The organism is Chryseobacterium limigenitum (assembly GCF_900114875.1).
GTDB lineage: Bacteria > Bacteroidota > Bacteroidia > Flavobacteriales > Weeksellaceae > Chryseobacterium > Chryseobacterium limigenitum.
Genome location: NZ_FPKW01000005.1, coordinates 1 through 57671, shown reverse-complemented (window position 1 = coordinate 57671; position 57671 = coordinate 1). Strand labels below are relative to the sequence as shown.

General features: G+C 34.9%; 52 protein-coding genes and 1 riboswitch (1 of these 53 running past the window's edge). Of the genes, 34 read left to right on the top strand and 18 right to left on the bottom strand.

The window, feature by feature from the left end; translation table 11 throughout:
• Both BT156_RS08175 and BT156_RS08170 read left to right on the top strand, forming a co-directional pair.
• On the top strand, nucleotides 1-420 hold the 3' portion of the coding sequence (locus tag BT156_RS08175; protein ID WP_072409023.1) for an ABC transporter ATP-binding protein. 303 nt of this gene lie to the left of the window's left edge; the window shows 420 of its 723 coding nt (coding positions 304-723); the start codon falls outside the window, past its left edge; it ends in the stop codon at nucleotides 418-420.
• A 33-nt stretch (nucleotides 421-453) separates the two neighbouring features.
• Nucleotides 454-1389: a Dyp-type peroxidase gene (locus BT156_RS08170; RefSeq protein WP_072409021.1), complete on the top strand. Its 936-nt coding sequence runs from the start codon at nucleotides 454-456 to the stop codon at nucleotides 1387-1389.
• 114 nt (nucleotides 1390-1503) lie between these two features.
• Here BT156_RS08170 and fumC read toward each other — a convergent pair whose 3' ends face one another.
• Nucleotides 1504-2898, bottom strand: coding sequence for a class II fumarate hydratase (gene fumC / locus BT156_RS08165; RefSeq protein ID WP_072409018.1), 1395 nt, complete (start codon nucleotides 2896-2898; stop codon nucleotides 1504-1506).
• 332 nt (nucleotides 2899-3230) lie between these two features.
• Here fumC and BT156_RS08160 point away from each other — a divergent pair, with 332 nt between their 5' ends.
• The 7 genes from BT156_RS08160 (at nucleotide 3231) to prfA (ending at nucleotide 14554) form a co-directional block, all read left to right on the top strand.
• Nucleotides 3231-4838: a fumarate hydratase gene (locus BT156_RS08160; RefSeq protein ID WP_072409015.1), complete on the top strand. Its 1608-nt coding sequence runs from the start codon at nucleotides 3231-3233 to the stop codon at nucleotides 4836-4838.
• A 181-nt stretch (nucleotides 4839-5019) separates the two neighbouring features.
• A complete protein-coding gene (locus tag BT156_RS08155; RefSeq protein WP_072409013.1) occupies nucleotides 5020-5298 on the top strand; it encodes a hypothetical protein in 279 nt (92 codons plus the stop codon).
• Between the two features lie 398 nt (nucleotides 5299-5696).
• Nucleotides 5697-5846, top strand: a complete 150-nt coding sequence (locus BT156_RS22045) for a hypothetical protein (RefSeq protein ID WP_170857283.1) — start codon at nucleotides 5697-5699, stop codon at nucleotides 5844-5846.
• Nucleotides 5847-6102: 256 nt separating this feature from the next.
• A complete protein-coding gene (locus tag BT156_RS08150; RefSeq protein WP_072409011.1) occupies nucleotides 6103-8937 on the top strand; it encodes an alpha-amylase family glycosyl hydrolase in 2835 nt (944 codons plus the stop codon).
• 147 nt (nucleotides 8938-9084) lie between these two features.
• A riboswitch (SAM riboswitch) is annotated at nucleotides 9085-9191 on the top strand.
• A 97-nt stretch (nucleotides 9192-9288) separates the two neighbouring features.
• On the top strand, nucleotides 9289-11709 hold the full coding sequence (locus BT156_RS08145; RefSeq protein WP_072409009.1) for a TonB-dependent receptor plug domain-containing protein: 2421 nt from the start codon (nucleotides 9289-9291) through the stop codon (nucleotides 11707-11709).
• Between the two features lie 268 nt (nucleotides 11710-11977).
• Entirely contained in the window at nucleotides 11978-13279 is a 1302-nt protein-coding gene (locus BT156_RS08140; RefSeq protein WP_072409007.1) for an APC family permease, read from the top strand.
• A 189-nt stretch (nucleotides 13280-13468) separates the two neighbouring features.
• Nucleotides 13469-14554 (top strand): peptide chain release factor 1, encoded by a 1086-nt coding sequence (prfA, locus tag BT156_RS08135; RefSeq protein WP_072409005.1) that lies wholly within the window; start codon nucleotides 13469-13471, stop codon nucleotides 14552-14554.
• 52 nt (nucleotides 14555-14606) lie between these two features.
• Here the strand turns inward: prfA and BT156_RS08130 are convergent, their stop codons facing one another.
• On the bottom strand, nucleotides 14607-14981 hold the full coding sequence (locus BT156_RS08130; protein WP_072409003.1) for a helix-turn-helix domain-containing protein: 375 nt from the start codon (nucleotides 14979-14981) through the stop codon (nucleotides 14607-14609).
• 130 nt (nucleotides 14982-15111) lie between these two features.
• Between BT156_RS08130 and BT156_RS08125 the strand changes: the two genes are divergently transcribed.
• The 6 genes from BT156_RS08125 (at nucleotide 15112) to BT156_RS08100 (ending at nucleotide 23699) form a co-directional block, all read left to right on the top strand.
• Nucleotides 15112-16719 (top strand): hypothetical protein, encoded by a 1608-nt coding sequence (locus BT156_RS08125; RefSeq protein WP_072409001.1) that lies wholly within the window; start codon nucleotides 15112-15114, stop codon nucleotides 16717-16719.
• A 6-nt stretch (nucleotides 16720-16725) separates the two neighbouring features.
• Complete coding sequence (locus BT156_RS08120) at nucleotides 16726-17196, top strand: hypothetical protein (RefSeq protein WP_139255439.1); 471 nt, start codon at nucleotides 16726-16728, stop codon at nucleotides 17194-17196.
• Between the two features lie 100 nt (nucleotides 17197-17296).
• Nucleotides 17297-17542: a hypothetical protein gene (locus BT156_RS08115; RefSeq protein ID WP_072408997.1), complete on the top strand. Its 246-nt coding sequence runs from the start codon at nucleotides 17297-17299 to the stop codon at nucleotides 17540-17542.
• 800 nt (nucleotides 17543-18342) lie between these two features.
• Complete coding sequence (locus tag BT156_RS08110) at nucleotides 18343-20448, top strand: prolyl oligopeptidase family serine peptidase (protein ID WP_072409418.1); 2106 nt, start codon at nucleotides 18343-18345, stop codon at nucleotides 20446-20448.
• A 139-nt stretch (nucleotides 20449-20587) separates the two neighbouring features.
• Complete coding sequence (gene scpA / locus BT156_RS08105; RefSeq protein WP_072408995.1) at nucleotides 20588-22708, top strand: methylmalonyl-CoA mutase; 2121 nt, start codon at nucleotides 20588-20590, stop codon at nucleotides 22706-22708.
• A gap of 10 nt (nucleotides 22709-22718) precedes the next feature.
• Entirely contained in the window at nucleotides 22719-23699 is a 981-nt protein-coding gene (locus BT156_RS08100; RefSeq protein ID WP_072408993.1) for a M28 family peptidase, read from the top strand.
• A 39-nt stretch (nucleotides 23700-23738) separates the two neighbouring features.
• Here the strand turns inward: BT156_RS08100 and BT156_RS08095 are convergent, their stop codons facing one another.
• Genes BT156_RS08095 through BT156_RS08085 form a run of 3 tightly spaced genes read right to left on the bottom strand, consistent with a single transcriptional unit; the run spans nucleotide 23739 to nucleotide 26998 of the window.
• Complete coding sequence (locus BT156_RS08095; protein ID WP_170857282.1) at nucleotides 23739-24899, bottom strand: FtsX-like permease family protein; 1161 nt, start codon at nucleotides 24897-24899, stop codon at nucleotides 23739-23741.
• Nucleotides 24900-24903: 4 nt separating this feature from the next.
• Nucleotides 24904-25551 (bottom strand): ATP-binding cassette domain-containing protein, encoded by a 648-nt coding sequence (locus tag BT156_RS08090; RefSeq protein ID WP_072408990.1) that lies wholly within the window; start codon nucleotides 25549-25551, stop codon nucleotides 24904-24906.
• Complete coding sequence (locus tag BT156_RS08085) at nucleotides 25544-26998, bottom strand: hypothetical protein (protein WP_072408988.1); 1455 nt, start codon at nucleotides 26996-26998, stop codon at nucleotides 25544-25546. The genes BT156_RS08090 and BT156_RS08085 overlap by 8 nt, the downstream gene beginning before the upstream one ends.
• Before the next feature lie 600 nt (nucleotides 26999-27598).
• Between BT156_RS08085 and BT156_RS08080 the strand changes: the two genes are divergently transcribed.
• From BT156_RS08080 to BT156_RS08055, 6 genes are all read left to right on the top strand, one after another.
• Nucleotides 27599-28336 carry a hypothetical protein gene (locus tag BT156_RS08080; RefSeq protein ID WP_072408986.1) on the top strand — a complete coding sequence of 246 codons (738 nt, stop codon included), beginning with the start codon at nucleotides 27599-27601 and terminating at the stop codon, nucleotides 28334-28336.
• Nucleotides 28337-28363: 27 nt separating this feature from the next.
• A complete protein-coding gene (locus tag BT156_RS08075) occupies nucleotides 28364-29755 on the top strand; it encodes an RtcB family protein (protein ID WP_072409415.1) in 1392 nt (463 codons plus the stop codon).
• A gap of 84 nt (nucleotides 29756-29839) precedes the next feature.
• Nucleotides 29840-30385, top strand: a complete 546-nt coding sequence (locus BT156_RS08070; RefSeq protein ID WP_072408984.1) for a nucleotidyltransferase domain-containing protein — start codon at nucleotides 29840-29842, stop codon at nucleotides 30383-30385.
• A 2-nt stretch (nucleotides 30386-30387) separates the two neighbouring features.
• Complete coding sequence (gene prfH / locus BT156_RS08065; protein ID WP_072408981.1) at nucleotides 30388-31086, top strand: peptide chain release factor H; 699 nt, start codon at nucleotides 30388-30390, stop codon at nucleotides 31084-31086.
• Nucleotides 31073-31588 (top strand): tetratricopeptide repeat protein, encoded by a 516-nt coding sequence (locus BT156_RS08060; protein WP_072408979.1) that lies wholly within the window; start codon nucleotides 31073-31075, stop codon nucleotides 31586-31588. The genes prfH and BT156_RS08060 overlap by 14 nt, the downstream gene beginning before the upstream one ends.
• Nucleotides 31589-31613: 25 nt before the next feature.
• On the top strand, nucleotides 31614-32606 hold the full coding sequence (locus tag BT156_RS08055; protein WP_072408977.1) for an enolase C-terminal domain-like protein: 993 nt from the start codon (nucleotides 31614-31616) through the stop codon (nucleotides 32604-32606).
• A 45-nt stretch (nucleotides 32607-32651) separates the two neighbouring features.
• On the opposite strand, the gene BT156_RS08050 is transcribed toward BT156_RS08055, so the two are convergent.
• Entirely contained in the window at nucleotides 32652-32942 is a 291-nt protein-coding gene (locus BT156_RS08050) for a c-type cytochrome (protein WP_072408975.1), read from the bottom strand.
• A 232-nt stretch (nucleotides 32943-33174) separates the two neighbouring features.
• Here BT156_RS08050 and meaB point away from each other — a divergent pair, with 232 nt between their 5' ends.
• Nucleotides 33175-34164: a methylmalonyl Co-A mutase-associated GTPase MeaB gene (gene meaB, locus BT156_RS08045; RefSeq protein ID WP_072408973.1), complete on the top strand. Its 990-nt coding sequence runs from the start codon at nucleotides 33175-33177 to the stop codon at nucleotides 34162-34164.
• Here the strand turns inward: meaB and BT156_RS08040 are convergent.
• Entirely contained in the window at nucleotides 34161-34697 is a 537-nt protein-coding gene (locus BT156_RS08040) for a DUF4251 domain-containing protein (protein WP_072408971.1), read from the bottom strand. The genes meaB and BT156_RS08040 overlap by 4 nt on opposite strands.
• 109 nt (nucleotides 34698-34806) lie before the next feature.
• On the opposite strand from BT156_RS08040, the gene BT156_RS08035 reads away from it, so the two are divergent.
• Together BT156_RS08035 and BT156_RS08030 are read left to right on the top strand one after the other, a co-directional pair.
• Nucleotides 34807-35613 carry a M48 family metallopeptidase gene (locus BT156_RS08035; RefSeq protein WP_072408969.1) on the top strand — a complete coding sequence of 269 codons (807 nt, stop codon included), beginning with the start codon at nucleotides 34807-34809 and terminating at the stop codon, nucleotides 35611-35613.
• A 91-nt stretch (nucleotides 35614-35704) separates the two neighbouring features.
• Nucleotides 35705-36016, top strand: coding sequence for a hypothetical protein (locus BT156_RS08030; protein WP_072408967.1), 312 nt, complete (start codon nucleotides 35705-35707; stop codon nucleotides 36014-36016).
• Nucleotides 36017-36054: 38 nt separating this feature from the next.
• Here BT156_RS08030 and BT156_RS08025 read toward each other — a convergent pair whose 3' ends face one another.
• From BT156_RS08025 to BT156_RS07990, 8 genes are all read right to left on the bottom strand, one after another.
• Nucleotides 36055-36672, bottom strand: coding sequence for an outer membrane beta-barrel protein (locus BT156_RS08025; protein ID WP_066754354.1), 618 nt, complete (start codon nucleotides 36670-36672; stop codon nucleotides 36055-36057).
• A complete protein-coding gene (locus tag BT156_RS08020; RefSeq protein ID WP_072408965.1) occupies nucleotides 36656-37471 on the bottom strand; it encodes an ABC transporter ATP-binding protein in 816 nt (271 codons plus the stop codon). The genes BT156_RS08025 and BT156_RS08020 overlap by 17 nt, the downstream gene beginning before the upstream one ends.
• Complete coding sequence (locus BT156_RS08015) at nucleotides 37471-38223, bottom strand: MlaE family ABC transporter permease (RefSeq protein ID WP_072408963.1); 753 nt, start codon at nucleotides 38221-38223, stop codon at nucleotides 37471-37473. The genes BT156_RS08020 and BT156_RS08015 overlap by 1 nt, the downstream gene beginning before the upstream one ends.
• Before the next feature lie 82 nt (nucleotides 38224-38305).
• Entirely contained in the window at nucleotides 38306-39676 is a 1371-nt protein-coding gene (locus tag BT156_RS08010) for an exopolysaccharide biosynthesis polyprenyl glycosylphosphotransferase (protein ID WP_072408961.1), read from the bottom strand.
• A 44-nt stretch (nucleotides 39677-39720) separates the two neighbouring features.
• The gene (locus BT156_RS08005; protein ID WP_072408959.1) at nucleotides 39721-40350 is read right to left on the bottom strand and encodes a 7-carboxy-7-deazaguanine synthase QueE; all 630 of its coding nucleotides are present in this window, start codon (nucleotides 40348-40350) and stop codon (nucleotides 39721-39723) included.
• A gap of 7 nt (nucleotides 40351-40357) precedes the next feature.
• Nucleotides 40358-41242 (bottom strand): bifunctional 5,10-methylenetetrahydrofolate dehydrogenase/5,10-methenyltetrahydrofolate cyclohydrolase, encoded by an 885-nt coding sequence (locus BT156_RS08000; protein WP_072408957.1) that lies wholly within the window; start codon nucleotides 41240-41242, stop codon nucleotides 40358-40360.
• A 100-nt stretch (nucleotides 41243-41342) separates the two neighbouring features.
• On the bottom strand, nucleotides 41343-42983 hold the full coding sequence (pgi, locus tag BT156_RS07995; RefSeq protein WP_072408955.1) for a glucose-6-phosphate isomerase: 1641 nt from the start codon (nucleotides 42981-42983) through the stop codon (nucleotides 41343-41345).
• Between the two features lie 239 nt (nucleotides 42984-43222).
• Nucleotides 43223-44125, bottom strand: coding sequence for a DUF4349 domain-containing protein (locus BT156_RS07990; RefSeq protein WP_072408954.1), 903 nt, complete (start codon nucleotides 44123-44125; stop codon nucleotides 43223-43225).
• Nucleotides 44126-44331: 206 nt separating this feature from the next.
• Between BT156_RS07990 and BT156_RS07985 the strand changes: the two genes are divergently transcribed.
• The gene (locus BT156_RS07985) at nucleotides 44332-45690 is read left to right on the top strand and encodes an acyl-CoA dehydrogenase family protein (protein ID WP_072408952.1); all 1359 of its coding nucleotides are present in this window, start codon (nucleotides 44332-44334) and stop codon (nucleotides 45688-45690) included.
• Between the two features lie 90 nt (nucleotides 45691-45780).
• On the opposite strand, the gene BT156_RS07980 is transcribed toward BT156_RS07985, so the two are convergent.
• Nucleotides 45781-46158, bottom strand: a complete 378-nt coding sequence (locus BT156_RS07980; RefSeq protein ID WP_072408950.1) for a MauE/DoxX family redox-associated membrane protein — start codon at nucleotides 46156-46158, stop codon at nucleotides 45781-45783.
• 155 nt (nucleotides 46159-46313) lie between these two features.
• Between BT156_RS07980 and BT156_RS07975 the strand changes: the two genes are divergently transcribed.
• Entirely contained in the window at nucleotides 46314-46556 is a 243-nt protein-coding gene (locus BT156_RS07975) for a bacteriocin-like protein (RefSeq protein ID WP_072408948.1), read from the top strand.
• A gap of 62 nt (nucleotides 46557-46618) precedes the next feature.
• On the opposite strand, the gene BT156_RS07970 is transcribed toward BT156_RS07975, so the two are convergent.
• Entirely contained in the window at nucleotides 46619-47731 is a 1113-nt protein-coding gene (locus tag BT156_RS07970) for an AI-2E family transporter (protein ID WP_072408946.1), read from the bottom strand.
• Nucleotides 47732-47886: 155 nt separating this feature from the next.
• Nucleotides 47887-50292 (bottom strand): endopeptidase La, encoded by a 2406-nt coding sequence (gene lon / locus BT156_RS07965; RefSeq protein ID WP_072408944.1) that lies wholly within the window; start codon nucleotides 50290-50292, stop codon nucleotides 47887-47889.
• Nucleotides 50293-50551: 259 nt separating this feature from the next.
• Here lon and BT156_RS07960 point away from each other — a divergent pair, with 259 nt between their 5' ends.
• From BT156_RS07960 to BT156_RS07925, 8 genes are all read left to right on the top strand, one after another.
• Nucleotides 50552-52705, top strand: coding sequence for a SurA N-terminal domain-containing protein (locus BT156_RS07960; protein ID WP_072408942.1), 2154 nt, complete (start codon nucleotides 50552-50554; stop codon nucleotides 52703-52705).
• A gap of 128 nt (nucleotides 52706-52833) precedes the next feature.
• On the top strand, nucleotides 52834-53784 hold the full coding sequence (locus BT156_RS07955) for an MlaD family protein (RefSeq protein WP_072408940.1): 951 nt from the start codon (nucleotides 52834-52836) through the stop codon (nucleotides 53782-53784).
• Between the two features lie 8 nt (nucleotides 53785-53792).
• Nucleotides 53793-55133 (top strand): 4Fe-4S dicluster domain-containing protein, encoded by a 1341-nt coding sequence (locus tag BT156_RS07950; protein WP_072408938.1) that lies wholly within the window; start codon nucleotides 53793-53795, stop codon nucleotides 55131-55133.
• Nucleotides 55134-55225: 92 nt separating this feature from the next.
• Entirely contained in the window at nucleotides 55226-56011 is a 786-nt protein-coding gene (locus BT156_RS07945; protein WP_072408936.1) for a (Fe-S)-binding protein, read from the top strand.
• 265 nt (nucleotides 56012-56276) lie between these two features.
• On the top strand, nucleotides 56277-56657 hold the full coding sequence (locus BT156_RS07940; RefSeq protein ID WP_072408934.1) for a hypothetical protein: 381 nt from the start codon (nucleotides 56277-56279) through the stop codon (nucleotides 56655-56657).
• Nucleotides 56658-56802: 145 nt separating this feature from the next.
• Nucleotides 56803-57132, top strand: a complete 330-nt coding sequence (locus tag BT156_RS07935; protein ID WP_185116583.1) for a hypothetical protein — start codon at nucleotides 56803-56805, stop codon at nucleotides 57130-57132.
• A gap of 14 nt (nucleotides 57133-57146) precedes the next feature.
• Nucleotides 57147-57335 (top strand): hypothetical protein, encoded by a 189-nt coding sequence (locus BT156_RS07930; RefSeq protein ID WP_072408930.1) that lies wholly within the window; start codon nucleotides 57147-57149, stop codon nucleotides 57333-57335.
• 42 nt (nucleotides 57336-57377) lie between these two features.
• Nucleotides 57378-57668 (top strand): transposase, encoded by a 291-nt coding sequence (locus BT156_RS07925; RefSeq protein WP_034676731.1) that lies wholly within the window; start codon nucleotides 57378-57380, stop codon nucleotides 57666-57668.
• Nucleotides 57669-57671 lie beyond the last annotated feature (3 nt).

The window sequence follows — 57671 nt, the reverse complement described above, 5'->3', positions numbered from 1 at the left end:
GGGCAGAATAAAGCTTCTGTGGATGAATTTTTAAAGCAATTTCACGATTTATTTAATGGTGAAATTTTAAATTCCGGTAAATACGTTCGCGATCTGTCAAAAGGAAATCAGAAGAAAGTGGGAATCGTAGGGGCAATTATAGGTAATCCTGAAATTATTATTTTGGATGAACCTTTTGCCAATTTAGATCCTTCCACACAGATCAAACTGAAGAATTTAATTAAAGAATTGTCGAAGCAGGATGGGGTGACTTTCCTGATTTCAAGTCATGATCTTTCGCATACAACAGAGGTTTGTAACAGAATTGTTGTAGTAAATAAAGGTCAGTTGGTAAAAGATATTCAGACCAATCCTGAAACTTTGAAAGAATTGGAGCAATATTTTGCAGATCAGGTTTCAACTCCGGCTGAAGCAATTTAATTCAAAAATTTAAGTCTAATATTGATTGAATTTATGAGCATAGAATCACAAAATGTTACCGATTATCCTAATAGCAACACCATTTTTATGGTTTGGAAGCTGAATGATGATCCTAAGTTAAAAGACGTCTTTCAACAATTATGTGCATTAGTTTTAAACTTAAATAATTCTGTGTTTAACAGGTTTCCGGACAGCAGAGCAAGTTGCGTGATGGGAATTGGTTACAAAGCTTGGAAAAAATTGCAACTTCCAACACCGATGCCTAAAGAATTAGCCACTTTTGAAGAAATTAAAGGTATAAAACATACTGCAGTTTCTACTCCTGGCGACCTGCATTTTCATTTAAGAGCTGATAACAAGAGTATTATTTTTGATATGGCGATTGAGATCTCAAAATTGCTAAATCCTGTAGCTGAAAGTATTCTTGAGATTCATGGATTTAAATATTGGGATGCCCGCTCGATCTTAGGTTTTGTTGATGGAACAGAAAATCCACACGGAGAAGACAGAGATCATTTTGCTAAAATTGGCGATGAAGACCAAGATTATAAAGGTGGAAGTTATCTTTTTGTTCAAAAGTATCTTCACAACATGGATGCCTGGAAAGGTCTTTCAACGGAAGAACAGGAAAAAGTAATCGGAAGGTCGAAAGAAAATGATATTGAAATGTCGGATGATGTGAAACCATCAAATTCACATATTGCTTTGGCTAATATTGAAGGGGAGAATGGCGAAGAATTAAAAATTGTAAGAGATAATATGCCATTCGGAAATCCATCAACAAATGAATTTGGGACGTATTTTATTGCTTACTCCAGTACATTTGCAACGACAAAAAAGATGCTCACCAATATGTTTATCGGAGATCCGGTTGGGAATTACGACCGGATTTTAGATTTCAGTACAGCGGTTACAGGAACTCTTTTCTTTGTTCCGACAAGAAATATGCTGGATGATTTTTCAGGATAAACAGATTAAATAAATATAAAAGGTCAGAACATATTTCTGACCTTTTTGTTTTTGAAATCTTTAAGTTTTGATTGTTTAAGTTGTTTTTACAATATAATAATTAAATCTAGTTGTTTATTTTAAACTTCCTACCATATCCTCAGGTTTCACCCACTCGTCAAATTGTTCTGGAGTAACAAAACCAAGATTTACAGCTTCTTCTTTTAATGTTGTACCGTTTTTATGGGCTGTTTTTGCAATTTTTGCTGCATTTTCATAACCGATGTGCGTATTCAAAGCTGTTACCAGCATCAAAGATTTGTCAACCAATTCTTTAATTCTTTTGTTATTCGGTTCAATTCCTACAGCGCAATGATCATTGAATGAAATGCAGGCATCAGCAATTAGTTGTGCAGATTGCAAGAAATTATATGCCATCACAGGTTTGAAAACATTCAGTTCATAATTTCCCTGAGTTCCGGCGAACGAAATCGTAGTGTCATTTCCTAAAACCTGAGCGCAAACCATTGTTAATGCTTCGTTTTGGGTAGGATTTACTTTTCCGGGCATGATTGATGAACCTGGCTCATTTTCCGGAATATGAATTTCCCCAATTCCTGAACGCGGACCAGAAGCCATTAGCCTAATATCCTGAGCAATTTTAAATAACGAAACTGCCAGTTGCTTTAAAGCTCCATGAGATTCAACAATTGCGTCATGCGCTGCTAAAGCTTCAAATTTATTTTCAGCTGTCACGAATGGAAGATTGGTGAATTTTGCAATATATTCAGCCACTTTCACATCATACCCTTTTGGGGTATTTAATCCTGTTCCTACCGCTGTCCCTCCTAAAGCAAGCTCAGAAAGATGAGGTAACGTATTTTTTAATGCTTTTAAACCATAACTCAACTGAGCAACATATCCTGAAAACTCCTGTCCTAAAGTGAGTGGAGTAGCATCCATTAAATGCGTTCTTCCGATTTTTACAATATCTTTAAAAGCAGCTGATTTTTCGGCTAAAGTATCTCTTAATTTTTCAACAGCAGGAATGGTTGCTTCAACAACCTTTTTATAGGCTGCAATGTGCATTGCTGTTGGATATGTATCGTTGGATGATTGTGATTTATTTACATCATCATTGGCATGAACTTCAGATTTATCACCTAGATTTCCACCGTTATTAACGTGGGCTCTGTTAGAAATAACCTCATTCACATTCATATTAGATTGCGTTCCTGAGCCAGTTTGCCAGATTACCAAAGGAAATTGATCGTTTAATTTTCCTTCTAAGATTTCGTCGCAAACTTTAGCGATCATATCTCTTTTTTCAGCAGGAAGAACTCCCAAATCGGTGTTGGTGAAAGCTGCTGCTTTTTTTAAATAAGCAAAAGCTTCGATAATTTCGTGGGGCATTGAACCTTCGGGACCGATCTTAAAATTGTTTCTTGAACGTTCCGTCTGTGCTCCCCAAAACTTATCAGCAGGCACTTGAACTTCGCCCATGGTGTCTTTTTCTATTCTGTAATTCATTGTGATTGAAATTTTTTTAATTTTAATTTAACCACAAAAGACACAAAAGATTTAGTTTAAATTGTATAATAAAAATCTTTAAAGTTCACAAAAATGAAAATCATAGATTTTCAAAAACTAATGTGTTCTTTTAAAACACTATTTAATTAAACTTAAATTACTAATGTGTTTAAAAACTTTTGTGTCTTTTGTGGTTAAAAATACATTCCTATAAAATTACTCATTAATCAAAAACCTCGCAATTTATAATCATTATAAATATCAATTCACGTCACTGATTTTACTCATGTTTTTTTAGGTAAGCCGTATTTTTGCATCAAGAAAAAATTGAAATGGAATTTAGATATCAGGATCCGTACCCGATTCAAAAAGACGATACGGTTTATAAAAAGTTGACTTCAGAGTATGTAAAGGTTGAAAAACTGGGAGACAGAGAAATTTTAACTGTTGATCCAAAGGGACTGGAGTTATTGGCTGAAGAAGCGATGGCAGATGTTTCTTTTATGCTTCGTTCGTCTCACTTAGAAAGTTTGAAAAGAATTATCGATGATCCTGAAGCTACTGATAACGACAGATTCGTTGCGTATAACTTATTACAGAATGCTGCTGTTGCGGTGGAAGGAGCGTTGCCTTCTTGCCAGGATACAGGAACGGCGATCGTAATGGGTAAAAAAGGAGAAAACGTTTATACTGGCGTTGATGACGGTGAATATTTAAGCAAAGGAATTTACAATACGTATCAAAAAAGAAACTTAAGATATTCTCAGGTCGTTCCTTTGAACATGTTTGATGAGAAAAATTCTGGTTCAAATCTTCCGGCACAGATTGATATTTATGCTAAAAAAGGAGATTCTTACGAGTTTTTATTCTTAACAAAAGGAGGGGGTTCTGCCAACAAAACTTTCCTTTATCAAAAAACAAAGTCTTTACTAAACGAAAAATCTCTTGAAGCATTTGTAAAAGAGAGAATTTCAGACTTAGGAACAGCTGCTTGTCCGCCTTACCACTTAGCTTTGGTTATTGGAGGAACTTCTGCAGAAGCGAATTTGGCTACAGTAAAAAAAGCATCTGCAAAATATTACGATAATCTTCCGACAGAAGGAAATGAAGCTGGTCAGGCTTTCAGAGATCTTGAATGGGAAGCCAAAGTTCAGAAAATCTGTCAGGAAAGTGCAATTGGGGCTCAGTTTGGAGGGAAATATTTAACTCACGATGTTCGAGTAATCAGACTTCCTCGTCACGCGGCTTCTTGCCCGGTCGGAATGGGAGTTTCTTGTTCAGCAGACAGAAATATCAAAGGGAAAATTACTAAAGAAGGTATTTTCTTAGAGCAATTGGAACAAGATCCGAAAAGATTTTTACCTGCTACACCTCCACATTTGGAAGAAGCGGTTGAAATTGATTTAAATAAACCAATGCCTGAAATTTTAGCAGAGCTTTCAAAATATCCAATCAAAACAAGATTAAAATTAAACGGGACATTGATCGTTGCAAGAGATATCGCTCACGCAAAAATCAAAGAATTGTTGGATGCCGGAAAACCAATGCCTGAATATTTCAAAAATCACCCGATCTATTACGCAGGCCCTGCAAAAACTCCGGAAGGAATGGCTTCGGGAAGTTTCGGGCCAACGACGGCGGGAAGAATGGATGTTTATGTAGACGAATTCCAAAGTCATGGCGGAAGTATGGTGATGCTGGCAAAAGGAAACAGAACAGCTGATGTTACTAACGCCTGTCACAAATACGGAGGATTCTATATTGGCTCAATTGGAGGGCCTGCTGCAATCTTGGCGAAAGACAATATTCTGTCTGTTGAGGTTGTCGATTTCCCAGAATTAGGGATGGAAGCGGTAAGAAAAATTGAGGTGAAAGATTTCCCTGCATTCATCATTACCGATGATAAAGGAAATGATTTCTTCGCAAATCTAGCCCATTAAATGAGCAGAGGTTATTATATGATTGGAAATTCTGACCAAAGCTATAAGTCTAATTTCTAACATCTAATATCAAACTTCTCTATCAATTAGTTTAAAATAAAAATAAATAATGAAAATAGGGCGCTGATCTTTTGTTTAAAAAAGAAAAAAGTTCTATTTTTGCCTAAAATATATAAGAAAAATGATGTTATCAGCATTTTGGCCGTTTTATCAGTTCCTTTGGACAATCTACTTTGTTACAATGTTCCTTGTAGGATTCTGGTGTATCTTTATGTTTTTTGGATTGGTAATCCCAATGTGGTTAAGTGAAGGTTTGATGGAATACTTCGGTAAAGTGAAGCCTTTTGATCCGGAAGATATCAGAAGAAAAGAATTGAATGAGCAGAAGGGAGTAGAAGTGATCTTCAGCAACCCTAAAGGAAACGGGCCTTTCTTACACGATAGTCACGGACATCATTAATTGATTGTCATTGCTTTTTCACCTGAATTCTGAAAAAGTAATATCAAAGCAAAACAACATATATAAACCACTTAATTTATTAGGTGGTTTTTCTGTTATTATCCGTTTCTTAATGCTTTTGCAAAGTTTTCAACGTATTCATAACCGCATTCAATGGTTATTTCTTTGATCATGATTTCTTTATCAATGATCATTTTTTAGCTTTAACATTCTTAGTTCAGAAAGATAATCTGGTAGCGGAACAGATTGGCCTCAATTACGAATTGCAACAACAGATACGGTTAATTATCATGCTTCGGCAGCATTTCCGGCGAATGTATTATGAACGGTTCAACGTTATGTGAACGGAGGAGCAGTTAGAAAATACCGGTTTCTCTAGTGCTGCTTCATTTGCAGAAATGGTGATCGGAACTAATAATAAAGTCTATATCTGTAACGATACAGCGGTAAGAGAATCAGGCGGAAAGGTTTGGCTTCAGCAAAATTTAGGAAGTACGCAGATAGCATTTAAATATAAAATAGGTTTTAACTCTTTAAAGAATATTTAATTGTTATTAATTGGGTTTAAAATTATGCGTCAGAAGTAGAAATCGGATTTACTCAAAACCATTTGAAAATTAATTTAACTGGACAAAATTAGGAATGAATTATACAATCATTCAACTTAAAAATATCGGATAGATAAAATACTCTTCAATGCATAATATTTAAATCGTTAAAATGTATGTTTTTGGATCAAAATATAAATAATTCTCAAAAATTAAATTACATTCGTATCGTACTAACTAAAAAAAACAAACTTTTATGAAGAAATTTTATTCCGGTGTTTTGCTGTTTATCGTGGCTCTGGTTTTTGGGCAGATAAGCTATACAGTTGCACCCAATCCGTTCAATGAGACGGATCAGATTACATTAACGATACCCGGAAGCCAGATCGATGAATCTGCGTGGGGAATTGCCAATAATGATGTCTATATATGGACCTGGTCTTTAGATGCCAATTACAGCAATAGTCAGGATTGCCCTACCAATGGGAGCTGGGGGAATTCTAATGACTTAAATAAATTAAGCTATAATTCAGCAGCAGATGCGTATTCTTTAACTTTTACTCCAACAACATTTTATAACAGAACAGGAATCGGAAGATTTGGGTTTTTGCTAAAAGATAAAACGGGAAGTCACCAGACGGCAGATAGTTTTGTAAATGTTGGAATTTTAAATTTAAACTTAACCAATCCTTTAGCGAATAGTTTGACATCGGTTCCGGCAGGAAATTCGGTTAATGTGACAGCTACAACCAATGTTAATTCAACATTTCAGTTGAAAGCTAACGGAACAGTTGTAAATTCTACTTCAACGCCTTCTGCTTCATATTCTTATAGTTATACCGTAACTGCAGACGCAAACATGGAATTAATTGCAACAGATGCGAACTCAAATACAAAAAATGCAACGTTTATTTTACAGACGCCAAGAAACGTTGTTTCTGAAGCTATTCCTACATGGATAAAGCAGGGGATTAACTATCATCCGACAGATAACACCAGAGTTGGACTTGCTTTGTATGCTCCGTTTAAAAATTTCGTTCATGTGATCGGAAGCTTCAATAACTGGGCTGTGGATGATGCTTATTTAATGAAAAGAGATACCGCAAATCCTGATCTTTACTGGATCGAATTAACGGGTCTTACGCCGTCTCAATTATATACCTTCCAATACAGAACCAATGATCTTAGAAAAGTAGCAGATCCTTTTTCTCCACAAATATTGTCTTCCTATGACGATCAGTGGATCTCGGCTACAACCTATCCGAATTTACCTCCGTTTCCTGCAGGACAGGGCTTTGAGGTTTCTATGTTTAAAACGGGGCAGGCTCCTTACAACTGGCAGGCTACAAGCTTCCAGAGACCCAATAAAGAAGATCTTGTTGTTTACGAATTGTTATTGAGAGACTTTACGCAGGAAAAAAACTGGCAGTCATTAATCAATAAAATTACTTATCTGAAAAATTTAAAGATCAATGCAATTGAATTGATGCCAATTATGGAGTTTGAGGGCAATCTTTCTTGGGGATACAATACGTCATTCCACTATGCATTAGATAAAGCGTACGGAACACCGGAAAAATTCAAAGAATTTGTTGATTTGTGTCATTATAATGGGATCGCTGTGATCTTGGATGTTGCTTTCAATCATGCCACAGGACGGTCTCCGCTGGTAAGACTTTGGAATATTGATCCAGATGGAGACGGTTACGGAGATGTTGCTCCGAATAACCCATATTTTAATACAGTTCCGAAACACTCGTATAATGTTTTCAATGATTTTAACCATACAAGTCCGTCAACTAGATATTACGTTGAAAGAACGCTTCAACAATGGTTAACTGAATATCATATCGACGGTTTCCGTTGGGATCTTACAAAAGGTTTCACGCAAAGCTGTTCCGAAAATGATGAAACCTGCACCAATGCTTATCAGCAGGACAGGGTAGACATCATGAAATATTATGCTGATAAACAGTGGGGCATTGACCCGAATTCTTATATGATCTTCGAACATTTAGGAACAGATGCAGAAGAACAGCAGTGGGCAAATTACAGAGTTGCAGAAGGAAAAGGCGTAATGCTTTGGAATAATCAAAATGGCGCGTACAACCAAAATACAATGGGCTACAAAGAAAACAGCAACTTTGACAGAATGAATCATACGCTTCACGGCTTCACCAATATGCATGCGGTTGGATATGGAGAAAGCCATGACGAAGAAAGATTAATGTTTAAGAATATTGCTTACGGAGCTGTAAACGGAGCTTACGATGTTAAAAATCTAAATACAGCTTTAAATAGAATGAAAACTTTCGGTGCAACATTCTTCACAATTCCCGGCCCGAAAATGATCTGGCAGTTTGGCGAATTGGGCTATGAATTCAGCATCAACAGATGTGGCGACGGATCGATCAACAACGGTTGCAGAACAGATGAGAAACCTATTGCTTTTTCTTTAGGGTATGATACAAACGTAAACAGAAAGGCGGTTTACGATACTTGGGCTCAGATTATCAACCTTAGAAGTCTGTATCCTGTATTTAAATCAAAAACATATTCTGTAGAATCAAACAATCTTACCAATGATCCGAATGGATTAATTACCAGAATTTATGTTTACGATAACACGGCGAGTACTGTTCAGAATGTTGTGGTTATAGCCAATTACAATACCTCTGCAAAAGATGTTGTGCCTTACTTCCCATATACAGGACAATGGAAAAATTTATTGGATAATACCGTATCAATAGTATCTTCTACAACGGCGCCAATTAATCTTCAGCCGGGAGAATTTAGAATTTTCGGAAATTATACCGGAACTTTATCTACAGTTGACGTAAATGCAGAAAATAAATTATCGCTTCAAATTGCAGACAATCCTGTGAAAAATGGTTTGGCGAAACTAATTTATCATAAAGCTAAAAACGGTGAAATTATAATTTATGACATGAGTGGTAAAAAAATGGATTCCTTTAAACTTAAAAATGAGTCCGGAACTTATGAATTAAAAGCTAATTATCCTTCCGGAACCTATCTGGTTCATTTAAAATCTGAAACCGGAGTTGCTATCCAGAAGATGATTATTAAATAAATATATTTTAAACAAAGAGAGGTAATGAAAATTATCTCTCTTTTTATTGATTGAAAAATTCACATTTCACCATTGACTATTCACTCTTTAGCCGGTCACATTTCACAAATTTTTGCCAATTAAAATTATTAATCTACCTTTGCAGTAGATTTATCAAGAAAGGTGGAGGGATTTGGCCCTGTGAAACCTTAGCAACCGACACATTTCCAGTGTGTAAAGGTGCTAATTCCAACCCGATTGGGGGAAGATAAGTGAAGTCAATATTCTAAATATTCATTCCATTTCTTGACAATCTTTGTTGGCGGATTTTTTTCCGTCAGGGTTTATTATTAATTTTGCAAAAAACAAAAGATGAAGAGACTAAGCATATCTGTATTATTGCTTGGAGCGGTTTTCGTATCGGCTCAGGAACTTGAAAAAGAAAAACAGATCGAAGACGTTATTATCGTCGGAAACCGAAATGCTAAAAGAACAAAACTGGAAACACCTGTTCCGGTAGATGTTATCAATATTGAAAAAATACAAAAATCTGCACCTCAGACAACGGTTCAGGATCTTTTGAACTATGTAATTCCGTCTTTTAATGCGGTGAGACAGTCTGCTTCTGATGGAACGGAACATATTGATCCGATGACATTAAGAGGAATGGGGCCTGATCAGGTTTTAGTTTTGGTGAATGGAAAAAGAAGACACACAACATCTTTAGTTAATTATCAAAATACAGTCGGAAATGGTTCTGTCGGGACAGATTTAAGCACAATTCCGGTGATTGCGATCGATAGAATTGAAGTCTTACGAGATGGAGCTGCCGCACAATATGGTTCTGATGCCATTGCAGGTGTTATTAATATCATCCTTAAAAAAAATATTGGCGCTTCTGCAAGTTTAAATTACGGATTATCAGGAAGAAATGACGGCGAAACGTATCAGGGAGCAGTCAATTACGGAACTTCTTTAGGAAAAGATAAAAGTTACATCAATTTATCACTGCAATTAAGCCAGAGAGGAAAAACAACGAGAACGCAGAATCATGATTTAGATATTTTCGGAGATAATTTTGCTTATGAGTTTGCTGATGATCCTGCTGCTGCAAGGGCTTCCGATGATGAAATTATTCGTCAAAGAGGCTTAACCCGAGACGATTTCAATTTCCAGATCGGTGATGCCCAAATAAAACAGGCTCAGTTATTTTTCAATGCAGAATATCCTTTTAATGATCATTTTAAGCTTTATACTTTTGGAGGATTCAGTCTAAAAGAAGGGGAAGGCTTCGGTTTCAGAAGACTTCCAAGCGAAACCTCGAATATCGTTTCTTCAATCTATCCAAATGGTTTTCAGGCTAATTTAAAATCTCAGGTATACGATCTTTCTTACGCTGTCGGAACAAAATACAATGTAAATGACTGGTTTTTTGATCTTAGCAATACTTTTGGAAGCAATACATTCAATTATAATGTTGACAATACTAATAATGCTTCTTTAGGCGCGAAATCTCCGACAAGTTTTTATGCGGGAGCCCACAGTTTTCTCCAGAATACCATTAATCTTGATGTTTCTAAAAACTTAAATAATTTTAATGTTGCTTTCGGAGGAGAATTCAGGTTTGAGCAGTATCAGATCAAGGCCGGAGATGAAGCGTCTTATGCGAGATATGATATCAATGGAAATATTGCAACGCCCGGATCTACAGTTATTGGCGCAGGCGGATCACAGTCTTTTATGGGCTTTTCGCCTGATAATGCATTGAAAAAATCAAGACATTCTACAGCAGTTTATGCAGATGTTTCTTATGATTTAGATAAAAAATTAAATATCGATGCTGCTGCAAGATTTGAAAATTATTCCGACTTCGGAAATACTTTGAATGGAAAATTAGCCGTTAGATATGAATTTATAAAAAATTACGCGATTCGTGGAGCTGTAGGAACAGGTTTCAGAGCGCCTTCTTTGCAACAGCAATATTTTAATAATTCTTACGCAGATATTTCTACCTCAGGAATTGGAATTGTTACAAAAGGAATTTTCGCCAACGATAGCGAAGCAGCACAAATTCTTAATTTTGATAAATTAAAGCAGGAAACTTCCGTCAATGGAAGTCTTGGATTTACTTTAAAACCGGCAAAAGGGCTTTTTATTACACTAGATGGATATTTAATTAAAGTAAAAGACAGAATTGTCATTACAAGTAACATTACAGATTCCAGATTGGCAAATTATGGTGTAGAAAGCGGAAGATTCTTCGCTAATGCCATTGATACGGAAACAAAAGGTGTTGATTTAGTTGTTTCTTACGATTGGAAACTGGCTGGAGGCAACTTAAATATCAATTTAGCAGGAAATTATACGGAAACAAAGATCACGGATTTCCATTTTCCTCAAAATTTAGGAACACCTCAGAATGAATTTTTCGGGCCGGATCAGATCAATATTATTGAAACTCTTTCTCCGAAAGCGAAAGCAACATTAGGCTTGAATTATGGGATTGGTAAATTCAATTTCTTAGTCAGAAACACCTATTTTGGTAAGGTAATCAGAGACGGATATCCTTTCGGCGGTGTTCAGGAGTTTTCTCCTAAAATTGTAACGGATGTCAGCGTTGGTTATGATATAACTAAAAATGTAAACCTTACGATTGGAGCCAATAATTTATTAGATGTTTTCCCTGATTTGCAGATCTATGAGAATTCTTATTACGGAGTTTTCAAATACGCGCCGGTTCAGATGGGAACATTGGGAAGTTATTTCTTCGGAAGAGTTAATTTTAATTTTTAATTGAATAAATTTAGTATTGAACTTTTCAAACTTTTTATTTTAACCACAAAAGGCACAAAACATTAAACATATTATTTAAGTTCGTAATGAATAGCAATCAAGAACATATAAGTTTCTAAAAATCTTTGATTTTTATTCTTTTGAGGGCTTTTGTTGTCAAACAGCTAAATTTTAAATTGTTCAATCATTGCTTTTGTATCTTTTGTGGTTAATTTTAATTAGTTTAAACCGCCCTATTATTCAAATATAAATCTAGCATCTATATAAAATGAGCACTACTTCACATCAAATAGGCTGGAAAACAGCAGTCGCCATCGTTGTATCCAATATGATCGGGACGGGGATTTTTACGACTCTAGGTTTTCAGCTGGTAGATGTTAACAATACGTACAGCATTTTTCTGCTTTGGATGATTGGCGGCGTGTTGGCTTTGTTTGGAGCATTTTGTTACGCAGAATTAGGATCTCATTTTAAAGGAAACGGAGGAGATTTTATTTATCTTAAAGAAACTTATCATCCACTTTTGGGCTATTTGGTAAGCTGGATCTCTTTGATAATCGGTTTTTCTTCACCTGTAGCTTTGGCTGCTTTGGCGATGTCAAAATATCTTTCGGCCTTTGATTTTACTTTTGGAACCTGGTTTTCGGTTGTCGTCATCTTTTTGGTGGCGCTGTCTTTATCTTTTAGTTTAAAGGCTTCGAGCAGATTTCATAACTTTTTTACGTTTATTAAAGTCGCTTTTATCATTGTCCTGATTATTTTGGGTGTTGTTCTTTCAGAACCTCAAATTGGAAATAGTCTAAGTTTCACCAACAGTTGGAAAGACGAAATAATGCTTCCCGCCTTTGCAACCTCTTTGGTTTTTGTAACCTATTCATACACAGGCTGGAATTCCGCATCTTACATTGCAGGAGAAATTAAAGATGTTCAAAAAAATCTTCCCAAAGCATTGATCGTAGGGACAGTTTTCGTGACGGTTTGCTATATTTTGATCAATTATATTATGCTGAAACATGCTCCGATCCGCCAATTGGCAGGAAAAGAAGATGTAATGAGAGAGGCGGCTAATAATATGCTTGGTCATTCTTTTGGAAAAATAGTAAATGTTTTTATTGCCTTACAATTGGTCGCTACGATCAGTGGCTATTTATGGGTAGGTTCAAGACTGACGCAGGCTTTCGCGAAAGAGAACAGATTATGGAAGTCTTTATCTGTCAATAATAAAAAAGGAATCCCGGTTCGTGCTATTTTTGCCCATGCAGTTATCGCAACATTGATTATTCTGACTGGAAGTTTTAAAGAAATTTTTGTGTACACTTCATTTATTCTTCAACTGTTTGCAACATTGGCAATTTCTACAGTGTTCTTTCTTAAAAAGAGTGACAGAAAGATATTTAAATCCAATTTTTTCTATATTTTTCCGAGTGTTTTTATGTTATTCAGTCTCTATATTTTATATTTTACGTTCATTCATAATCCTAAAGAAAGTCTCATCGGATTAGGAATCGTAGCCACGGGAATTGTTTTGTATTTGATTGATAAAAAGCTTTCTAAGAATGTTACTGAATAAGTTTAATGGTTTATATCGACCTAGGAAAATGGAGCGTTAAGTAAAAAAATCCATTCATTATTTTAAAACAAGCCAAGATTATATTAATTTATAGACAAAATAACACATATCAAATAGTTACAGTTTATCCAAAGACTATTGAGTATTGAATTAATAATTCTTATCTTTGCATCCACAAAATTTTCTACAATGTCTAAGTCGTTAATTCCAAAACTAGAAGCTATAAAACAAAGATATAATGAGGTGGCAGACCTTATTATACAGCCTGATGTAATTTCAGATCAAAAAAAATATTCTTCATTAAATAAAGAATACAGCGATTTAGGAAAAATTGTAAGAGTTTACGATCAGTATAAAAACGCTTTAGATAATATCGCTGAGTCTGAGGAAATCATCGCTGACGGGTCAGACAGAGACTTGGTAGATATGGCTAAAGAAGAAAAAGTAGAAGCTCAGGGTAAACTTCCAGGTCTGGAAGAAGAATTGAAAGTACTTTTGATTCCTAAAGATCCGACCGATGATAAAAACGTAATCGTAGAACTTCGTGCCGGAACCGGTGGAGATGAGGCTGCTATTTTCGTGGAAGACGTTTACAGAGCGTATGCAATGTTCTTTAAGACTAAAGGCTGGAAGCACGAAATAACAGATTCTAGCGAAGCTGCAAAAGGTTATAAAGAACTCATTTTAAAGATTGAAGGAGACGGTGTTTACGGAATCATGAAATTTGAGTCCGGTGTTCACCGTGTACAACGTGTTCCTGAGACAGAATCTCAAGGTAGAGTACACACTTCTGCCATTACCGTTGCCGTTTTACCGGAAGCTGAAGAAATTGATTTTGAATTAAATCCTGCAGATATCGAAATGCAGACTTCCCGTTCAGGTGGAGCGGGTGGACAAAACGTAAACAAGGTTGAAACCAAAGTACAGTTGACGCACAAACCTTCAGGAATGGTGGTTGTTTGTCAGCAGGCACGTTCTCAGTTGGCCAACAGAGAATTGGCGATGGAAATGCTTCGTACCAAATTATATGATATCGAAGTACAGAAATCTGTCGGAGATATTGCTGCACAACGTAAATCAATGGTTTCTACAGGTGACCGTTCTGCAAAGATCAAAACCTACAACTATCCTCAGGGAAGAGTTACCGATCACAGAATCAACAAATCAATGTATAATCTTGATGCCTATATGAATGGTGATATCTCTGAAATGATCGATGCCGTGATCATGGCAGAAAACGCCGAGAAGATGAAAGGAGAGGAAGAAAATTATTAGAAATAAATCAATATATAAAAAACTCGTTCAATTCGAACGAGTTTTTTATTGTTTAAGGATTAAATCTCTTTCTTAAAAACTCAATCTCTTCTTGTTGTGCTTTGATTCTTTCTTGAAATGATGACATTAACATAGCTACAGTATCTTTATCTTCTTTATAATTGTTCTCTTGATGACCAATTACATTATCAGTATTTTGTTGATTATAAATGTTTTGAGGGGTTCCATCAAAAAATTCATAAGTTGGTTTTTTTAAAATATCTGAAATAGAGATTAATCGTTCTACAGTTAACTTACTTTCGTTCTTTTCCAAGTTGGTATAAGCTGCTTGGCTTATTCCTAATTCATGCGCCATATTTTCGTGAGAAAAACCACGTTCTTTGCGAACTTCTTTTATTTTTTCTAATATTTTTTCTATTGTTTCCATGTTTTATTATCTTTAGAAATATAAGCAAATCTAATAATTTATTCTGAAATTCTAATGGTTTTTATGTAAAACTGATTAAATTGATGGGTTTTATTTTATATATTTGTCTCATTAATTAATAAATCTATAAATGATGAAAAAACTCAACTCTCTGATGCTTTTAGCATTAGTACTTCTATTTTTTAGCTGTAGGACAGAAATATTAAATGATGAAGCTACAGCATCTACTAAGAAAAATAAATTTCAACTTACTTCTAAAAGAATTTCGCTAGATCAAAGCCCGCACAAACTGATATTACTTCCTGAGATCAATAAAATCGAAACAGAATTAAAAAAATCAAAACAAAATATTTTCGGAAAAACAGTAAATTATAGAAATGGTATTTTAATAGATACAAAAAATGTAATCTATATAGAAAACGGACCCAATTATCATACCTACACATTTGCTATTATTCATGACGACGGTTCTTCTAATCCATTGGTTCAGAACTTGGTTTTATCACCACTTCCCGATGGAACCTATAAGAAACTAATTTTCACTTACAATTTTACGAAAGCCGAAAAAGAAAATATTCTTAAAGGTATTCCCGTTGATGCAAAAGGAAAAACTGTAATAACGGAACTTGGTGATACCTCAATTTCTTCTAAATCCGGTGGATGCGAATATGAACAAGAAACCATATGGAACGACTGTAGTGAAGGGATACACAACAAATTTAATGTTGGTGCGTGGGGAGAATGTACAGCCGACATCCCTCCATCGGCTCATACCATAGGATACTGGAGTTGTGAAGGTGGCGGAGGCGGAGGTGGTGACACTGAAAATCCCGGAGGTGGTTCCGGTGGAGGATCCGGTTCGGGAGGATGTGAAGCAGATGCCTTTACCGATCCTACTGATCCAACCACAAATCCCGGATTATGCGGAGGAGGAATAGTTACGGATCCTAATCTTGCAACTTCTTTTTCACTGTTTATATACTTCCTTCCCACAAGTTTAAAAAATGTTTTATATCTTCCGGAAAATGCCGACTTTTATACAGGTCTGAAAGATTTCTATGAATCTTCTAGCCAAAGCCAGCAGGAAAAGAATTTCATTACTTGGGCGATACTGTTTAAACTAAATAATCAAGATGTTTCGTGGGATCAATTTCAAAATTGGTTTTTAGTGGATGCTCCTAATAATTTTGCCCAACAGATTCTTTTGGAAAATCCAGCAACAATTCTTAATTACGAATCATTATCTTCTCCAAATTTTAAAATGAGAAAAGTTGATCAATTGAAATATCCAAACTTTACAGCGCTAGTAAAATCTCTAAAAACAGAAATACAAAATAATCCAACAACATTAAGTAAGCTTGTTGAGCTATCTGGATTAAGTGAGCAACAAGTTTTAGCAAGTTTAACTTTCGGGCAAGGACCTAATATAAGGCTTGTTCCCAACTTAACAGGTCCTTCAGGTCCTAATTATGGAAATTTTAATCCCGCAGATCCAACATATATAAATATAAATCTCGATTTTGTTTTAGGGCTTGAGCAATCTTCCTTAAGCTCTACAAGACATGCTACTGCTTTTTTGCTTGCCGTAACTATTTTACACGAATTTATTCACTTTGGAAATTATGTCACGGGTTATGATACCAATGGAAATGAAATGGGAAATTTGTTTGAAATTTCAACATATGGAATAATAATTACCCATCTTAATGCAGGTTATTATATTATACAATTAAAATAAATTAATATGAAAATTATTCCCTTATTCTTCTTAGCAATTTTAGTTTTTTTTATTAGTTGTAATAAAAAAGACATTAAAATGGAATACTTAGTTGATTCAACCATAGAAATATATAAGAAAGAACTTCCGAAAAAAATTATCTTCTATAGAGATAAAAATAATATGGATGTTAAGAATACCAAAAATTATATTTTTTTAGATGCCAAAGGGCTACTTGAAAAGAATGATGAGAATTTTCTAAGCTTATATGTAAAAAATAATGAGAAATTTAAAGTTGTAAGGATTTTAAGTTTTAAAACAGGGAAAGGGTTTACATGTACTTTTGATAATAAAGGAAAGTTACTTTCTAAAGACTTTATTCAAACAAAGTTAGAAGAAAATAAACCATTTTACATTTATTATGAAATATTAAAAAGAAAATATCCTAATTATATGAATTGGAAATTATTTCCTATTCCTAAGGATAGTTTAAGATAATAATATAAACCGCAGAACATTCTGCGGTTTTTTATTGAAACTATTTGTTGGATTCATTTTTTAATTATATTTGTTCCAATAACCTATAAATCTTTACATTATGGCAAGTACAAGCGAAACGGGGCATAATAAAAACATTGCAAACTTCAATACTGTTTATCAGATTTTAGAAGAAATGGGAGCTTTATATAGTCCTACAAATTCAAAAATTCAACTCTCAAATTTAGACCCTATTCGTAATTTGTTACAAACAGTGATAACGGAGCTAAAAACGCATCCCAAGTTCCTATTATCACATCCCAAAACCCTATTATCGTATCCTGAAATCCTAATAACGCATCCGTAAACTCAGCTAAAGTTAAGAGAACTGGAATTTGGGGAAGTGGAGAAGAAGTACGTGTTAAATTAAAAAAAGTTAATAATGCGTGGGGGTTTGATAGCGTCACATCAAGTGAACTTGGTCTTACATTAGGTGTTTGGACTTTTACTCAAATAGACTATACACAAAATACAAACGCAAATGTTCTAACTGTCGAAGTTACAGGCTATGAAAATTATAATATTTTTCTTGAAGGCTTAGGAACTGTTTATAAAGATAAAGTAATGATACGAGTAAAGATTAATAGTACAACGGGGAATATTTTTAATATAGAATTTATAGATTTGTAATAATTATGGAACATACAATTAATGAATTTAGCCTTAGTTTATTTAGTTTACAAATTGTGATGTTAATTTTTTTAATTATACTTGGATACTTTGTATATAAAATTTATAAAAAGCTAAAATAATAAAAACCGCAGAAATTTTCTGCGGTTTTTCTTTACGACCAAACCTATTGTGGATTATTTACAAAGCAACTCCTTTATCAAAAATCCACTTCGGGTTTTATGTCTCCGGACTTGCTTTTTAATTAAATCCCTTTGAGGTTTTTTTAAAAGCTATAGGTTTGTAATAAAACTCCTTTTAGTTTTATTATTCCAGACAAGCTTTGTAATGAAACTGTAAATTATTCATAGTAAATCTTTTGTAATTTTATCGAAACATGATTTTGTATTGATTGTAATGCGAATATGATATGGTTATTGCAAAAACAAGAGTTTTCTATATGAAATGGATTACGTATTTTTGAGAAAATCGTTCGATATGAATTTTAAACCTATCTTATTAACAGCTGGAGTTTTGTTTTCAGCAACATTTTATTCTCAAAAAATGAATTATCCTAAAGCATTAAAAGGTAATCAGACAGATACTTATTTCGGAACTGCGGTGGCAGATCCCTTCAGAGATTTAGAAAATGATTCTCAGGCGACCAAAAAATGGGTAGATGAAGAGGTGAGTTTTACTCAAAACTATCTTTCGAAAATCCCTTTCAGAGATCAGATCAAAAATCAATTGAAAGAAATCTGGAATTACGAAAAAATCTCCGCGCCCTTTAAAGAAGGTGATTATACATACTATTCTAAGAATGACGGTTTACAGGCTCAGTCGGTTTACTACAGAACAAATAATAAAACTAAGGTAACTGAGGTTTTCTTGGATCCGAATAAATTTTCAGAGAAAGGAACAACGTCTTTAGCTCAGCTATCTTTCAATAAAAAAGGAACTTTAGCAGGATATTCTATTTCCGAAGGGGGAAGCGACTGGAACAAGATCATCATCATTGACGCGATTACGAAAAAGCAGATCGATGAGACTTTAGTTGATGTAAAATTCAGCGGAATTTCTTGGCTGGGTGATGAAGGTTTCTATTATTCAAGCTATGACAAGCCGAAAGAAGGAACTGTACTTTCCGGAATGACAGATAAGCACAAAGTATATTTCCATAAATTAGGAACAAAGCAGTCTGAAGATCAATTGATTTTTGGAGGTGAAAAAACGCCTAGAAGATATTTGGGAGCGTATGTGACGGAAGACCAAAGATATTTGGTGATTTCTGCAGCAAATGCAACCAACGGGAATGAACTATACATAAAAGATCTTAAAAAGGGAGGCGATTTTGTTCAGATCAATAAAGGATTTGATATTAATGCCAATATTGTTGATACAGATGGAGACGATATCTTTATTTCTACGGATAAAGATGCTCCCAATATGCGTTTGGTAAAAACAACGATCAAAAATCCTGCTCCTGAAACTTGGAAAAATGTAATTCCTGAAACTGAAAATGTTCTTGGCGTTAATTCTGCAGGCGGATATTTCTTCGCAACCTATATGATCGATGCCATTGATCAGGTGAAACAATATGACAAAACCGGAAAGCTGATCAGAGAAATTACTCTTCCGGGAAAAGGAACGGTAAATGGTTTTGGCGGAAAGAAAACTGAGAAAGAACTATACTTCTCATTCGGAAATTACATCACGCCGGGAACAATTTATAAATTCAATGCTGATTCCGGAAAATCAGAAGTATATCAAAAACCTAAAGTGAAATTCAATCCTGAAGATTATGTTTCAGAGCAGGTTTTCTATACATCAAAAGACGGAACAAAAGTTCCTATGATGATCAATTATAAGAAAGGAACTAAGCTTGATGGAAAAAATCCTACGATTCTTTATGCTTACGGAGGTTTCAATGTAAGTTTACAGCCTGGTTTCTCTGTTTCAAATGCAATCTGGATGGAAAATGGTGGTGTATATGCCGTTCCAAACATCCGTGGAGGCGGGGAATATGGAAAAAAATGGCATGATGCAGGGACAAAACTTCAAAAGAAGAATGTTTTTGATGATTTTATTGCTGCAGGAGAATATCTGCAAAGTAAAGGGTATACTTCTAAAGAATATATGGCCATTTCTGGGGGCTCAAACGGAGGATTGCTTGTAGGAGCAACAATGACTATTCGTCCCGACTTGGCGAGAGTAGCATTTCCGGCAGTTGGTGTATTGGATATGTTGAGGTATAATAAATTTACAGCCGGTGCAGGGTGGTCTTATGACTACGGAACTGCAGAAGACAGTAAAGAAATGTTTGAATATCTGAAATCATACTCACCTTTACACAATGTGAAAAAGGTTTGCTATCCATCAACAATGGTAACAACGAGTGATCATGATGACAGAGTAGTTCCTGCCCATTCATTCAAATTCGGAGCAGAATTACAGGAAAAACAAAGCTGTGACAATCCTGTTTTATTAAGAATTGAAAAGAATGCAGGTCACGGTGCCGGAAGATCTACAGAACAGATCATCGGTGAAAGTGCAGATAAAATGTCTTTCGCTTTGTATGAGATGGGAATTAAAACTTTAAAGTAATAAGTCAGCCTATTATATTTGATAAAATCCGGATACGCATCCGGATTTTTCTTTTGTTAAATATCAGATAAACTTAAAGTTAATGTAAGTTTCATGTTTCATGCAAAAAAATTAACTTTACAGAGATAAAATTAGTGGAATGCGAAAGATAATTTCTGTAAAAAAACCGAACTTCAGTGTATTGCCTCAGGAAAGAGAAGTATATAGTTTCGAAAAAGATGGATTAGAGTTAAAATCATCTTATACAAAAGACGATGTTAAGAATGAATCTTTAACACAGACTTCTCCGGGAATTGCACCTTATTTAAGAGGTCCTTATTCTACAATGTATGTTCAGAAACCTTGGACGGTTCGTCAGTATGCAGGTTTTTCTACGGCAGAAGAGTCTAATGCATTTTACAGAAGAAACTTGGCTGCAGGTCAAAAAGGACTTTCCGTAGCTTTCGATTTAGCGACACACAGAGGATATGATTCCGATCACGCAAGAGTTGTTGGTGACGTTGGAAAAGCTGGTGTTGCGATTGATTCTGTTGAGGATATGAAGATCTTGTTTAATGAAATTCCATTAGATCAGATCTCGGTTTCTATGACAATGAACGGGGCGGTATTGCCGATTTTGTCTTTCTATATCGTGGCGGCAGAAGAACAGGGTGTAAAGCAGGAACTTCTTTCAGGAACCATTCAGAATGATATTTTGAAGGAATTCATGGTAAGAAATACCTACATTTATCCACCGGCACCTTCCATGAAAATTATCGCTGATATTTTTGAATATACAGCACAAAATATTCCGAAATTCAACTCAATTTCTATTTCAGGCTATCACATGCAGGAAGCGGGAGCAACTCCGGTTTTGGAAATGGCTTACACGTTAGCAGACGGATTAGAATATGTAAGAACAGGGATAAAAGCAGGAATGAATGTCGATGAGTTTGCTCCAAGATTATCTTTTTTCTGGGCAATCGGGATGAATCACTTCATGGAAATTGCTAAAATGAGAGCCGCAAGATATATCTGGGCTGAATTGTTGAAGCAATTCAATCCTCAGAACCCAAAATCGTTAGCATTAAGAACGCATTCTCAAACTTCCGGTTGGTCTTTAACAGAGCAGGAACCTTTTAATAATATCACAAGAACGGCGATTGAAGCGTTATCTTCAGCGTTGGGAGGAACGCAGTCTTTACATACAAATGCTTTGGATGAAGCAATTGCGTTACCAACAGATTATTCAGCTAAAATTGCCAGAAATACCCAAATTATCCTTCAACAGGAAAGCGGAATCTGCGATGTTGTAGATCCGATGGGAGGAAGTAATTTAGTTGAAAGCCTTACCCAGCAGATGATCGAAGAAGCAATGAAATACATCGATGAGGTTGAGAAGGAAGGCGGAATGACAAAAGCCATTGAAGCCGGAATTCCAAAAATGAGAATCGAAGAAGCTGCTGCCAAAAAACAAGCTAAAATTGATAGCGGAGAAGAATTTATCATTGGGGTGAATTCATTCAGATCTTCACTAAAACAGACTCAAATTGAGATTTTAGATATTGATAATACGGAAGTTCGTAGAAAGCAGATCGAAAGATTAGAATCAATAAAGAAAGAAAGAGATGCAGATGCTGTTGAGGAGATTTTAAACAAAATCAGAGAATCTGCAAAAACAGGAAAAGGAAATCTTCTGGCACTATGTATTGAAGCGGCTCGCAGAAGAGTAACACTGGGCGAAATGAGCGATGCTATGGAAGAAAGCTTTGGAAGATATAAAGCAAATATTAGAACAATTTCTGGAGTATATGCCATGAATGCAGGAAAAAATGAATATTTCGGACAAGCCCTTGCGCTCACGCAAAAATTTGAAGAGGAAGAAGGACGTCGTCCAAGATTGATGGTCGCTAAAATGGGTCAGGACGGTCACGACAGAGGAGCCAAAGTAGTCGCAACAGCATTTGCCGACATGGGATTTGATGTGGATGTTGCTCCGTTATTCCAGACTCCGGAAGAGGTGGCCAAACAGGCGGTGGAAAATGATATTCATATTTTAGGAGTGTCTTCTCTGGCGGCTGGCCATAAGACATTGGTTCCTCAAGTTGTTGAAGAGTTGAAAAAGTTAGGAGCAGATGATGTTACAATTGTTGTTGGAGGGGTAATTCCACAGCAGGATTATGAATTTTTGTATGCCAACGGCGCAGATTTCATCTTTGGCCCAGGAACTAATCTTCCAAAATGTGCAGTAGACATTTTGAAGAGGTTTTTAGGTGAATAAATAATTTGTAATGAATTTTAAAAACATATTAAAACCTACGAAGAGAAAAATCATTCTTTTCGTGGGTTTATTTTTTATCAGTATTTTTATTTTTGATTCTTTTAGAGGATGTCAGGCAGCGGAAAAATCGCCTGTTCCGGCTGATATAAATTTGGTTAGAGAACATTTAACTGCACTTACGAAAACACCAGAATTCCGTAACTATAAAAATCTAAATCAGCTCAATACCATTGCGGAATATATTCATCAAAACTTCAATAAATACAGCGATAGTACGAGTTTTCAAGAATATAAAGTCGGAGAAGAAACATATAAAAATGTAATCTGCTCTTTCGGGACGGAAAACAAAAAAAGAATCATTATTGGTGCTCATTATGATGTCTGCGGAGATCAACAGGGAGCGGATGATAATGCGACAGGAGTTACAGCCTTGCTGGAATTGGCAAGAATGCTTAAAGGGCAAAAACTCAATTACAGAATAGATTTGGTAGCGTACACTTTGGAAGAACCACCATATTTCAGAACAGAAAATATGGGCAGTTACGTTCATGCAAAATATCTGAAAGACAACAATATTGATGTGTACGGAATGGCAAGCGTAGAAATGATAGGATATTTTAAAGACGAAGAAAATTCTCAGGATTATCCTTTGGGAATTCTTTCTTGGGTGTATGGAAATAAAGGAGATTATATTACTTTGGTTAGAAAAATTGGAGCAGGAAATTTCGTGAAAAATTTTATTGAAGAATTTAAAGATTCCAATCAAGTCAAAACGAAAACCTTTTCCGCTCCAAAATTTGTGACCGGAATCGATTATTCCGATCATTTAAACTATTGGAAGTTTGGCTATTCCGCTATGATGATCACCGATACTTCTTTTTTCAGAAATAAAAATTATCATCAAACAACAGACACATTGGAAACATTGGATTTAAAGAGAATGACAAAAGTAATTGACGGTATTTTCCTCAGCTTAATTCATTTAAAATAAAGAAAAATGACTACCAAAATTGATAGCCATTTGTTTATTCTATATTTTCCATGAACGGAGTAACCATTGGTAAATCAATTCTTTCACAAAGAAATAAACCAAGATCGGGATAATAATAATCGCCATCCAAAGCCAAGGATTAATATAGATTGATAACAATCCGTTCGATACACTGGATTTCGCCAGAAAATACTGTCCGGCAGCTATTAAAATTAAACTTAAAGCTAAGACAATCATTACGTTAACGCTGAAGCGTTTGCTGATATCACTCACCATCTTTTTCGGTGAATATCCCAAGCTGTTTTTAATAGAAACTTCTTCTTGCTTTTCTAAAAACTGAATTTTGATAAAGCTAACAATAATGTACAGGCATAATGCAAAAATGAAAATACCTAATATGGCAATCGCCTTTAAAACAAGGAAAAGTTTAGACTTTATCTTGGCAGAACGCAGACTTTCCTGATTCGATTCATAATTGTTTTCTTTCATTTTTGAGATCAAACCTTCATCTCCGGAATCTTTCACCTGAACCAAAACTCTGTTATAGATTTTAGGTTGATTCGCAAGTTGAGGTTTTTCAGCTAAATTCAAAGAATCCAGAAATTTTTTCGGAATCAAAACGGAATGAATTCGATCTGAAAGTCCAACCATTCTTCCTTTATACGTCTTGTTTTGTTTGTTGACGACAATATTAATGTTGATCTCAATTTTCTTGGCAAAATCTTCTGAAATTTGCGGAAGTCCTTGATTTAAAGCAAATCCATAATTATAAAGATTCAGATATTCCCTTGAAATAATGATCGGAATTACATCTCCTTTCACCTGAAATTCATCATCTGTCAACGGAACATCAATCGCTTTTAAATCCAGACCTTCAAAATAAAGATCGGTATAAAAAGGAATAAAATCGCCGCCGTTTGCAGAAGCCTTAAATTCATTCGCAGAAAAAGGATAAACCGTCTTTATTTCAGACCATTTTTTCAGTTTTGCAACATCATTCTCGTTAAAGCCAAGAAGTTCTTTTCTTCCGATATTATCTGGCGTCAATTTTTTACTGAAAGTCAGCCAATAGTTGCTGTCACTGCTTTTGCTTCCGAAAAGTCTGTTGGCATTTTCGTACAGTTGCAGGCAGGATATCACAAGAATGAATGCAATAAACAAACCTGCGTATAATATGATTGAGTTAAAAATTTTCTTCATAAGCTTATAAATGAAGAATTTGATAATCATGTTCAAAAGGGAATTCATTGAGTTCAAAAAATAAAACTGAACTTCCGTTTTTTTGAGACACTTCATTAATTAATGAAAAAGCAATCTTTTTGTTCTCCATATCCAGGTGACTGAAACATTCGTCGTAGATCAGAAAATCGGTAGGATTCACTAAACTTCTCACGATTGCGCTTCTTTGTCTTTCTCCATACGAGCAGTTTTCTGCTTTCTTGTTTAATAAACTTTCAACGCCTAATCTTGATGCATATTCTTCCATAAGCGGAATGAATTTTTTTCGATCCTGATTAAAAACACGCAACAGAATATTCTCAGAAATCGTAAGATCTTTAATCAATCTCACGTCCTGAAATAATAAGCTTACACGGTCTTTTCTATTTTCTACAATCTTTTCAAGATGAAGGTTTTTTACAATCTGCTGATCATATTTTATATTACCTTCATACTGAAAATGCGTTCCTAGAATTGCAGTTGCCAAGGTAGATTTTCCACTCCCGGAAGGCGCAACAATCAGGAATTTCTTCCCTTTCTGGAAAGTGATATTCTTTTTCCAGATCTGTGACTGTTCCAAATCTTTGGGAGTGAAATATTTAGGAGAAATATTTTCTAAAACAATATTATCCATTCATTATCAAATAATACAATGCGTTTTCATCTTTTTTGTCTAAAGTAAATACCGTTTTAGAAACCATGTTTCCACCGTCTTCTTTAGTTTCGTTCACCATATCTATGATCTTCACCTCAGGTTTTTCTTTGTTGGTATTGTATTCTTTACCGTCTGACCAAGAATAAGCAGTAACACCTGATTTTTTATCAAGTTTGGCATTTTTTCCGGCCTTTTTATTTTGGAACTGATAAATTACATTATTCTCTTCAGAGAAAATCACCTGATTATCAGTGATCATATACTTTTTGCTTTGACCTAGAGGACCAGCCAGCAAAGAAGTAAGATCAGCCTTTTTCTTAGGATTAAATCCTAAAACCACTGCATTTTTTGATCTGTAATAATCCATAGAATCAGAAGGAAGAGATTTGAAATCCACAAATGCATAATCTCCCGTGAAAGTAGAAGTAATGTCTTCCAGTGTTTTGTCGGTTGAAGATAAATAATGATTGATCGTAGCCTCAAAACCAGCTTCTTTAATCAGATATTTCATAAAATCAAGACTGAAAAATCCGATAGAGAAAGATTTAGCATTATCAAGTTCTACATTTTTTACCAAGTCGTAATTGATCTTATTTTTATTGTAATATTTTTCAACAATTTTCTTCATATCTGCGTTGAAGAAAGTTTTGGTATCCATTTCAGATTTCCCTTTGTCAAAATTAAAATCGAAACCAATTCCGGAATCTTTTATTAATTTATTCACAGCAAGAGTTTCTATATAACCTTTTGACGCATAGCTTGCAACAGCCGAAAGGTTTACCCATCCACTGATGTCTTTATCACCCACCAAAGATTGATCTACCTGATCTTTTATTGCAGAATTTGAAGTTCCTTTACGGCTCCAGAAATCTGTGAAATATTTTTCATTAAGGGTAGAAGAAGTATTAACACCTGGAGTGTTCATATAATCATAACCAGCATAAGGATTATATTTCTTATCAGTTGTTACGATGGCCATATCACCTTTTATGCTTCCGCTTAATTTACCATCTACGTAGATGTAATCTTTTTTGTCAACCGTTACTTTACTTTTGGTAAGATCAGACATACTTTTTTGGAATTTTGCCTTGTCATCAACCCAGAAAAAAGCTTTTACATCTGGATCATAAGTTGATTTTCCCTGATCGACGATAAAATAAAAGGGTTTGTCAATATTAATACCTGATTCTTTAGGTTTGCTGACTAATTGTAAGAAGAATTTTTCCTCTTCTTTTAGATCTTTCTTTTCTTTCAATATCTTCTCAACAGGAATTTTATCAGAAATCGTTTTAAGATTTACTCTTGATAATCCTAATGTTGCATCTGTGGTATAATTCAGAATATCACTGTTCTTGTTAGAATTACAGGAGAATAGAACCGCGACTGCGAATACGTAAAATAACGTTCTCAATAAAGTGTTTTTCATAGTTTTTATTATAAGAAAACAAATATACTCTTTTGTAAATTAGGAGAATAAAATTTCATCTCAAAGAGACTTATTTACAGCGAAATATCAAAAAAATAAAAATAAAATCTTGATTTTCAATAATTTTTATATATTTGCACCAGAAAATAAAGTTTAACCAATTAAAAAACAACGAAGCAATGTTCAAATTAGATCATAATTCTCCTTTCGGTTTGCCACTTATGGTGGTGAGGCTTCGTGGTTTGGTACACTCTTAGAATAACAGTACAATGATATATCAAAACCCGAAGTCGCAAGATTTCGGGTTTTTTATTGCGCAATAATTCAAACTTCAAGTTTCCCCGAAATCATTTTTAATACAATTTAGGAGCTATTTCCCGCTTTCCGCTATATCTTTTTTGTCATTGCTTTTTTCAAGCCATCGCAAAAAAAGGATGTCGCTGCAATCGGGGCTAATGATAACGCTCTGCCAATAAACCTCATAGGTTTCAAAAACCTATGAGGTTTGAAGAACTCATCAACTAAAATGTTAGTTGACAAAGATTTAATGTGGCGTATAGAAATCAAACTTTCATACCTCACCTCTAATGTCTATAATTAATGGAAAATGATAACCTTCTGTTTTCAAGATTAAGAAGTCTGAGAAGCAGAAAAAGAATAGTAAAAAAAGATGTAGAAAAACAGATCAGAAAAAAGTATAAACGTAGTAAAGAACTTTGGAAAATTAAAAGAGATATTCCTTGGATTGCTTTAGAAGAGCCATATCAAAGAGGTTTTGTAAGATTCTTCGCTGTAACAGAAGAAGTAATGAGAACGAAAGACGCAGATTTCTTTGAAGGGATTCTTAAGAAAATCAACACATTCATGTATTCGGAAATCCGCCACTTTTTAAAAAAGAAAAGAAAATTCGGACGAAGAATCTATGTGGAGAGAGAACAAAAATTAAAATCTATTTCATCCTATGAATGGAATAATCCAAAAATCCAATTTGCAGCTCGAGAAAGACAATACTTTTTAAAAAGAAGAGAATATTGTCCTTTCCGCAAAATGTATTACGATTACTACGATTTCATTGAACCTTGGAGATTTACTTTAAGAATAAAGCCAAATATGATTACGCATTACAAGCCTGTAAATGCAGAGTTGGAAAAGGAATATGCAGAAGTAGAATTTTATGTAAAGCAATATAAAGTTCAAGGAATTATTCAAAAGAAAATTTATGGCAAATCAAATTCATGGAAAATTAAATATGAATCTGATCTCAACGAAAGTAGAAAATACTTTCACTACAAAAAAATGTCCGCAACAGAGTTTGCAGATTATTTTATGGACGAATGAGTCCAACAAATGTTTAAAACAAAAACAATGGGAAATTTAAAACTTAAAGGAAAAGATATATTAAAAATAGGCTATCCAAATAATCAAAGTGTAAACATCGCTTTGGAAGTCATGAAAAGAAATTTTGCAACAAAAAACATTCATCATGTGAAATCTCTTTTAAAGGAAATTCTGACCAATCCGGAAGATTTTGAAAAAGATTTAACCTTCGGACAAATTGCGGAAGCGTTGCTTTCATCAAAGAAAACCGAAAAAAGAATGTTGAATGCCAATCGTACTTCTTTTCAGATTTTCGGGAACAATATTTCGGATGAAGCAAAAAATCAATTATACACAGGATTGAAACTTTCGATTGCAATTCAAGGCGCCTTAATGCCCGATGCACACAGCGGTTACGGACTTCCGATAGGCGGAGTTCTCGCTGTAGAAAATGCAGTAATTCCTTACGGAGTCGGTATGGATATTGGCTGCAGAATGAGCCTCAGTATTTTGGATACTCCTATTTCATATCTGGACGGAGCAAGAGATAAATATGAAAAAGCTCTTGCCGAACATACCAAATTCGGGATGTATGAAACGCATAAATCTCACGGTGATCACGAAATTTTCGACAGAGATACATTCGATATGATTCCGATTTTGAAAAGATTAAAAGGAAAAGCCATCAAACAAATGGGTAGTTCCGGCGGTGGAAACCACTTTGTAGAATTCGGGGAAGTTGAAATCACGGAAGAAGATGAGCAAATCGGACTTCCAAAAGGAAAATACCTTGGAATTCTTTCTCACAGCGGTTCGCGCGGTTTGGGAGCTGAGATTGCTCAATATTATTCAAGAGTTGCGACAGAACAATGTCCGTTGCCAAAAGAAGCACAAAACTTCGCCTGGCTGGATTTGAGCACGCATCTCGGATTAGAATACTGGACGGCTATGAATTTGGCTGGAGATTATGCTTCGGCCTGCCACGACGATATTCACAGAAGATTGGTGAAAGCGGTCGGCGGCAGAGTAAAAGCTAAAATCGAAAATCATCACAATTTCGCATGGAAAGAAATCCACAACGGAAAAGAAATGATTGTTCACCGAAAAGGCGCAACTCCTGCCAACGAAAATGAATTGGGAATGATTCCCGGATCAATGACCGCAAAAGGTTTCATCGTTCGCGGAAAAGGAAATCCGGATTCGTTGAATTCAGCTTCACACGGTGCGGGGAGGGCTTTTTCGAGGGGAGAGTGTAGAAATCTTTTCACTCAAAATGACATCAAAAAAGAATTAAAACTCAAAAATGTCACTTTGATAGGCGGAAATACCGAAGAAGCACCAATGGCATACAAAGACATCAACGAAGTCATGAATGCCCAAAGCGAATTGGTAGATATCCTCGGAACTTTTCAACCAAGAATTGTGAGGATGGATAGATAAACTGGTTGATAGGTTATAGTTGTTGGTTGATGGATTTTGACTGACAACTATCAACTGTCAACAAATCAACAAAAATTAACAAAAATGGGAGCACCACATAATATAAAAAGATACGGTGAAGTCTGGCCGGAATTTAGAATTCAACACGGACTGGAAATTTTAGAAAAATTAAAAAATAAAGTCATTTTATCAGGAGGCTGGGCGTGGCATTTTATGTCTGAAATCGGACATACGGAATACAAACACGCTCACGACCATAAGGATATTGATGTTTTTGTAAATAAAGAAAATGTAGCTGAAGTCGTTATGATTCTTCAGCAGGAAGGTTTTCAGAAAGTATGGACGCGTTACGATCATTTGCCAAGCGAAGAGAACTTCCGCAGGTATGAGAAAACAATCGAACTGGAAAACGAAAAATTCCACAGGATAACGATTGATTTCTTTGAAAGAAATGATTTAGAAACCGTAGAAACAAACGGATTTACTGTTGTAAGACCCGATGTTTTACTTTCATTTTACAGAAATATTCATTCCAGTGATAAATGTTGGGCAGTCATGGCTGCAAAAGATTTATTAGAAAAAGGAATTAATCCTGTCGGTCATCCGAGATTAAGTGAAATGCCAAAATAACAATGGACAAATTAATACAAATAACCTCCGGAAGAGGACCTTTAGAATGCCAATGGGTAGTAGCGAAAGTTCTGAAGGTTTTCCTTGAGGAAGCAAAAGATAACAAAATAGATTACGAAATCATACACCGAGAAAACGGTGATGAAAATCTGACATTAAAATCCGTAACTATCCTTTTAAAAGCAAAAGAGTTAAAAGAATTTTTAAAAACTTGGTTGGGAAGCATTTGTTGGACAGGAAAAAGTACATTCCGGAAACTGCACAAAAGAAGCAATTGGTTCATCGGTGTTTTTGAACTAGAAGGATTGGAGAAAATCAATTTTAATGAAAAAGATATTCAATTCCAAACAACGAGAAGCCAGGGAAGCGGCGGGCAAAATGTGAATAAAGTAAACACAGCCGTTCGTGCAACTCATTTGCCGACAGGGCAAAGTGTTTTCGTACAGGACACACGTTCACAATTGGAGAATAAAAAATTATCTGTCACGAGATTAAAAGAAAAAGTTTTGGAACAGAATATTATTCAACTTCAAAAACGAATGCAGGAAACCTGGAACAATCATTTGCAGGTGCAAAGAGGAAGTCCGACCCGTACATTTTCCGGAACAGATTTTAAAAAGAACTATCAGGAAAAATCTTTCAAAAAGCAAAGAAACGTCCTGAAAAACGAATTAAAAAACTACAAAAATGACCTTAACTAAAAGTAAATATTACTTCGAGGCTTTAGATAATTATCCTTATAGTTTACCGGATTGTCTGGAAGCGCTGAATTATGCGCTGTCCTACGATCCTGAAGACGCAGACAGCTTATGTCTGATGGGAAGAATCTACAGCGAAATGTTAATAGATTACGAAAAAGCAAAGCTGTATTTTGAAGAAGCAATGCTCTGCGATGTGACGAACTTGAATGTTCCACAATATTACATCAAATGTCTTTTGGATAACGAAGATTTCCATGAAGCTGAAAAGCTGATTCGGTATTCATTGAAAATCAAAGGGATCGATAAATCAATGATATGGCTTTATCGATCTTTGCTTTCCGAGAAAAGAGGAAGTTTAATAAATGCTTTGAAGTTTTTAAATGAGGCAGAAAAGTATTGTTTCACATCCTGCAGTCTTGATTTAATAAAAGAGCGCAAAAAATTTGTGAAATCTAAAATTCCGAAGAAAAAACGAACTAAAAAGAAGGAGGAGACCAAATAAGTCTCCTTTTTTTGTAAATTTAATAATGGAATTACGCTTTGAACTTAAAGAATTACATTTAAAAGAAACATTTTCAATCGCTTACGGAAGCTATGATAAAAGAGATGTTTTACTCATACAGTTATCTCATCAAAATTGTAAAGGCTACGGAGAATGTGTTGCAATCGATTATTATCAAATTGATCTTAAAAGTTTTGTTTTAAAATTAAAGGAAATTCAATCGCAAATTGAAACTCAGAAAATTATTCATCCAAAAGAGTTTTTCAAGTTTTTATTCAATTTAAATCTGCATTCTTTCTTGCTTTCTGCGTTGGATTGTGCGTATTGGGATCTTTTCGGGAAACTGGAAAATAAAAGTTTTATTGAATTAAATCAACTTCCTTCTGAAAATTTGGTTGAAAGTTCGATCACTATTTCCGTTGGAGATATTGATAAACAGATTCAAAAAATTCAAGAAAGCAGTTGGAATAAATTTAAAGTGAAATGTAAGGGTTTAAATAAGAGTAATATTGAAAAACTTTTAGAATTAAATAGAAATATTGCTTTAGATTCTAACGCAAGTTTTACCGATGAAGATTGTCTTTGGTTTCAGGAAAATGCTGAGGTTCAGAAGTTTTCTTATTTAGAACAGCCAAGACCGATTGATCAGTATAAAGTATTGAATAAGACTGGTTTTGCTAATTGGATGGCGGACGAGGATTGTCAAAATTTAGCTTCTTTGGACGAATTAATTCCTTATTATAAAAGTGTCAACATTAAACTCATGAAATCTGGCGGTTTAACTCCAGCTTTAGAAATGATCAGGAAAGCCCGAGAATTAAACTACAAGATAATGATCGGCTGTATGACAGAATCTACCGTCGGAATTTCAGCGGGTTGCATTTTGGCAAGCCTTGTTGATTATGCAGATTTAGATGGAGCCAATCTTATTTCTAATGATTATGCAACAGGAAATTTTGTAGAGAACGGTAAAATAATCCTGTCCAGAAAACCGGGATTAGGAATTGAGTTAAAATAAAAAAGCCTTCAAACGAAGACTTCAAGTGTATTTAATTATAAGAAATTACTTTTTCACAGAAACGATATAATCGTAAACCCACTGATGTTGTTCATCTGTTAATTTCGCTTTTGGAGCCATAGAATTCATAATTCCAACCCATTTCACAGGAGTATGCGCTGTAGGATCCGGTAATTTATGACATCTTGTGCATGAGTTTTCAAAGATTGTTTTTCCCTGAGCAATTTGCTCTGCTGTAGAAGTTGACGCCATCGGAGCAGTTGCTGTCGTTGCTTTTGGAGTACAAGATGCTAATAAAACTGCAGTGAAGGATGCTATGGCAAATATTTTTTTCATGTTTAAACTATTTGATTGAAACAAATGTAGGGAATTCTCTATTTCATTGATGGTGCAACACTTAATTTAGAAGAAATACAAATTAGGAAAGTAGGGAAAGTGAATGGTGAATTCGTTTCACTCGTCAATGATGAATTTTTTTGAAAGTTTTTAATTTAAATATTTAAAAAAATTCACGAGCAAAGCAAATTCACTATTGACCATTCACGGTTTAATCCTTATTTTTGAACTAATGAAATTTTCTACACAAGAGCTTATAGAAGGAATACGGTCGGGCAACAAACGCTTGATCGCAAAAGCTATTACTTTGGTTGAGAGCAAAAAAACCGAGCATAGAATTCAGGCCGAGGATTTATTAAAACAAATCATGCCTTTCACCGGAAAATCTGTTCGTGTAGGAATTACAGGTGTTCCTGGAGCGGGAAAATCAACTTTTATAGAAAATTTTGGAAGACTGGCTATTTCTAATGGCAAAAAAGTAGCGGTTCTGGCTATTGATCCAAGCTCAGCCATCAATAAAGGAAGTATTTTGGGAGATAAAACCCGAATGGAAGAACTTTCGAAGGAGGAAAATGCTTTTATTCGCCCTTCCCCGAGTTCCGGATTTTTGGGAGGTGTTGCCAATACAACTTTTGAAACGATGATGATCTGCGAAGCGGCGGGCTACGATTATATTTTAATTGAAACCGTTGGAGTAGGGCAATCTGAGGTTTTGGTTGCCGATATTACCGATGTGTTTTTATTTTTAAAAATTATTGGCGGTGGAGACGAACTTCAAGGGATAAAAAGAGGAATTATGGAAATGGTTGACCTAATTTTCATTAATAAAGTAGATCAGGACAATCTCCAAAAAGCAAAAAATACAAGGTTGGAATTAAAAAGAGCGCTGGATTTTATTCCGCCCAAAGAAAAAGACTGGAAAATTCCTGTTTTGCTCGGTTCGGCTTTGCATAATGAAGGTTTGGGAGAAATTTATGCTAAAATTGATGAATTTATCGATTTAAAAAAGAAAACTCAACGCTTTGAAGAAGTGAGAACTCACCAGGCAGAAAAGCGCTTTGAATATTGGGTTCAGGAATATATTTTAGCAATGATGAAAAAGAGTGATTCTGTGGAAGAAGCTTACCTTGATCACAAAAAAAATGCTTCGACAATGGTTTCAAATCCAAGTACCGAAGCAAAATTATTTGTCGAGAAATTTCTTTCTAAAGACTCTGATTAAGGCTGTTTTGGTGTAGTCTCTTCATTTTTAGAAATATATCCATCATAAGAAATCGGTTGTCTGTCATTACTTCTCACTGAGGTAAATGCTTTTCCGTTTTTATAAACTTCTATAATGATCTCATCTACATTATTGACATCGTTAGGCTTGATCTTAATGACCCATTTTCCTTTTTTATTCTGAGATTTATTAACCGTAAAATCTTTTGAAGTGAATCTGTAGCTGTTATCACCACCAATATTTGCACTAAATGATCTTCCAAAATAAGGAAGTACCACATCCAACGTATTGTTTTTTACTACAATGGTATAGTTCCCGTTCAGATCCAGAATTCTTGTTGCCGTAGAATTCGGCATAGAATTCATCACTCGGATAACATCGTAATTGGTAGGGTTGGCTCTTTGAGCATAAAATGTAAACTCCTGAGAATTTACCAATGCATCAACTGTTTTAGAATCTGTATCCTGCGCAGAAAAGCTCTGGAAGAAGAACAAAAATCCAAAAACGAATATGATTGAAATATACTTTTTCATGATAGTAAAATAATTATTAAATTTATATAGCAAAATGTATGCAAATATATTCTTATAAAATATTTTTGGAATAGAAATTGTTAGGCTTGAATTAATAACACTCGAATATATGAAAATAACACATCTATTAGGAATCGGAGCTGTGGCTCTATCGGTTGCAGCTTGTACAACAAACCCAATAACGGGGAGGTCTTCTTTGCAAATTGCAAATAATTCGGAAATTTTAACAATGTCTGCACAGGAATATAAAACGACATTGTCTAAAGGCAAAGTAATCAGCGGGACAACAGATGCTAAAAGAGTGGTAAGTGTAGGAAGCAGAATTAAAAGTGCTGCAGAAAGATATTATCAAACCATAGGTAGATCTGCGGATCTTGCGAATTACAGCTGGGAATTTAATCTTTTACAAAGCAGCGAACTGAATGCATGGTGTATGCCGGGCGGGAAAGTTGCCGTTTATACAGGAATTTTACCTATAACTAAAAACGATAACGGTCTTGCTGTTGTAATGGGACACGAGGTTTCTCACGCATTGGCAGGTCATGGAAATGAAAGAATTTCTCAGGCAATGGTAGCTCAATATGGAGGTTCTATTCTTGGTGGAACAATTTCTAACTCTCAATGGGCAGGAATCTTTGAAAAAGTTTATCCTATCGGTTCTCAGGTTGCTTTATTGAAATACGGAAGAAATCAGGAGTCGGAAGCGGATGAAATGGGATTATATTTAATGTCTATGGCCGGATATGACCCAAGAGAAGCTGTCCCTTTCTGGAATAGAATGGAATCCGCATCTACGGGAGGCAGACAGCCAGAGTTTTTATCAACCCACCCTAATCCTGAAACAAGAATTTCAGATATTAATAAAGACCTTCCGAAAGCTTTGGAATACTATAAGGCTGCAGGAGGGAAAATCTAAATAATACAGAATTTTAATCTTGAATAAGGCCTTATTAAATTTTTAGTAAATTTGGTAAGGCTTTTTAATTTAATCACTTAAACACAATATTATGAAGAGTTTATCAATTACAGGACTTATACTTTTGGCAGTTTCCACATTACTGTTTTATCTTACAACCGATTTTACTGTTGACAAAATAGGTCTTCCGCATATTATGGGCGTTATGGCGGGAGTTGGTATTGGTTTAATTATCGGTGGGATGGTTGGTTATGTAAGTAAAGGAAGCGCCATCAAAGCGGATCAAAAGAAAAAAGAATTCAAACAGTTACAAAAAGATAAAGAAGATCTTGAAAAACAGGCCGCAGAAATTGCAAAACGTGAAGCAGAACTTCAGGCTCAAAATAATAATCCTCAAATTTAAAATTTGAGGATTATTTATAATTGTTATTTTCGAATCAATTAAAATTTATAACCTACACCAACCATAAATAAGTTGGGTCTGTTGTCATATCTGATCTCTTCACCAGATACTTTATTAATGAAGTTTCTGCTATCCTTACCGAATGCACCTTCATATTTTGCGTTCACAATCAATTTCTTGATTTCAAGCTGAGCTCCGAATTGGTAGCCAACCGTAAAGTTATCTCTTGCATTTTCTGAGAAATCGTTGTAAGTATCTTCTTTGCTCAAGTTATAGCTTGCAACAGGTCCGATAAATACACCCAGCATATCTCCAACCACTTTGTGACCTACAAGAACAGGTAAATCGATACGATTGTTTTTAATATCAAAAGTTGTATTAGAAACAGGATCTGTAAATTCGTTTTTAAAAGTGGTGTAATATAGTTCCGGCATTAGGAAAAATGACATCGGAAGGCTTGCTTTCAATGATAATCCTATGTTGAATCCTACATTATTTTTACCTGTATTTTCTATTGCAGCATTGGCTGTGTTAGAAATGTTTTTCCAAGAAGGCGAACCTGTTGGAAAAATTAAATTTGCCTTACCTGCAAGCGAAATCTGTGCAGTTGCAAACATAGAAAACCCTATTAAGGCTATACTAAATACCTTTTTCATTATCGTCTAGTTTAGTTATTGTATTCTCAATAGTTTTATGATTCTCGAGTAAATACTCTCTCAATTCTTTAAATAGCTCTGATGAATAAACGAAGTCAATAAGATTTTTATTGCCCGCTGTGATCAGAACATCTTTATTTCCTTCCCATTCTTTGATACCTAATCTCAGATAAACGATCTTTTCACCAATCGTCATTACTGAGTTCATATCATGGGTATTGATGATAGTTGTCGTGTTGTATTCTTTGGTGATTTCGAGCAAAAGATCATCAATTACATTAGATGTATATGGATCTAATCCTGAGTTGGGCTCATCACAGAATAAATATTTCGGGTGATTTACAATTGCTCTTGCAATCGCAACCCTTTTTTGCATCCCTCCGGAAATTTCAGATGGAAATTTTCTGTTGGCTTTATCTAGATGTACCCTTCCGATTACTTCAAAAACCCTTCTTTTCTTCTCTCTGAAAGTTAGGTTCGTGAACATGTCCAAAGGAAACATAATGTTTTCTTCTACTGTTAAAGAATCAAACAAGGCACTTCCCTGGAATAAAGTTCCGATCTCAGAACGTAAATGCTGTTTTTCTTCTCGGTTCATTACATTAATGTTTCTTCCGTCAAAAAGGATCTCTCCTGACGAAGGCTGATAAACATTCAATAAACTTTTAAGGAAAACTGTTTTTCCGGAACCACTCTGTCCAATAATTAAGTTGACTTTTCCTTTCTCAAAAGTGGTTGTAATACCTTTAAGTACTTCAACTTCTTCAAAACTTTTCTTAAGATTTTTTACCTCAATCATTAGCTTAATACTAATTGGGTTAATACTAATTCTGAAAGGATAATGAAAACCATCGTCCAAACCACAGCCTGAGTACTTGCTCTACCTACTTCCAATGAACCTCCTTTTACGTTATACCCGAAATAAGAAGGAACGGTTGCAATGATAAAAGCAAAAACAATTGTTTTTAAAAATGCATAGAAGATAAATAAATTAGGCATAAACATCTGTATACCAGTTATATAATCAGCTTTTGTCCAGTTTCCGGTTAAAACTCCTGCAAGATACCCTCCGCCAATACCAAAAACGATACTGATGGCAATAAGGAGTGGATTAAAAATAACGCACGCAAGTATTTTAGGAAGTATCAAAAAGTTAGGTGAATTTACTCCCATAATATCTAATGCATCAATTTGTTCAGAGACCCTCATTGTTCCAATACTGGAAGCAATATATGAGCCAACTTTTCCTGCCAGGATCAGACTGATAATGGTAGGTGAAAATTCTAAAACCAATACAGCTTTCGTTGCATAGCCTACAAATGCAGGTGGAATTGGGAAAGATGAAGAGTGGAAGTTGTTATACATCTGAATAGCAACTACCGCCCCAACGAATATAGATGTGAAGATAACCAACCCAAAAGAGTTGACTCCTAAATCATTAATTTCTCTCATGAACAGCTTCCAGAAAACCCTCATTTTCTGAGGCTTCTGCATGGATTTACCCATGAGGATAATGTATTCTCCTATTGCTGTAAAAAACTTTTTTAACATTCTGCTAAATTAGACTTTTTTTATTTAATTGATATTAAAGCTAAGGTTAGGGTTTGGTTTTAATCTTATTCTCAGCCTTACTTTATTTTGCATTTTTATCCCCTGTGATCACCAGTAATACGGTTTTCAAAATGATGACCATATCCAAGACAAAACTCCAGTTTCTAACGTAAAAGGCGTCTGCCAGAATACGTTTATTCATTTCCACTTCTTTATCGCCCGAATCTCCGCGTAGCCCGTTTACCTGTGCAAGACCCGTAATTCCGGGGCTTACCATGCTTCTTAAACTGTATCTTCCGATCTTCGGTTTATAATAATTATCAACGGCTAACATATGGGGTCTTGGCCCGACAATTGACATTTCACCTTTCAATACATTAATGAATTGTGGCATTTCGTCAAGACTTGTTTTCCTTAAAAATTTACCGATTTTGGTAATTCTCGAATCATTTTCCTCAGTTGTTTTGGTGGAAGATTCTTCATTGACAATCATGGTTCGGAATTTAATACAATTAAAAACCTCTTCATGAAAACCGTATCGTTTCTGCAAAAATAAGACCGGACCTTTAGAAGTACTTTTTATTAGTATTGCAATGATTGGAAACAACCATGAACAAACAAAAATTAATATAAAGAATGAAAAGGTAATGTCAAAAATTCTTTTCAGTAAATGATTTGAATAATAATCTAAAGGATATCTAGCCTGATTTAAAACGGGCTGAGTCTGAATATACGCCAGATCATAAAGGAAAAAATCACTTTGTGTGATACTCGGAACCAATGAAATGTGAACTTTATTAGCTTCTGCCAGTCGGAAAATTTCATCTTCTGTTTTTTCATCAAACGAGTTTTCTGATGGAAAAAATAAAGTATGTATTCCATTATTTTTCCAAAATTCTATCAATTCAGAAGAATTGATTTCAGATTTATTGTATTCAAAAATTTTGTAACCATAATCTTTTCTTTCACTGAATATATTTTTTAATATTTCTGTAGAACTGTTTTCATTCAGAAACATTATGTTTCTATAATTAATACCCAGACTACGGAAGTACTTGATACCGAAATAAATAATAGATTTTGCAAAAAATATAAAGAAAAAAAGATAAAATGATAACCAGTAAATGTCAGAATTAAAAAATACGTTATAGCTTACTTTTCCGATCAATAAAACCCCAAGGATAAACAGCAAAAAGTGAATTAAAAGGCGTTCGAGAAATAGGGTATACGTTAAGTTTCTCGGAATATTATAAATTTTTGTTCTGCCGCTTAAAAGCATCCAGAACATAAATAATAAGGCCAGAGAAAAAACATTTTGATACCAGGTTTCCTGATTGTACTTTAAATTTTCATTTCTACTTACAAAAAAGAATACGAAAACAGACGCTATAACCAAAAGGTCTAGCAAGATAATTATCGACTTTAAATATCTGGAATATCGAATTCTTTGCATCTATCGGCTTTTATAACGGATACGAAGAGCTAAATTACGTTTTTTTATGGTATATTAAGATATTTATGAGTCTGAACTGATGCCTGCCACTCCGGATGCTCTAAAATAAAATCCGTAATTTTAGGATACATCTCATCACGTTTGCTCCATTCGCTTTGAAGATATAATCTACAGTTTGCTGAAACCTTTGCAGCCTGCTCTTGTGCAAATTTAAGGTCGTTATTATTGAAAACAATTACCTTAAGCTCGCTTGCCTTTTCATAAATTTCCTCTTTTGGAAGCCCTGTTTTCTTTGGTGAAAGCGTAATCCAGTCGATATGCCCGCTCATAGGATATGCTCCCGAAGTTTCAATATGAATCGTGCATCCCAATTCTTTCAATTTGGATGTTAAAATATCAAGATTCCACATTAGGGGCTCACCGCCTGTTAAAACAATGGTTTTACAATGTTTGGCAGCTGTTTCTGCAATTTCTTCTGCATTCATTAATGGATGTAAAGTCGGATCCCAACTTTCTTTTACATCACACCAATGACACCCGACGTCGCAACCTCCCAATCTAATGAAGTATGATGCTTTTCCCGTGTGTGCTCCTTCTCCCTGAAGAGTGTAAAAATGCTCCATCACAGGGAGCATTTTACCTTCTTTTAATAAAATATCTTCTTCTTTATTCATTTTAAAATTAGTCGTTATAGACTGAAGTCTTATAAGCAATGATGGTGTTTTTCATCAACATCGCTCTTGTCATAGGTCCAACTCCTCCCGGAACTGGTGTAATCCAGCTTGCTTTTTCTGCACAGCTGTCAAAATCTACATCACCAGCCAAATAATATCCTTTTGGAGAATCGTTGTCTACTCTTGTGATACCTACGTCAACAATTACTGCGCCGTCTTTGATCATTTCACCTTTTAAGAAGTGAGGATCACCTAAAGCCGTAATGACGATGTCTGCTTTTTTAGTATATTCTTCAATGTCTTTTGTGTAAGAATGTGTAAGTGTAACCGTTGAATTTCCAGGGAAATCTTTTCTTCCCATCAAGATACTCATTGGTCTTCCTACAATTTTACTTCTTCCGATGATGACACAGTCTTTACCTTTTGTTTCAATATTGTATCTTTCCAATAATGTTAAAATTCCGAATGGTGTTGCAGGCAAGAAAGTATCCATTTCCAAAGCCATTTTCCCGAAATTGGTAGGGTGGAAACCGTCAACATCTTTTCTTGGATCGATCGCGTTAATGATTTTCTCCTGATCAACCTGATCGGGTAAAGGCAACTGAACGATAAATCCGTCTACAGATTTATCCTTATTAAGTTCCTCGATTTTTTCCAACAATTCAGATTCAGAAACCGTGCTTGGAAATTTAACTAGGCTAGATTGAAAACCAACTTCTTCACAGTCTTTTACCTTAGCATTTACATACGCCTTGCTCGCTCCGTTGTTTCCAACAAGAATAGCAACCAAATGCGGGGCTCTTCTTTTGCCTGCAATGATCTTATCAACTTCAACCTTGATTTCTGCTTTTATTTCTTTGGATACTTTTAATCCGTCAAGAATTTGTGCCATTTTACTTTTTATTACTTTATTAGATTTTAGATATTGAAAATGAATGCTTTAAATGAGTTTTACTTTCATTATTTCATCAAATCATTCATCAATTATCTTGTTATTTATTTCCTTTATAATAATTAATCAATCCATTCGTAGAACTATCATGAGAGCTAATTGCTTCATTATTTTCAAGTTCCGGCAAGATTTTGTTTGCCAATACTTTTCCTAATTCAACTCCGAATTGGTCGAAACTGAAAATATTCCAAATAACTCCCTGAACAAATATTTTGTGCTCATACAATGCAATCAACTGACCTAATGAAAATGGAGTTAATTCATTGAAAATAATTGAGTTAGTAGGCGTGTTTCCTTGGAAGACTTTATAATTTAGCAAGAAATCAATTTCTTCATCAGATTTTCCTGCATTTTTCAGTTCTTCTTCAACTTCTTCTTCTTTTTTTCCGAAGGCAAGTGCCTCAGTCTGAGCGAAAAAGTTAGCTAATAATTTATCCTGATGATCAGAAACTTTGTTTGGACTTTTCGCATAGGCAATAAAATCAGCGGGAATCAATTCTGTTCCTTGGTGAATCAATTGATAGAAAGCGTGTTGTCCGTTCGTACCTGGCTCTCCCCAAATAATTGGCCCTGTTTCATATTCTACAAATTCACCGTTTCTGTCAACACATTTTCCGTTACTTTCCATATCTCCTTGTTGAAGATACGCTGCAAATCTGTCTAGATATTGAGAGTAAGGTAAAATTGCATACGTTGTCGCCGCATAGAAATTACGATACCAAATTCCCGTTAATCCCATTAAAACAGGAATGTTTTCAGAGAAATCTTCTGTCTGGAAATGTTGATCTGTATCAAAAGCTCCTGTTAATAATTGTTCGAAGTTTTCATATCCAACTGAAAGAACGATACTTAAGCCGATCGCGCTCCAGAGTGAATATCTTCCTCCAACCCAATCCCAGAATTCGAAGATGTTTTCTTCTGCAATTCCGAAGTCTTTAACTGCCTGAACGTTAGTTGATAAAGCTACAAAGTGTTTTGCCACATCTTCCTGTTTTCCAGCTTTCAAGAACCAATCTTTTGCTGAATTGGCATTGGTCATTGTCTCCTGAGTCGTGAAGGTTTTAGAAGCAATGATAAATAAAGTTGTTTCAGGATTTAAGTTCTTTACAACTTCTGCAATATGATTTCCGTCTACGTTTGAAACGAAGTGAACGTCTAATCTTGTTTTAAAATGTTTTAACGCTGAAACGACCATTACCGGTCCTAAATCTGAACCACCGATTCCGATGTTCACAACATCAGTGATTTCTTTTCCGCTAAAACCTTTATGTGATCCTGAAATAATGCTTTCAGAGAAAGATTTCATATGGTCTAAAACTCTTTTGATCTGTGGTTTGATATTTTCACCGTCAACCAAAATTTCTTTATCAGAAAAATCCCTCAAAGCTGTATGCAGAACTGCTCTTCCTTCCGTTTCGTTGATCTTATCTCCCGAAAACATCTTAGAAATGGCATCTTTCAACTGACATTCTTCCGCTAAATTTAATAAAAGTTCTTTCGTTCTTGAATCAATTAAGTTTTTAGAGTAATCAAAAAGAAAATTTTCCCTTTTTAATGAAAACTCTTCAAAACGGCTCGGATTGTATTGGAAAAGGCTTCTTAATTCGAAATCATTTCCTGCAAAGTGTTCATCGAGAGCTTTCCAGCTGTTTGTTTGTGTAGGATTTATTTTTGATAACATATATTTCTTAGGGATTTAGATTATTAATTCCAGAAATTAATTTTTTGAATAAAAATTTCTAAAAAAATGTTGCAGTTAAATTTCTAATTTGCAAATTTAAGGAAAAAATGAATGGGGTGAATGTTTGTGATTGATAAGAAATATTTAAATTTCAAAAAAACTAAAACCTCCGCAGTAAATACGGAGGCCAATAAAATCTAAAATTATGTTGATAACCAAGACGGTTAGGATAGTTTCAATTAAATCTGATCAGGCTTTTTAAAATATTTTCTTTTTCTCAACAAATAAATAATCGCTGTTGTGATCAATAAAATGGGCCAAATCGTAATTAATCCCACCACAATTCTCTGAATTAAATAAAAACCTTCCACAAAAGCATTTTTCGCATCATAAATGAAATTGAATTTATATTTATTGTCAATGTTTTTCGTGTTGGTAACGGCGATTTCGGCAATTCTAAGTTTGGGTTCTTTAATGTAAATGTCAACGGTGCTGTATTTCAAATTATCTGCAACGTTCATATTTGCCAATTGCTGTTGATTATTTTCAGACATATTATCGTCGTCTAATTTCACTTTGTCTTTATTGGCTTTTAATTGAGAAATATTTTCACTGCTTTTTTTTATTCTTTTTCCTTCCAGTTCAGCGTATTTAATTCCGGCAGTTACATCTTCTGCATTGATAATTCTTGAGTTTAAGAATAATTTTTTATCATTAATTAAAGTTAAAAGTTCACCCAATTTATCAGTCGGAACACGAACCTGCATCGTATTTTCAGTCTGAAATTTTTTAACCAACATCGCGTCATTGCTTGAAGTATTGTAAGTGTCTTCCGAAACTACATTACTCTGTAAATTACTTTTTGTGACAAATCCGCCAAGCTCCTGAATAGATTTTTCAATGGAAATTGTTGCTTCATATACGTCTTTCACTTCCATATTTACTTCTGCAGTTTTGATGAATTGCTTGTCTTTCACTTTCATGGTTGCAGCAGACGAAACACTGTCTGAAACTACGGCTGCTGCAGAATCTGCTGTAGCTTCAAGCTCATATTTATTGGCTGTAGCTTCTCCTTTTTTACATGAATGAATTCCTAATAAAAGAACTGTTGCTAATGATAATTTGATGTAAGTAGTTTTCATAAGTAGATGTTTTAATGTTTTTGCTTATCCCAAAGTTGAGACTGAGTCATTTGTAATGTTTGAAAATTGCGAGTAAAAAATTTGTAAAGCAAAAAGTTGATTTAATAGATTGGAAATCAATATTTTGTAAAATAAATATAGCTGAGTGATTTATTTTTCGGATTGATTTTTGCATATTTTTTACAAACCAAAATCATACGATAACTATGTCTAATACTTTTTCCAAAATCAGAAACGCGATAGAATTATTCAGATCAATTGATTTTGATCAGCTAAGTGTAATTTCTCAAAAGGTTGATCTCCCCAAACTGATGCAGAACTTTTCTACATTAGACGATAAACAATTGGGAGGATTGATGAAAATGCTCGATCCCAACAAGAAAAAGAAAGAACTTCCGCCGATTGACGGAGATTTCTACGATATTTATCACACTTTGACGCCTGAGCAAAGAGAAATTCAACTTAAAGTAAGAGCTTTCATGGAAAAAGAAGTGAAACCTTTGGTAAATCATTATTGGCTGAGAGATGAATTTCCACACGAATTAATTCCAAAATTTCAAAAGTTGAATATTTGCGGAGTGACTTACGAAGGTTACGGCTGTCCCGGAATGCCATTTTTGATGGAAGGAGTTATTGCCATGGAAATGGCGAGAATTGATGCTTCTATTGCTACATTTTTTGGCGTTCAGTCCGGTTTGGCGATGGGATCCATTTATATTTGTGGGTCTGAGGAGCAAAAACAAAAATGGCTTCCTCAAATGCAAAAATTTGAAAAGATCGGAGCATTTGGGCTAACAGAACCTGAAGTTGGTTCCGGAGCGGCTGGCGGATTAACAGTAACCTGCAAAAAAACTCCTGAAGGCTGGATTCTGAACGGCCAGAAAAAATGGATAGGGAACGCAACATTTGCTGATTTAATTATTATTTGGGCAAGAGATTTAGACGATGGTGAAGTAAAAGGTTTTATTGTTGAAAAAGATAATCCTGGTTATGCAGTTGAGAAAATTAAAGGAAAAATGGCGTTGAGAATTGTTCAAAACGGATTAATTACATTGACAAATTGTTTAGTTACCGAAGAAAACAGGCTGCAAAATGCCAATTCATTTAAAGATACAGGAAAAGTATTAAGAATGACAAGAGCGGGAGTTGCCTGGATGGCAACAGGTTGTGCAAGAGGAGCTTACGAGAGCGCTTTGGCTTATACGAGAACGAGAGAACAATTCGGAAAGCCGATTGCTTCTTTTCAAATGATTCAGGGGCATTTGGTTGAAATGTTATCCAATCTTACCGCAATGCAAACGATGGTTTTCAGATTGTCTGAAATGCAGGATGAAGGTATTTTAAAGGATGAACACGCTTCTTTAGCGAAAGTTTTCTGTACGCTGAGAACAAGAGATATAGTTTCCAGAGCGAGAGAAGTTCTGGGAGGAAACGGGATTTTGCTTGAATATGATGTCGCGAGATTTGTTGCTGACGCAGAAGCAATTTATTCTTATGAAGGAACAAAAGAGATCAATTCACTGATTGTCGGAAGATCGATCACTGGATTTAGTGCATTTGTATAAAATTGTGAATGGTGAATAGTCAATTTGCTCCGCAAGTGAATTTTTAAAATTGACAAGCAAAGCAAATTGACTATTCACCATTCACAATTTTCAGCTTACTAAAGCTTTATATTTTTCTTTGTTATCAATAATAATCCAAAGATTGATTAAAAACAAAACGGCAGAAATTCCGATTCCCATTGAAGAAGGTGCTCTGCAAACGTTGTGTAAAACTATTCCGACCATTACAGGTAAAATTACGATTGCACCTAAAGCTCTAGTTTTTGGAAAGATAAATAATAGGCCTCCAATAACTTCTACAGCACCGACTAAAGGCATCAGCCATCCGATTTCTCCGAAAGCCGCGAAAAGTTTTGTTTGATCAGCTGTAAGAGCTGGCATTGGCATGTAGTGTAAAAACTTATCGAGACCGGCATTAATAAACATAAGTCCGAAAAGCAGACATAGAATAAATTTAACGATTTTCATGATTAATAAATTTTTATCAAAAGTAAATAAAATTCTTATTTATTAAGTAATTTGAAATAGATTCCATAAAATTCTCTTTTTAATAAAATATATTCCTTGGATGTTGTTGAATTTTATATATTTGTTTTACAAATTATAATTAAACAAGTATTATTATGTTGAAAAATCTTAAAAAACTAAATCGTGGAGATTTAAAAGGTATTAATGGAGGTATTGAAAAATGTGACATTGGGCCTGTGGGATGTCCTTGTAAAATTCCAGCTGGTCATGAATGTTTAGGCGGTTCTGGAGGTGGTCCTGATGGCCCTGTATATGGATATTGCCCAAATGATGGTTCTTATATTCTTTGTGATCAATATTGTTCAGATGGAAGACAGCCTCTTTGTCCTCTAGGATAAAAAATATAAAAGCCCTCAATTTGAGGGTTTAATTTTTATATTATTTGGAGATTACTCATAACTCAATCCATCTCTTTTAACGTAATATTCTTCGATATTTTATAACTCTTCTTCTTTTTATTAGGCTTTTCTTCTTCGCCTAATAATTTTCCCCAAGGTTTTAAGCCTTCCACTCTTTCAAAAATAATCTTAATAATGGCAATGGCCGGAATACAAAGAAACATTCCCGCAATTCCCCAAAGATGTTCTCCCAAAAGAATTCCTACAAAAGAAAATAAGGCATTGATCTTCACTTTTGAGCCTACTACAAATGGCAAAATAATATTTCCGTCAACAATGTGAACGGCAATATAACCGATCATTACGTAGATGCAGGTGGATGGGGTAGCGGTTGCAAAGGCAATGAAACAAGAAATCAACAGCGAAATACATATTCCCAAATATGGAATTACATTTAATAATCCGGTTAAAACTCCAAGAAGAATGGCATATTTTACGCCTAAAATAGAAAGAACAACAGAAGTAAGGATGGATACAATAAACACCTGCAGACAAAGACCGATGATGTATTTCTTTGTCATTACTCGTACTTCGTTCACTACTTCCTGTACACTGGCTTTATGTTTTTCATTAAAAACTGTAACGATGAAACTATTTAAAATTCTTCTATAATTTAATATAAAAATGAAGAAAAGAATAAAAAACACAATAAAGCCAAGACCGGTTGAAAATATTCCGAAAGTAAATCCTAAGATAACACCTGATGAAGATAAAAGCTTACTTAAACCTTGATTAAGATAATCTAACTGTTCATCAATCTTAACATGAAAAGTATCTGATACCCAATGTTGTAAATTGTTAAAAACAGTATTGAACTGCATCCTCAAATGCGGAAGATCTTTGCTGAAGCTTGATAACTGAGATCCAAAGAAGTAGATAAGTCCTGTTAAAATGGTTAGCATGATTAAAACGGAAGCCATTGTGGATACCGTTCTTGGAAATCTTAATCTCCTTTCCATAAAAGTGGCGATCGGCAAAAACAACATCGCCATCAAAAATGCCAAAAAGAAAGGAGCCAAAATACTCTGCCCCAGCACCAAAAGATAGCCCAGTCCAATAATTGAAATCACAACCAAAGTGAGTTTGACAAGGAAAGGAAGTTTGAGAAAATTCATAAATCAAAATCTATAGTATAAAAATACTAAAACCCTCTGACTTGATGGCTTTTTTTCATTAAATTAACTAAAATTCTATTTAAAAATGGCGAAAATAAAACACGCCCCAAAGATTTGAGACGTGTTTCATTTATTGAGAAGTTGAATATGTAAATTTATTTTTCAAGGGCAATTTCTACCACTTCTTCCATTCTGTTGACGTAATGTACGTTTAGGTTTTTAAGATAATCTTTCTTGATTTCCTCAACATCTTTTCTGTTGGCTTCGCAAAGAATAACGTCTTTAATTCCTGCTCTGGTTGCTGCAAGAAGTTTTTCTTTAATTCCGCCTACAGGAAGAACTTTACCTCGAAGAGTAATTTCTCCAGTCATGGCAAGATGTGGTTTTACCTTTTTATTTTTAAAAGAAGAAACCATTGAAGTCAGCATAGCAATACCCGCAGAAGGACCGTCTTTTGGAGTAGCGCCTTCAGGAACGTGAACGTGAATGTTTTTCTTTTCAAGATCGTCCTGAGAAATTCCCAGTTCATCGTGCTTTGCCTTAATATATTCCAAAGCAATGGTTGCCGATTCTTTCATTACCGTTCCCAGGTTACCTGTCATCGTTAATGCTCCTTTTCCATTGCTTAAAATACTTTCAATGAATAAGATATCTCCACCGACACTTGTCCAGGCAAGACCCGTTACAACTCCCGGAACTCCTGTGATTTCAGATAAACTTTTCGGTCTTGGAACACCTAAGATTTCATCTACTTTTTCAAGAGAAATTTTAGAATCATATTCTTTAACCAAAGCTGTTTGCAGAGCTACCCAACGAGCGATGGAAGCCAGTCTTTTCTCTAAGGATCTTACCCCGCTTTCGGAAGTGTGTGCTTCAATAATGTGTTTTAATTCAGGATTTCCAAGTTTGAAAGATTTTACCGTCAAACCGTTTTCTTCCTGTTGTTTTTTAATTAAATGTCTCTTGGCGATCTCTATTTTTTCCTCCAAAGTATAGCCCGCAATCTGAATGATCTCCATTCTATCCAACAACGGAGTTTGAATGGTTGATAATGAGTTTGCTGTTGCAATGAACATTACTTTAGAGAGGTCGTAGCCCATTTCTAAGAAATTATCGTAGAAAGCTTTATTTTGTTCAGGATCAAGAACTTCAAGAAGTGCCGAACTCGGATCTCCGTGAATTCCTTTTCCAACTTTATCGATCTCATCCAAAACAATCACAGGATTAGATGTTCCGGCTTTTTTGATGGATTGAAGAATTCTTCCCGCCATCGCGCCAATGTATGTTTTTCTGTGTCCGCGGATTTCGCTTTCGTCATGAAGTCCACCCAACGAAACACGAACATATTTTCTACCCAAAGCATCAGCAACAGACTTTCCTAATGAAGTTTTACCAACTCCCGGAGGGCCTACCAATAATAAAATAGGGGATTTCATGTTATTTTTCAATTTCAAAACAGCCATGTGTTCCAAAATTCTTTTCTTAATGTCTTCTAGTCCGAAATGAGCTTTATCTAAGATCTTTTCAGCTTTTTCGATGTCAAAAGTATCTTTGGTGAACGTATCCCAAGGAAGATCTGTAAAGAAATCTAAATAATTTCTCTGAACATTATAGTCCGGTGAGTTCGGGTTTTGGCGTTGTAACCTATTGATTTCCTTTTGGAAATGTTCTTCAACTTCAGCATTCCATTTCTTAGTGCTTGCTTTTGTGATTAAATCTTCAACATCACTTTCCGGTCCGCCACCCAACTCTTCCTGAATTGTTCTAATCTGTTGATTTAGAAAATATTCCTTCTGTTGTTTGTCAAGATCCTTTGATGTTTTTTGATGAATCTGATTTCTTAATTCTAATTTTCTGAAATCTTCATGCATCATTTCATAGCACTTATTGGCTCTTTCCATTAAGTTTTTCTCTTCAAGCAGGCTTTGCTTTGCACTTGATGGGAAATTAGCGTTGGTACAGATGAAATTTAAAAGGTCATCGTTATTATTGATGTTTTTTATGGCAAAATTGGCCGCATTAGGAATATTCGGGTCAAGCTCAATTATTTTTAATGCTAAATCTTTAACATTCTCCAATAAAGCTTCATATTCTTCTTTATTTTTAGCTTTTCCATCTTTTAATTTTGAAATTTCAGCCTTGAAATAAGGTTGAGTCTCAATGATTTTTTTAATCTTAAATCTGTGGAAGCCCTTAGTAATAGCCGTGATATTACCTTCAGGAAGTTTTATTATTTTAATAATTTTCGCTAAAGTTCCGGTATGATATAGATCTTTTTCCGTAGGTTGCTCAATATCTGAGTTTTTCTGGCTTACAATTCCGATGAAATCTCCGTTTATTTGTGCTTCTTCAAGGAGCTGTATAGATGCTTTTCTTCCTGCAGTAATAGGAATTACCACATTAGGAAACATTACCATATTTCTTACAGGAAGGATAGGGAATATTTTTTGTTCTGAATTTTTTTCAGTCTCCGCAAGATCAGAAAGATTGATTTCCTCGGCTACAATATCAAATCCGTCACTTATCATTTCCTCTAAACTTATATCTTCAAATTCTGTCATAGTTAATCGAATGACAAATTGTCATTTCCGTTTTAAATCGTTAAAGTAGATTTTCATAATATGCTTTGAAAATGTGCGGCATATTATATTGTTCTAAAATGCACAATACCTATGCCATTTGTTTTTTGCTAAAAAATACGGTCAAAATTTCCTTTTTTGAATAAATAAAATTTTAAAAACTAAAATAAAGAACTAGGATTTCCGTAATTTCTTAAAAATGTGTATTTTCGCAAACTGATAAAAAACTATAATTTATAAAATGGCAATTTTAGGACAGATTAGGAGTAAGCCTTGGCTTTTGATGGGAGTAATTGCACTGGCGCTTTTGGCGTTCCTGGTGAATCCCGATAGTATTGATAAGGTTTTTGGTAAAAATCCTGATGTTTTAGGAAAAGTAAATGGTGAAAAAATTACCCGTGAGGAGTATAATGATCAGCTTTTCGTTCTACAACAGCAGGCTGAGCAGCAAAATCAACCGAAAAATGGTCTTGAAGAACAGGCTTGGCAGTTATTGGTGCAATCCAAACTGATTAAGCAGCAATTCGAGAAAATGGGGTTTGAAATGACGGAAGATTACTTCTGGAACCAGATTCAGTATGATCAGATGTTTGCTCAACAAAAACAGTTCTTTGACGAAAAAGGAAACTTTAAGACTCAGGAGCTTAAAAAACAGATCGAAGAAATGAAGGCTGCAAGTCCTGAAGGGTACAACCAGTGGTTGAAAACCAGAAAATCTGTTGAATACAGACTAATGGCGAGACAGGTATTTGCAAATATTTCTACAGGTGTTACAACAGGTAAGAAGGAAGCAGAAGAATTAATGAGAGAAAGAGATCAGTTAGCTGATATCGATTTTGTGAAAGTGGATTACACTGCTTATCTTCAAAAAACTAAAATAAACGTTAAGACTGAAGATCTGGCTAATTATATTAAGCAGCACCCTGTGATGTTTAAAACAGAGGCCAGCAGAAATATCGGTGTAGTTTATTTCCCTTCTCAGCCAAGTGCGGCTGATGATGCAGCAGCTCAGAAAGAGATCACGAAACTGTTCTCTGGCGGTACTGATGCTAGTGGAGGAAAAGAAAACTTCCAGAATACAACGAACGATTCTATGTTTGTAACGGCTAATTCTGATATGCCTTTTAATAATCAGTATTTAAAGCCAACTCAATTGCCACAAGCTGTACAGGGACAGATTGCAACTGCAGCAGTTGGACAGATTTTTGGGCCTTACAAAGAGCAAAACTTCTATGTAGTTTCTAAATTAGTTGGTAAAAAGACTTCGGATTCTACATTGTCTAGACATATTCTTATTGCATTCAAAGGAAGTCCTGCAGGGGAAGGCGTTACAAGATCTAAGGAGCAGGCTAAGAAATTGGCAGATTCTATTGGAGCTATCGTAAAAGCAAATCCTGCTAAATTCACGGAATTCCTTAAGTTATCAAATGATCCAAACTCTGCTGCTCAAGGTGGTAGCTTAGGATGGACGACTCCTGAAACTCCTTTCGTTCCTGAATTCTTAACGTATTTAGCGAACAATCCTAAAGGTGCAACCGGTGTTGTAGAAACTCAATTCGGATATCATATCATCAATATTGAAGATAAGAAAGCCGGATCAATGGGTTATAAAGTGGCTAACTTAGTGAAAGCTATCAAGCCTTCTGATGCTACTGAAGCTGATACAGACAAGAAAGCAAGAAGGTTTATCCAGCAAGTTCAAGGGAAATCTTTCAACGATTTCGTGAATATTGCTAAAAAATCAAACTATCAATTCTCAAATCCTAAACAGGCTAAGAGATTTGACGGACAAATTCAAGGTTTAGGAACAGATAAAGATGCTGAAATCTTAGGTTGGGCTTTTGATAAAAAAAGAGAGAAAGGGGATACAGAATTCTTTACTGTAGAAGGAACAGGAGATAAAATTGTAGTTTACCTAAACGGAAAACAAGAAAAAGGTCTTGCAGATCCTGAATCTGTAAGAGATCAGATTGAAACAATTGTTAAAAATAAATTAGCTGCAAAACAAATCTCTGATAAGATTGCTGCTGCTAAAGCGACAAGTCTGGATCAAATTGCTAAATTATTTGCAACAACAAAACAATCTGCACAGGTTAACTTATTAAACCCATCAGTTGCAGGTTCAATGGAGCCTAAAGTAGCTGGTGCTGCATTTGGTGTTGCAAAAGGAAAAGTTTCTAATCCGGTTGAAGGCGGAACAGGAGTTTATGTTTTAATCAAAAAGAACGAAACTACCAACAAACAACCTGGAGATCTTAAACAGTTCACAGAGTCTGTTACTCAGAGAAACTCAGGAATGTTCGGGCAGGCTTGGTTAAAGAGCTTACAGGACAATGCTGATATCGATGATTACAGAATCGAGATCTGGAATAAAGTAGGAGCTCAACAACAATAAGAAATTTAATTTCATTCATATAAAATGCGGCAAAGTTTTTGCCGCATTTTTTGTATTTAACGCAGAGCAATAAAAGAAAACATTAATTTAAAATGTGTTATATTTGCTCATTAGAAAAAATTTAGCAAGTGAAGTTCAGTAAAGAATTAAAAGCTGGCGTAATAGCAATTTTAGCCATTGTTGGCTTTGTGATATTATTCCAATTTATGAAAGGAAGAAGCCTTTTTACTACCGATAATATATTTTACGCGAAATATGATAACGTTGAGGGATTAGCGCAATCTTCTCCCGTCTCTATCAATGGATTGAAGGTTGGGCAGGTTGACAAAATCGTTCCTCAGACTACAAAAGACGGAAAAATTCATTTTATCGTAAAAGTTACTGTTGATAATAATTTTGAGTTTTCAAAACAGTCAACACTTGAAATTTTTGAACCGGGATTAATGTCAGGTAAAGAAATGAGAGTTAATTTGGCATATGGCGGAGCATCTGCAAAAGATGGCGATACTTTACAGGGAGCTTTCAAATTGGGTACTTTGGGAAGCCTTTCTTCTCAGGTGGGTCCGGTTAAAGATCAGTTACAAACTGTTTTATACCGTGTTGACTCTTTGATGGCAAACGCTAACCAAGTTATGAATGCACAGAACAGAGAGGAGATCAGATTATTGCTTGCTAATCTTAACAAAACTGTTGGTGCTTTACAAACTACTGCGGGAAGTGTAAATACTTTGGTAGGTCACAATGATCCGAAACTTCAAAAAGTATTGGATGATGCAAGTGTAACAATGCAGACAGGTAAAGTTACTTTAGATAAATACGGAAACCTTGCGGAAAGTATTGATACTAAAAAGTTAAATGCTACCATTGCTAATTTAGATGCTACAGTAGGAAAGCTTAACCAAGTTATCGGAGGTATTGATAACGGACAAGGAAGTTTAGGGAAATTGATGAAAGATGAACAGCTTTACAACAATCTGAACTCAGCATCTACCAACCTGAACTCGTTAATTGAAGATATGAAAGCCAATCCTAAGAGATACATCAATTTCTCGGTTTTTGGTAAGAACAATAAAGATTAATACAGCTTATGCAATATATCGATAATATTATTTTTCTGATTTTATTAGTTGCAGGGTTTGGGCTTTTTGCAAAAAGTCTGCAAAAGATATATAGAAATATCAGATTAGGAAGAAAGATCAACCGAAGTGATAATAAACCGGAACGCTGGGAAACCATGGCACGAGTTGCAATGGGACAAAGCAAAATGACGGCGCGTCCTGTTGCCGGAATTTTACACCTTTTTGTGTATGTGGGTTTTGTTATTATTAATATTGAATTAATAGAAATCATCGTTGACGGAATTTTCGGAACTCACAGATTTTTAGCAACAATTTTCGGACATACTTTTTACGGTTTCTTTACGGCTACATTAGAAGTTTTAGCACTTCTTGTAGTGATTGGTGTTGTAGTGTTCTTCATCCGTAGAAACTTCTATGGTGTTAAGAGATTAACAATGAAAGAGCTTTTCGGATGGCCAAAGAATGACGCCAACTGGATTCTTATCATAGAATTTGCCTTAATGATGGCCTTCTTTAAAATGAATGCATCTGATCTTATTCTACAAACGAGAGGCGTGGAAGGTTTTCATCATCTTGGATCATTTCCGATTAGCGAAATGATTTTTGTTCCGTTTTTAGAAATTTTCAGTTTTGATAACGGATTCTTGATATTTACTGAGAAAGCAGCTTGGTGGTTCCACTTTGTGGGAATCCTTTTCTTTATGAATTATCTTTACTATTCAAAACATTTACATATAATTTTAGCATTCCCAAGTACTTGGTTTGCCAATTTAGAGAAGAAAGGGAAATTCAACAATTTAGATTCTGTAACTAAGGAAATTAAATTGATGATGGATCCCAATGCAGATCCTTACGCTGCTCTGGCAGAAGGTTCGGAAGCTGATGTTCCCTCTAAATTTGGTGCTGAAGATATTTTTGATTTAAATCAGGTTCAACTGTTAAACGCTTATTCTTGTACAGAATGTGGTCGTTGTACCTCAGTTTGTCCTGCGAATATTACAGGTAAAAAACTTTCCCCGAGATTGATCTTGATGAAAACAAGAGACAGATTGGAAGAAGTTGGAAGAAATATCGACAAAAACGGATCATTCGTTGATGACGGTAAAAAGTTGCTGAATGATTATGTAACCAAAGAAGAACTTTGGGCGTGTACGACTTGTAACGCTTGTACTGAAGCCTGTCCTATATTATTAGATCCGCTTTCTATTATTTTTGAAATGAGAAGATTCTTAGTGATGGAACAGTCCGCTGCTCCGCAGGAATTAAATCTAATGATGACGAATGTAGAAAACAATGCTGCACCTTGGCAGTATAATCAGGCAGATCGTTTGAATTGGGCGAATGATTAATTTTTCAGTATAAAAAACTTCAAATCGAGGATTGATTGAACTTGAAAATTTTAAATACACTTTACATTAATATAAAATACATTTTACAATAAATGGATTTGCATATAAAAACAATGGCAGAATACGCTGCCGAAGGAAAATCACCCGAAGTTTTATTTTGGGTTGGCTGTGCGGGAAGTTTTGACGACCGCGCCAAAAAAATTACGAAAGCATTTTGCAAAATACTCAATAAAATAGGCGTTGAATTTGCTGTTCTAGGACAGGAAGAAAGCTGTACCGGAGATCCTGCAAAACGTGCCGGAAACGAATTCGTTTTCCAGATGATGGCTTTAACGAATATTGAAGTTCTGAATGCTTATGAAGTTAAAAGAATCGTAACGGCTTGTCCACACTGTTTCAATACACTGAAAAATGAATATCCAAGTTTAGGAGGGAATTTTGAAGTGATACATCATACGCAATTCCTTAGAAAACTAATGGAAGAGGGTAGATTGAAAATTGAAGGGGGAGCTTTCAGAGGTAAAAAAATTACTTTCCATGATCCGTGTTATTTAGGAAGAGCAAATAATGAGTACGAAGCGCCAAGAATGTTGCTTGAAAAGTTAGATGCCGAGCTTGTAGAAATGAAACGTTGCAAGACCAACGGTCTTTGCTGTGGAGCGGGAGGCGCACAAATGTTTAAAGAGCCTGAAAAGGGTAACAAAGACATCAATATTGAAAGAACTGAAGAAGCTCTAGCTTTAGAACCTAAAGTGATTGCTACAGGTTGCCCATTCTGTAATACAATGATGACAGATGGTGTGAAGCACTTTAACAAGAATGAAGAAGTTGTTGTTAAAGATATTGTAGAGCTTTTAGCGGAAGCAGAAGATTTATAAGAAAATAATTATTTTTATATAATATTAAAACTCAGGAGCGATCTTGAGTTTTTTTGTTTTTAATTTAAAATGAAGTAATTTATTAACAATATGAAGATGTATGTAAAATTTTTTTATTGATTTTTAAAAAAATGGAATTTTATTTTTATTGATATTTTACTAACATAGAATAGTACGTAACATGTTGAATTAAAATATTTTAAAAATAAATCCTCAATTGTGGAAAATAATATTAGCTTTGCAAAAATATTTAAAAAACACAATTATGAAAAAATTGTTATTGATTGCAAGTGTTCTATTATCTACTCTTACATTTTCACAAACTTGGAATATAACAGGGAATGCAGGAACTACTCCCGCAAATAACTTCGTAGGAACAACAGATACACAAGATTTAGTACTTAAAACAAATAATTTAGAAAGATTGAGAGTTCATTCTTCAGGAAGCGTAGGTATAGGTACTGCTCCTGATCCGAGATTAATTTTAAGTGTTCAGGGGCAATCTGCTTTTGGAGCAAATATAAATAGTGACGTTTTCTATATTGGTAATGATCATCCAAGTGTAGATAATGGGATGTCACTATTTTTTATGAGATATGGAAAATATCAGCCGAATAATCCGGGAGTAATAGATGTTGCCGGATGACCTACATCAAGTAAATATGAACTTTTTTTCTCTTTAAAAGCTAATGGTAAGCTTTTTCTAGGCACTTCGGCTAACAGTTCTTGCGGAGATTGTAGTGAATATAGATTATTTGTTAAAGATGGGATAAGAGCTGAAAAAGTAAAAGTTGATCTTGCTTCTGCCAACGGTTGGGCAGACTATGTATTCAAAAAATGATTATAAGCTTAATTCATTAGAAGAAGTAGAACAACATATTCAGGAAAAAGGGCATTTGCCGAATATTCCATCGGCTGATGAAGTGGTGAAAAACGGTATTAATTTAGGTGAAATGGACGCTAAACTTCTCGAGAAAATTGAAGAACTTACTCTTTATTCGATTGAACAGAATAAGCAGATAAAATCTCAATCTGAAAAAATTGAAAAGTTAGAAAAGCAATCCGAAGAACTTAAGAAGCTGAAAGAGCAGGTTCAACAACTTCTAGATACTAAACACTAAAAACCAAAGAACAAATGAAAACAAAACTACTTTCTATATTCTCACTGTTTATAAGCTTTTTAGGTTTTTCTCAAACTGAAGTTTATTTTAAGTACGATGAAGCAGGAAACCAACGGTACAGAGGAACTAATGTTAACGGTAAAAATACTGAGGAACCCCAAAAAGCAGAATCTAAAGTAACACCATTAGTTTGGAGTTGCTAACTTTGTTAGGACACAATTCTTATACTCTTTATCTTTAAGAGTATGAAAAAGATCAGAAAAAATTACAGTCTAGAGTTTAAGATCCAAGCAGTATCTTTAAGTGAGCAGCGAGGCAATGTATCCTCGGTAGCTGAAGAATTGGGGATCTGTAAAGAAAGTCTCGTTAATTGGCGAAAACTTCACAAAGAAGGTAAACTTAGCAAGGAAAAACAAATATCCTCTGATCCAATAAGGGAAGAGTTATTGAGACTTCGCAAAGAACTAGAAGAAACAAAGCTTGAACGTGATATCTTAAAAAAGGCGGTAGGCATCTTCTCCAAGAGAGACGGGTAAGAT

Excerpts from the sequence above, each read along its gene's own strand:
- BT156_RS08170 (WP_072409021.1), top strand. The coding sequence starts at position 454 with ATGAGCATAGAATCACAAAATGTTACCGATTATCCTAATAGCAACACC.
- fumC (WP_072409018.1), bottom strand. The coding sequence starts at position 2,898 with ATGAATTACAGAATAGAAAAAGACACCATGGGCGAAGTTCAAGTGCCT.
- BT156_RS08160 (WP_072409015.1), top strand. The coding sequence starts at position 3,231 with ATGGAATTTAGATATCAGGATCCGTACCCGATTCAAAAAGACGATACG.
- BT156_RS08155 (WP_072409013.1), top strand. The coding sequence starts at position 5,020 with ATGATGTTATCAGCATTTTGGCCGTTTTATCAGTTCCTTTGGACAATC.
- BT156_RS22045 (WP_170857283.1), top strand. The coding sequence starts at position 5,697 with ATGGTGATCGGAACTAATAATAAAGTCTATATCTGTAACGATACAGCG.
- BT156_RS08150 (WP_072409011.1), top strand. The coding sequence starts at position 6,103 with ATGAAGAAATTTTATTCCGGTGTTTTGCTGTTTATCGTGGCTCTGGTT.
- BT156_RS08145 (WP_072409009.1), top strand. The coding sequence starts at position 9,289 with ATGAAGAGACTAAGCATATCTGTATTATTGCTTGGAGCGGTTTTCGTA.
- BT156_RS08140 (WP_072409007.1), top strand. The coding sequence starts at position 11,978 with ATGAGCACTACTTCACATCAAATAGGCTGGAAAACAGCAGTCGCCATC.
- prfA (WP_072409005.1), top strand. The coding sequence starts at position 13,469 with ATGTCTAAGTCGTTAATTCCAAAACTAGAAGCTATAAAACAAAGATAT.
- BT156_RS08130 (WP_072409003.1), bottom strand. The coding sequence starts at position 14,981 with ATGGAAACAATAGAAAAAATATTAGAAAAAATAAAAGAAGTTCGCAAA.
- BT156_RS08125 (WP_072409001.1), top strand. The coding sequence starts at position 15,112 with ATGATGAAAAAACTCAACTCTCTGATGCTTTTAGCATTAGTACTTCTA.
- BT156_RS08120 (WP_139255439.1), top strand. The coding sequence starts at position 16,726 with ATGAAAATTATTCCCTTATTCTTCTTAGCAATTTTAGTTTTTTTTATT.
- BT156_RS08115 (WP_072408997.1), top strand. The coding sequence starts at position 17,297 with ATGGCAAGTACAAGCGAAACGGGGCATAATAAAAACATTGCAAACTTC.
- BT156_RS08110 (WP_072409418.1), top strand. The coding sequence starts at position 18,343 with ATGAATTTTAAACCTATCTTATTAACAGCTGGAGTTTTGTTTTCAGCA.
- scpA (WP_072408995.1), top strand. The coding sequence starts at position 20,588 with ATGCGAAAGATAATTTCTGTAAAAAAACCGAACTTCAGTGTATTGCCT.
- BT156_RS08100 (WP_072408993.1), top strand. The coding sequence starts at position 22,719 with ATGAATTTTAAAAACATATTAAAACCTACGAAGAGAAAAATCATTCTT.
- BT156_RS08095 (WP_170857282.1), bottom strand. The coding sequence starts at position 24,899 with ATGAAGAAAATTTTTAACTCAATCATATTATACGCAGGTTTGTTTATT.
- BT156_RS08090 (WP_072408990.1), bottom strand. The coding sequence starts at position 25,551 with ATGGATAATATTGTTTTAGAAAATATTTCTCCTAAATATTTCACTCCC.
- BT156_RS08085 (WP_072408988.1), bottom strand. The coding sequence starts at position 26,998 with ATGAAAAACACTTTATTGAGAACGTTATTTTACGTATTCGCAGTCGCG.
- BT156_RS08080 (WP_072408986.1), top strand. The coding sequence starts at position 27,599 with ATGGAAAATGATAACCTTCTGTTTTCAAGATTAAGAAGTCTGAGAAGC.
- BT156_RS08075 (WP_072409415.1), top strand. The coding sequence starts at position 28,364 with ATGGGAAATTTAAAACTTAAAGGAAAAGATATATTAAAAATAGGCTAT.
- BT156_RS08070 (WP_072408984.1), top strand. The coding sequence starts at position 29,840 with ATGGGAGCACCACATAATATAAAAAGATACGGTGAAGTCTGGCCGGAA.
- prfH (WP_072408981.1), top strand. The coding sequence starts at position 30,388 with ATGGACAAATTAATACAAATAACCTCCGGAAGAGGACCTTTAGAATGC.
- BT156_RS08060 (WP_072408979.1), top strand. The coding sequence starts at position 31,073 with ATGACCTTAACTAAAAGTAAATATTACTTCGAGGCTTTAGATAATTAT.
- BT156_RS08055 (WP_072408977.1), top strand. The coding sequence starts at position 31,614 with ATGGAATTACGCTTTGAACTTAAAGAATTACATTTAAAAGAAACATTT.
- BT156_RS08050 (WP_072408975.1), bottom strand. The coding sequence starts at position 32,942 with ATGAAAAAAATATTTGCCATAGCATCCTTCACTGCAGTTTTATTAGCA.
- meaB (WP_072408973.1), top strand. The coding sequence starts at position 33,175 with ATGAAATTTTCTACACAAGAGCTTATAGAAGGAATACGGTCGGGCAAC.
- BT156_RS08040 (WP_072408971.1), bottom strand. The coding sequence starts at position 34,697 with ATGAAAAAGTATATTTCAATCATATTCGTTTTTGGATTTTTGTTCTTC.
- BT156_RS08035 (WP_072408969.1), top strand. The coding sequence starts at position 34,807 with ATGAAAATAACACATCTATTAGGAATCGGAGCTGTGGCTCTATCGGTT.
- BT156_RS08030 (WP_072408967.1), top strand. The coding sequence starts at position 35,705 with ATGAAGAGTTTATCAATTACAGGACTTATACTTTTGGCAGTTTCCACA.
- BT156_RS08025 (WP_066754354.1), bottom strand. The coding sequence starts at position 36,672 with ATGAAAAAGGTATTTAGTATAGCCTTAATAGGGTTTTCTATGTTTGCA.
- BT156_RS08020 (WP_072408965.1), bottom strand. The coding sequence starts at position 37,471 with ATGATTGAGGTAAAAAATCTTAAGAAAAGTTTTGAAGAAGTTGAAGTA.
- BT156_RS08015 (WP_072408963.1), bottom strand. The coding sequence starts at position 38,223 with ATGTTAAAAAAGTTTTTTACAGCAATAGGAGAATACATTATCCTCATG.
- BT156_RS08010 (WP_072408961.1), bottom strand. The coding sequence starts at position 39,676 with ATGCAAAGAATTCGATATTCCAGATATTTAAAGTCGATAATTATCTTG.
- BT156_RS08005 (WP_072408959.1), bottom strand. The coding sequence starts at position 40,350 with ATGAATAAAGAAGAAGATATTTTATTAAAAGAAGGTAAAATGCTCCCT.
- BT156_RS08000 (WP_072408957.1), bottom strand. The coding sequence starts at position 41,242 with ATGGCACAAATTCTTGACGGATTAAAAGTATCCAAAGAAATAAAAGCA.
- pgi (WP_072408955.1), bottom strand. The coding sequence starts at position 42,983 with ATGTTATCAAAAATAAATCCTACACAAACAAACAGCTGGAAAGCTCTC.
- BT156_RS07990 (WP_072408954.1), bottom strand. The coding sequence starts at position 44,125 with ATGAAAACTACTTACATCAAATTATCATTAGCAACAGTTCTTTTATTA.
- BT156_RS07985 (WP_072408952.1), top strand. The coding sequence starts at position 44,332 with ATGTCTAATACTTTTTCCAAAATCAGAAACGCGATAGAATTATTCAGA.
- BT156_RS07980 (WP_072408950.1), bottom strand. The coding sequence starts at position 46,158 with ATGAAAATCGTTAAATTTATTCTATGTCTGCTTTTCGGACTTATGTTT.
- BT156_RS07975 (WP_072408948.1), top strand. The coding sequence starts at position 46,314 with ATGTTGAAAAATCTTAAAAAACTAAATCGTGGAGATTTAAAAGGTATT.
- BT156_RS07970 (WP_072408946.1), bottom strand. The coding sequence starts at position 47,731 with ATGAATTTTCTCAAACTTCCTTTCCTTGTCAAACTCACTTTGGTTGTG.
- lon (WP_072408944.1), bottom strand. The coding sequence starts at position 50,292 with ATGACAGAATTTGAAGATATAAGTTTAGAGGAAATGATAAGTGACGGA.
- BT156_RS07960 (WP_072408942.1), top strand. The coding sequence starts at position 50,552 with ATGGCAATTTTAGGACAGATTAGGAGTAAGCCTTGGCTTTTGATGGGA.
- BT156_RS07950 (WP_072408938.1), top strand. The coding sequence starts at position 53,793 with ATGCAATATATCGATAATATTATTTTTCTGATTTTATTAGTTGCAGGG.
- BT156_RS07945 (WP_072408936.1), top strand. The coding sequence starts at position 55,226 with ATGGATTTGCATATAAAAACAATGGCAGAATACGCTGCCGAAGGAAAA.
- BT156_RS07940 (WP_072408934.1), top strand. The coding sequence starts at position 56,277 with ATGAAAAAATTGTTATTGATTGCAAGTGTTCTATTATCTACTCTTACA.
- BT156_RS07930 (WP_072408930.1), top strand. The coding sequence starts at position 57,147 with ATGAAAACAAAACTACTTTCTATATTCTCACTGTTTATAAGCTTTTTA.
- BT156_RS07925 (WP_034676731.1), top strand. The coding sequence starts at position 57,378 with ATGAAAAAGATCAGAAAAAATTACAGTCTAGAGTTTAAGATCCAAGCA.